We start from the raw sequence: 55,207 nt of genomic DNA, 5'->3' as shown, positions 1-55,207 counted from the left end.
CGACGCTCGATGCGTTCCGCAAGCTGATCGAGGATGCACGGCCACGGCTCGAGGCGAGGCTGGTGCCGGCCAAGCCGCCCGCAATGGTGCCTCCCGCCTCCGCGCCGCTACCGGCGCAGGCGGTTCAACCGCTGCCGCAGCCAAATCCGGGAACGCCGAAACGATGATCCGCAAGAAATCGACCCGCGCGGCCGAGATCGCATTTGCCGACGAAGTGATGGCGTCCGACGAGTTCGCGGCTCTCCCCGAGCGCGTGCGATCGACGGTGCGGAACCATCGCCAGGGGATGCGGGGCGAGCGCGAGACCGCCTATATGCTCGATCACCAATTCGGGCCTGACAACGACCGCAACCTGCTTATCCACGATCTGCGCCTGCCGGACGGGCAGGGCGGGTTCGCGCAGTTCGATCATATCCTGCTGTCGCGGGCGTCGCGCACCGCCTCGATCTTCGAATCCAAGAACTACTCTGGCCGGATCTCGAAGAACGAGCATGGCGAATGGATGGTCTGGTATCGCTCGCAACGTCAGCCGCAGAACATCCCCAATCCGGTCGAACAGGCCAAACGACAACGCAAGGTGCTGCAGGCGTGGCTGAAGCGAAAAGGGCATGACAGGGCGTTCGCGGAGGTCGGCGTATTCGTGTCCGTTCCGCCCACCGCGATGATCGACCGTTCCAAAATCGGCAGCGACGAGCCGATCTACAAATGCGACAACCTTTACAAAGCCTGGGTGCCGTTCGGCGGGTCATCGCCCCTGGGACGAATGTTTTCGACCGGCGTCACCGCCGCGCAGATGGTCGAGATCGCCGACCAGCTCATCGCCGACCATGTCCAGGAGGGCGATATCTATACCCGCCTCGGCATCGTTCCTGACAGCACGGACGCCGCCGATACGTCTCATACCGGCGACCCGTCTGGGCCGATCAACATGCCCATCGTCCAGGCCGCGTCTGTGCCGGAATTGCCGCCGTACGTCGAGGCAGAGCCTGTCACTGTTCATCCGGCGCAAAGTCCCTCCACATCGGTAGCGGTTGAATGCACCGTTTTGGAGGTATCGCCCCCTGCCAAGGCGGTTCCCGTCAAGGCGGGCGCACCTATCGAGGTATGCGCCGGGATCGTCGAGCGGACACTGCCAGATGGCCGCATCGCATTCAGGGCCGCGCGCGACGATGAGATCGGCAGGGAGGTTCTTTCCGCGTTGTGCAAGGGCAAGGCGATCTGGAACCCGAGATTCTCCAACTGGATCTGCGTGCCCGACGTCGCCGACGTGATCCGGGCTGCACTTCCCGATGCGATCAGGGTCGGCCACGTCGCATGAATATGATCAGCCTGCCCCGGCCCGAATGCCCGTATTGCCATGAGGCGATGCGCCGCTGGCCGCTGGGGCAGCACATGCTGGTCTGCGACACCTGCCGCCGTCCGATCGTGCGCTACCTCGCTGCGCCCTCGCGTCGGATCTTTCGGCTGCGCCCGCTCTACAGCGTCATCAACGCCATCGCGCTGTTCATTCTGGTCGCGACCTTTCTCGCCATCGTGATCGCCCGCGCCGACATCCGGCATATCATGCTGGCCGTCGCGATCCCCATCGCGATGTTCGGCGCGAGCGATATCGGCGATGGCTGGCTGTCCTGGCGTACCTCGCTCGATCGAGGGTGGAACCACCTTCGCAAGGGTCGCAAGGCGCGGCTGATCGGGCTGGCACGCGCAGCGTTCGGCATCGCCGGCTGTGCTGTCGCCATCTTCGGGCTACTTGCCTACGGCGACATGACCACTCCACGAAAACCGCTTGCCCATCAGGCTGGTCGGCCATGATTCCCTTCTGCCTGATCCTGGGCGACAGCACCGCGGTCGGCACGGCGCAGGCATTGGCAGCACAGGGCATACGCTGCGAGGTTCATGCGCGCGTGGGTGCCGGTTCGGCCGAGATCGAGCGGCGGGTGAGGGGCGCTTCGGCCGCCACCGTCGCCCTCATCGCACTCGGGTCGAACGATGCCGCCAGTCCGGCGCTCCCAACCAACCTTCTTGCGCTCAGGCGGCGAACCACCGCCGTCAAGGTGGCCTGGCTTGCCCCCTACGACCTGCGCGCGTCATCCATTGTCACGTCGATCGCGGCACGTTTCGGCGACACCGTCATCCCGCTGCGGGCGCAACCGAGCCGGGATGGCATCCATCCGGTCAGCTATCGCCCCGTCGCCAAGTCGCTGCGGTGGGGGGCGGTCGCCCCCTTCAGAGCCGGCGTAGCGCCGGCGCCGATCGCGCGCGCGACCGTGCTGGTGATGAGCAGCCCACTCGGGTCGTGATCGCCATCTTCATGCCGCGAGCATCGGTCGCCGGAACCGAACGGCTCGACTCAATCCCGCTGGAACAAATCCGGCCCATATGACAGGCTGAACGTCATGGACCATCGCATCACCCACACCTGCGGCCATGAGCAAACCCATTTCATTGCCGGGTTCGCGTCGCAGCAGGAGCGCAAGGCCACCTGGCTGCGCACGACGGTCTGCGGCGCGTGCTACCGCAAGCAGCGCCAGGAAGAGAACGAGCGCGACGCCGCGGCCTCGCAACAAGCCGTTGCCCATCTGTCGCTGGCGCCGCTCAACGGCTCGGAACGACAGGTCAGCTGGGCAACGACCATTCGCGCGAAACGGATCGCCTTGCTGCGCAAGGATCAACCTCTCGATAGCGTCGAAACCGGCGCGGCGCTGCTCGGCATCGCGGACGCCAAATGGTGGATCGACAACCGCGACGCGACCGACGCGCAGTTGCTCGCCTCGGCAGGGGTGGCTCAGGCTCCCGGCTGAACCGGCGTCGTCACCGCATTCTTCAGCGGCGCGGGCTTCTTGCCGTCAGGCAGCGTCCTGCGGAGGTGCTCGTGGACGATCGCAGCCGAGAAGGGCTTCGGGATGAACGTCGCCTTCTCGGGCATGTCACCCGGATTGGGACGGATATTTGTAGGGGCTTGCAATCGTAGCGGTGTCTGCTCGCCAACAGCGCTATTTCCTGCTCACGCTATCTGCCACTGGCGCGTGGCACCGTGCTCGAATTAGCTGCCAATGTGCTCGCCATCATCCGGCGCTGCTCGCAAACGAGGCGTCGCACTCACGTTATCTGCCAACAGCTTCGACCGCCAAGGGGAGGTCGATCAGACGGCCATAGGTTGTCCCGTTTCTCCATCTGCACCGGGCAGTTTCGGGAAAAGCCAATCGGGAACACATTTCGGGAAAATGGCGCCCTCGTTGCCATCGAGCGCGCCTTCCCGCCGTCAGCCGTCCCACGCGACCTTCCCAATCGGGAAAGCGGAGTGCCGCGTCACCAGTATTTCGAAATCGCCCGAAACTGCTCGACCGCAACCTTCGTCCCTTCACCTTCCTCGGCATGAACGAGGCAGTGGTCAATATGGTCGTTGATGAGCGCGCGCTTGGCGCTGGCAATCGCGCTTTCGACGGCCTGGAGCTGCTGGGCGATGTCGACGCATGGCCGCTCTTCCTCGATCATCCCGACGATGCTGCGCAGATGACCCGCTGCGCGGTTCAGGCGCTTGATGATCGCCGGGTGGCTGGAGTGCGCGTTATGAGACATGCCCTCAATGTAGGATGCCGGCACCGATGTTGTCGAGTATCCCCCCAGGGGGATAGACGGCATCCCCCTAGGGGGATATGAGGCGTCCATGCTCAGCGTCCTGGCAAACCGGACTTACCGTCATCTGTTTCTCGCCCAGATCATCGCATTGATCGGGACGGGACTTGCGACCGTTGCGCTGGGACTGCTGGCTTATGACATCGCTGGTGGCAGCGCCGGGGCCGTGCTGGGCACGGCGCTCGCGATCAAGATGGTCGCCTATATCGGCGTCGCCCCGATCGCCGGAGCGTTCGCCAACCGCGTACCCCGGCGGGCGTTGCTTGTCAGCATGGATGCGATCCGCGCGGCCGTGGCGATCTGCCTGCCGTTCGTGAACCAGGTCTGGCAGGTCTATGTCCTGATCTTCGTCCTGCAATCGGCGTCGGCCGCGTTCACGCCGACGTTTCAGGCGACCATCGCGGACGTTTTGCCGGATGAGCGTGACTATACCCGCGCCCTGTCGCTGTCGCGTCTCGCCTATGACATGGAGAGCCTGACCAGCCCCATCCTTGCGGCCGGCCTGCTGACGGTGATGAGCTATCACTGGTTGTTCTCGGGCACGGCGATCGGCTTCATCGCTTCGGCGCTGCTCGTCGTCTCGACGGTCCTGCCCCGGCCCGCACCAGTCGAGGATCAGGGCGGCATTTACGACAAAACGACGCGGGGAACGCGCATCTACCTCAGGACGCCGCGCCTGCGCGGACTGCTGGCCCTGACGCTCAGCGCCGCTGCCGCGAGCGCGATGGTCATCGTCAACACCGTCGTCATCGTGAAGGGCCTGGGCCTGAGCCAGCGCGATGTCGCACTGACGCTCGCCGCCTTCGGAGGCGGCTCGATCACCGCGGCGCTGACCCTGCCGCGGGTATTGGACAGGATCGCCGATCGCACGGTGATGATCGTCGCCGCTGCCGTGCTGACGATCACGCTCGCGGCGCTCGCCGCGATCAGCGCGACGATGACGCCGGGCGCTGCCTATTGGCACGTCCTGCTGGCGGGCTGGCTGGTCATGGGCGTCGCCTACTCCGCAAGCCTCACGCCGTCCGGACGACTTCTTCGCCGATCGGCCAATGCCGAGGACCGGCCCGCCCTGTTCGCGGCGCAGTTCGCACTCAGCCATGTGTGCTGGCTGATCTGCTATCCGCTCGTCGGACAGTTGGGCGCTCGCGTCAGCATGAGCGCGGCCTTCGTCGGCATGGCGGCGCTGTCCGCGATCGGCGTCGTCGCGGCGCTTCGCCTATGGCCGGCGCATGATCCGGACGTCATTCCGCATGACCATGCCGATCTACCCGCCGACGATCCCCACCACGCAGAGCACGCCAAGGGCGATCATGCTTTCGTGATCGATCGCCGTCATCCGAAGTGGCCGAACCGGTGATGCGCTTGTCCGTTACAGGCGGTCAGCGTAGTTTCGGCAGAATGCCTATGCGTCATCCTCGATCCGCGCTGCTGGGCGCCGTGCTGGCGCTCGTCGCCATGCTCGGCCTGATCGGCCTGTCGGGGTGGCACAATGCGATCGTCCATGACGACGATGCGATCCATGCGTCAGTGATCGAGCATAGCCACGATACGCCCGAGAAATCCGATCCCGATGCACCGATCCATGTGTTGGCGCACGCGACAGGGCATTGGGTAGCGTTTGACGGGGCGCTCCCGTCCGAGCGGATGATCCTCGTTGCCGACCGGCAATGGATGATCGGCACCGCTCGTCTGCCCGGAGGGATCGACCCCGCAGAGTTTCTTCGACCTCCACGAGCCTGAGCCGGCACCGGCGCCAACCGCGCCACCAAGCTCACCTTTGCAGGAAGAAGATCATGAACGGCCCCAGTCGCCGGCAGCGCAGGCTTGCGCTGGCCGGTATGCTCGTAATGCTGTGCCCCATCGGCACGGCCGGTGCGCAGACGGCACCACCCTTCGCCCAGCTCCTGCGTCAGGCGCAGACGGCTCCGCGCGTGACCGCCCTCGATGCGGACGTGGCCCGCGCGCAAGGCCTTGCCGAACAGGCGCGCGCGCGGCCCAATCCCTTCATCAACGTCTACGCCGAGAACTTCGCCGGCGACTTGCAGAACAACGCGCGCAATCAGCAGCAGACCACCTTCCAGATCGATCAGCCGATTGAGCTGGGGGGCAAGCGTTCCGCCCGGATCGCGGCCGGGGAGGCGGGCATCGCCGCGGCGCAAGCACGGAACCGCGATGGCCGTCTGCTCTTCGCCACTGAACTGGCGCGCGCCTATGCGAGTGCCGAGGTAGCGGAACGCCGGATCGCGCTCGCCGAGGACGAGGTGGAGGAGGCGACCGCCGACCTGAAGGTCGCTCGCGCCCTTGTCGGTGCCGGCAAGGAAGCACGGTTGCGCCAGCTTCAGGCGGAAACCGAACTCGCGACCCTCGAAGCCGATCTTGAAGTCGCGCGTGCCCAGAAGACAGCGGCGCTCGCGCGGCTTTCAGGCTTGGCAGGTTCCCCGACGACGTTCACCGGGGTTGGGGAATCCCTGCTCGATCGGATGAACGCGCGACCGTCGAGCGGACCGGTCGATCCGATGCAGGCAACGACGGTCAAGGTCGCGGAAGCGGAACGGGAGGCAGCTGCAAGAGCCGTTACGGTACAGCAACGGCTTGCTGTTCCCAACATCACGGCGCAGCTTGGCGTTCGCCAGCTTCGCGTCGCCAGCGGCCCCGCCGTCGTCGCCGGGGTATCGGTGCCGCTGCCGTTCTTCGATCGCAACCGGGGCAATATCGATGCAGCCCGTGCCGATCTTCAGGGAGCCGAAGCCCGCGCCGCAGCGGCGCGGCTCGAAGCGGAGACCGGCGCGCGGGCCGCTTTCGTCCTCGTGCAGGCCGCCGATACGCGCGCGGTAGCCGCACAGCGAACGATGCGGACCGCCGAGGAGGCGTATCGCCTTGCACGTATCGCCTATGAGGCGGGCAAGGCACCGCTGATCGAACTGCTTGCCGCCCGTCACAATCTCGGCGCCGCCCGAGGCGTCATCCTCGACGCCGACATCGCGCGTCTCGACGCCCGCGCCAACCTTGCCCGCCTGTCGGGCCTCAGCATCACCGGAGAAGCGGTCCAATGACCGGAAAACATCGTCTCTATGCCGGGGCCGCCATCGGGCTGGTCGCGGCTGCCGCGCTCGGTTTCGGCGTCGCACGCCTCACCCAGGCACCTGTTCCGACACCGGCCCCGACAGAAGCCGCCACACCGGCAGCGTCGAACGACAGGCTGGTCATCACGCCGCAAGCTATTGCGACGTCGCAGATCACCGTCGCCCCTGCCGCTTCAGGCGAGCTGGATGCTGCTGTCATCGCCTCCGCGACGGTTGAGGCCACACCGGACGCGGAAGCGTTGCTGACGGCCCGCGCACCGGGGACGATCACGCGCATCTTCTCGCGGATCGGCGATCCTGTCCGGGCAGGCCAGACACTCGCCCTGGTCGAAAGCCGGGACGCCTCGCAGATCGCGGCCGACCGTTCATCGGCATCGGCGCGCGTGACGCTCGCCCAGCGCCAGCTCGCGCGCGAACGGACCTTGCTCGCACAGGGCGTCAGTCCCCGTGCCGACTACGAGGCCGCACAGGCCAACCTCGCGGTGGCTCAGGCCGACGCGCGCCGTGCCAGCGCCGCGGCAGGCGCCGCGCGTGTTACCGGCGACGGACGCTCCGTGGCGATCATCAGCCCGATCGCCGGCCGTGTGACTGCTGCTGCTGCCAATCTCGGCCAGTATGTCGCGGCGGAAACCGAGCTGTTCCGGGTCGCCGATCCGCGTCGATTCCAGATCACCGCCAACGTGCCCCCGGCCGATGCCATGCGGGTCCGCACCGGCGATCGGGTCGAGCTGAGCACCAGTGATGGCCGCACCATTGAAGGCCGGGTCCGTGCCGCAACAGGCGTCGTTGATCCGCAGTCGCGCACCGCGACGATCGTGGTGACGCCGACCGCCGGCACCAGCACGCTCGCACCCGGACAGCTCGTCCAGGCGCGCATCCTGGCCAGCGGCGGTGCGACCAAGGGCGGCGTCATGGTCCCACAGGATGCCGTGCAGACGCTGGGCGATAGGACGGTGGTGTTTGTCCGGACGCCGCAGGGGTTCAAGGCGCAGCCTATCCGCATTGCCAACCGCTCTGGCGGCATGGTCGCCGTTGCCGAAGGTATTAGCGCGGGCACGCAGATCGCCACGACCAACGCCTTCCTCATCAAGGCCGAACTCGAAAAGAACGTGGGAGGCGAGGAATGATCGAGCGCATCCTTTCGACATCGGTTCGCCTCCGATGGCTGGTCGCGTTCCTGACCCTCGTCGTCGTCGCGTTCGGGGCATGGCAGATCACCAAGCTGCCGATCGACGCGGTGCCAGACGTCACCAACCGTCAGGTGCAGATCAGCACCTTCGTCCCCTCGCTCGGCCCGGTCGATGTCGAAAAGCAGGTGACGTTCCCCGTCGAGACGGCATTGGCGGGCATCCCCGGGCTGGAGATGACGCGCTCCTTCTCGCGCAACGGCTTCAGCCAGGTGACGGCGGTCTTCACCGACGCGACCAGCATCTACTTCGCGAGGGCGCAGGTCACGGAACGGCTCGCCCAGGCGAAGGACAGCCTGCCGGCAGGCGTGCAACCCAACCTCGCGCCGCTCAGCACCGGCCTCGGCGAGATCTTCTTCTACTCGATCGCCTTCCGTCACCCGGACGGCAAGGGCGTGAAGACGGTCGATGGTCAGCCGGGCTGGCAGTCGGACGGCAGCTATCTGACGCCGGAGGGCGAGCGGCTGACCACCGAACTCGCCAAGGCTGCCTATCTGCGCACGGTGCAGGACTGGATCATCCGGCCGCAGATGCGCAACGTGAAGGGCGTTGCCGGGGTCGATTCCAATGGCGGTTATGTCAAACAGTATCTGATCGAACCCAACCTCAATGCGCTCGCCTCCTACGGCATCTCGATCACCGAGCTGGCCGATGCGATGGAGCGGGCGAACGTCTCGGCAGGCTCGAACTATGTGCGCCGCGCCGGCGAGAGCTTTCTGGTTCGCGCCGATGCCCGCCTGAAGTCGATCGAGGACATCCAGGAGGCGGTCGTCGCCACCCGCAACGGCGTGCCCGTGCGGGTCAAGGACGTCGGGCAAGTGATGATCGGTGGTGCGGTCCGCACCGGGTCGGGCAGCCGCATGGGATCGGAGGCGGTCATCTCGACCGTGCTGATGCTGGTAGGCGAGAACAGCCGCATCGTCGCGACCGCGGTCGGAGAGAAGCTGGAACAGGTCAACCGGACGCTGCCGCCCGATGTATTCGCCGAACCCGTCTATAACCGCTCGAAGCTGGTCAACGCGACGATCGCGACGGTCGAGAAAAACCTGATCGAGGGCGCGTTGCTCGTCATCGTCGTCCTGTTCCTGTTGCTCGGCAACGTCCGCGCCGCGCTCATCACCGCCGCGGTCATTCCGATCACGATGCTGATGACGGCATCGGGCATGAATGCGCTGGGCGTATCCGGCAATCTGATGAGCCTGGGCGCGCTCGACTTCGGCCTGATCGTCGACGGGGCGGTCATCATCGTCGAGAATGCGCTGCGCCACCTCGCCGAGCGCCAGCACGCCGAGAACCGCCTGCTGACGCTGGACGAGCGCCTTGAGACGACCGCCGCATCGGCGAAGGAGATGATCCGGCCGACCGTCTTCGGCCAGCTTATCATCTTCCTCGTCTTCGTCCCGCTGCTCACGTTCCAGGGCGTCGAGGGAAAGACGTTCTCGCCGATGGCGACGACGCTGATGATCGCGCTGGCCTGCGCCTTCGTCCTGTCGCTGACCTTCGTGCCGGCGATGATCGTGATCCTTATCAAGGGCCGGGTCAGCGAAACGGAGGTGAAGCCGATCCGCTGGTTCAAGGAGCGGTATGCGCCGCTGCTGGGCAAGGCGATCGCCCGACCGTTGCCCTTCATCACGGCCGGTGCCGGCGTGTTCGTCGCGGCGGTGTTCTGCTTCGGCTTCCTCGGCGAGGAGTTCATGCCGCAGCTCGACGAGAAGGACATCACCGTCACCAACTTCCGCGTGCCCTCGGCCTCGATCGACCAGTCGACGCAGATGCAGATGCGGATCGAGGATGCGTTGAAGACGCTGCCGGAGGTGGCGCTGGTCTTCTCCAAGAACGGCAACGCCGACCTCGGCACCGATCCCATGCCGCCCAACTCGTCGGACACCTATGTCATTCCCAAGCCGGAAAGCGAATGGCCGGCGGAGGTAAAGACCAAGGAGGATATCATCGCCCGCATCGAGGAGCGGATGAAGGGGGTCATCGGCAACCGGACCGAAATCCAGCAGCCGATCCAGATGCGCTTCAACGAGCTGATCGCCGGCGTCCGCGCCGACGTGGCGATCAAGCTCTATGGCGACGACCTCGATGCAATGACCGCACAGGCCCAGAAGATCGCCAATGCGGTGCGCACCATCCCGGGCGCGGGCGACGTCAGCGTCGAGCAGACGGACGGCGCCCCCACCTTCGACGTGCAGATCGACCGCCAGGCTGCCGGACGGCTTGGCCTCTCGGTCGAGGAGGTGGCGAACACCGTCTCGGCCGCGCTGGGCGGCCGGGAAGCCGGGCTGTTATTCGAGGGCGATCGGCGCTTCTCGGTGGTGGTGCGCCTGCCCGACGCGCAGCGTGACGACATCGATACGCTGGGCGCGATCCCGGTCATGCTGCCGACGCCCGAGGGACAGACCGCGCGCTCGATCCCGCTGCGCGAGGTGGCGCGGTTCAATTATACGCAAGGGTTGAATCAGATCAGCCGCGAGAACGGCAAGCGCATGATGACCGTTCAGGTCAATGTGCGTGGACGCGACCTTGGCGGCTTCGTCAAGGAAGCCGAAGCCCGCATTGATGCGATGCCGCTTCCTGCCGGCATGTATACCGGTTGGGGCGGCACCTTCGAGAGTCTGCAATCGGCGCGGCTTCGCCTGATGCTGGTGGTGCCGATCTGCTTCTTGGCGATCTATGCGCTGCTCTACATGGCGCTTGGCGGCTTCATCCCCGCGCTGATCGTCTTCTCCGCGGTGCCGATGGCGCTCGCGGGCGGCGTCTTCGCCCTGCTGCTGCGCGGCATTCCCTTCTCGATCACTGCCGCAGTCGGGTTCATCGCGTTGTCGGGCGTCGCGGTCCTCAACGGCCTCGTCATGATGGGCGCGATCCGCAAGCACCGCGAGGAAGGCGAGGACGATGATCGGGCTATCGCCGATGGTGCGATGGAGCGGGTTCGTCCGGTTCTGATGACGGCGCTGGTTGCGTCGCTCGGCTTCGTACCGATGGCGCTCGCCACCGGCACGGGTGCGGAGGTGCAGCGCCCGCTCGCCACGGTCGTCATCGGCGGCCTCATCACGTCGACCGCGCTGACGCTGCTGGTGCTGCCGGCGATCACCGCATGGGCGTCGCGTTTTCAGCGACGCCGCAAGGTGGCCGAACCAGTCCTTGCCTAGATCGGTGCCGCCAGTCGCTCGAACCGGCGACTGGCAGCATCCCAGCTCAGCACCTTCATGTACGTATCAACGTAATCGCCGGCCTTCGCGCCATAGTCGATCGCATAGGCGTGTTCGTACATGTCGAGCGCCAGAAGCGGCGTTCCCCCTGCCAGCGTCATCGTATGATCGGCAGCCCATTGGTTCGTCAGACGCCCGTCCCGTTCGCTCCAGGTGAGCAATACCCATCCCGACCCGGCAGCCAGCGCCTTGCCCATGCCGGTAAACTCGGCCGCCCAGCGCGCATGGCTGCCGAAGTCGCGTTCGATCGCCTGCGAAAGCCGTGCGCCCGGCCGCGAAGCACCGCCCAAGCCCGCGAAATAGATTTCGTGCAGGATCATCGAGTTCCAGGCGATCAGCTCCTCACGCTTCAGCCCGTTGAGCGTGAAGCCCGGTGCCGTCATCGGGTCGAGCCTGGCAAACTCGGCCTTGATCGCTCCGAGGCGCTTGACCGCACCAATATAGTTGTTGTCGTGGTGGCTGGTCAGCAGCTTGGCGGACAGCCCGGGAAGCGTTGCTGCATCGAACGGTAGCGGCCGGGGCGTGAAGGCTGGCGCCGGGTTGGCAGGAGCTTGTGCGGCCACAGGCCCGCCCAACGAGGCGGCACCCGCTGCGATCCCCAGACCCAGCGCCGCACGACGATCGATCGCATCCATCGACTTCTCTCCGCTATTCATCGGATTACCCCAAGCCCATAAAGCGCCAGCCCCACAGCCGACGTCGCCAGCAGGGTCGTGATGACCCCCGCCCGCGTCATGAAGATCGCGTAGGCTGCGCCCAGCGAGAGGACGAAGGCGGCCGGATCGATGCTGGTCAGCACCGGCGCATCGAAGCGGAACGGCCCTGCTGCCACCATCGTCGTTTCGCGAAACAGCGTATGCAGCGCGAACCACACCGCGAGGTTGAGTACGACGCCCACGACCGCCGCGGTGATCGCCGACAGCGCGCCCGCGACGGCAGCGTTACCGCGCAGTCGCTCGATGAAGGGCGCACCGAGGAAGATCCACAGGAAACACGGCACGAACGTTAGGGTCAGGACCCATTGATATGAGCGTCGCGATCTGATTCAGGCTCCGCGAGGAGACCGGGATGAGCGACCTGTTTTGGCTAACGGATGAGCAGATGGAGCGGCTGCGGCCGTTCTTTCCGAAGAGCCACGGCAAGCCTCGAGTGGATGACCGGCGGGTGCTGAGCGGCATCGTGTTCGTCAACCGCAACGGGCTGCGCTGGCGCGATGCTCCTGGCGCGTACGGCCCGCACAAGACGCTGTACAACCGCTGGAAGCGCTGGGGTGAGGCAGGCGTGTTCACGCGCATCATGGAAGGTCTGGCTGCGGTGGGCGCCGAACCCAAAACGGTGATGATCGACGCGACCTACCTGAAGGCGCACCGCACGGCATCGAGCCTGCGGGTAAAACGTATGGCTCGCCCCGTCGGCAAGCGGTTTGTGTCTGATGTTCTGAGCAGTCTGCGAAAACGTATCCGGCCTTCCAACACGAGGTTGTTGGCCAAGATGGAGATCCGCGCGTCCTGGTCCTCATAAAGGGGCCGGCATCGAGTGCCATTTTTAGCCATAGGGTTCCGGGACACCGGTCGACTGTCAGGCCATCTTTCACTCACCTCCCGCAGACATCATTTAGCTGGCGCAAGGCGCGCCGGCCGAGCTTGTTCAGGCTGCTTGTGCAACCGGATCGTAGGTGCGCTCGTGTCGCAGCAGCGCCCACACGATACGCGCCATCTTGGCGGCCAATGCCACCACGACGGTGTTGTGATGAGAACGTGAGAGGAGACCGCGCAGCCAGGCGCCAAGTCGCGTATCGCTCTTGCTCATGACCGGCAGGGACGCACGCGCACCTTGGATCAGGTTCTTGCGCAGGTAACGGCTCCCACGTTTGGTGATACCGAGCAACCGCGGCTTGCCTCCGGTCGTTGCCTGCCGCGGCACCAAGCCCAGCCATGCGGCAAGGTCGCGCCCGCGCCCGAAGGTCCGGGCATCCCCGATCGCTGCCACCAGCGCAGTGGCATTAAGCGCACCGATGCCGGGAATGGTCAGCAATCGCCGTGTCCGTTCATCCGCCCGAGCCGCATCGGTGAACTCGGCATCGAGATCTGCGATCCGTTCGTCGAGCGCGCTCCAGCGCAGGCGCATGTCGCTCACCAGCCGGTGAATGCGGGAGCCGAGTACCGGTTCGTCACCATCCAGCATCTCACCCAGCCGAAGGGCAAGCTTTGCACGCCCCTGTGGGACGATGTAACCGCGTTCGAGGAGGAGGCTCCTGATCTGGTTCATCAGGGAGGTGCGGTCTCCGACAAGCTGGTCACGGATACGATGGAGCGTCTGCATGTCGAGTTGCTCCTCGGTCTTTAGCTCGACAAACCGCATAGTCGGCCGTGTCGCCGCCTCGGCGATCGCCTCGGCATCACGATCATCGTTTTTCTGCGCCTTGACGTAAGGGCGGACGTATTCCGGCGACATCAATCGTACCGCATGGCCTTGTCGCGCCAAGGCACGTCCCATGTGATGCGCACCGCAGCAGGCCTCCATCGCCACAACGCAGGCCGGCAAGGTCGCCGCGTAGGTGATGACTGTCTCGCGCCGCATTCGTCGGCGGACGACAACCTTGCCAATTGCGTCCAGCCCAACCACGCTGCAGCTGTTCTTGCCAAGATCGATCCCGAGCACAGAAATGTCCATGACCTTCGCTCCTTCCGCAAACGACCCGCTGTCGTGAAGCAACAACGGTTCAGATAAGGGGCGAGCCATCCATAAAGGGGGATCTCGGCCGCCTGATCGGACGCACGAAAGGCGGCATGAACACCAAGCTCCATGCCGTCGCCGACGCGAACGGTCGCCCCTTGAGCTTCTTCATGACCGCCGGTCAGGTCAGCGACTACACCGGTGCGGCCGCGCTGCTGGACGACCTGCCAAAAGCGCAGTGGCTGCTCGGCGACCGCGGCTACGACGCCGACTGGTTCAGGGACGCTCTTCAGGCCAAGGGCATCCAGCCTTGCATCCCAGGCCGCAGGTCGCGCAACGAGCCCGTCCGGTACGATAAGCGCCGCTATCGGCGCCGCAGCCGCATCGAGATCATGTTCGGCCGCCTCAAAGACTGGCGCCGCGTCGCCACCCGCTACGATCGCTGCCCTACGGCCTTCTTCTCCGCCATCGCCCTCGCTGCCACCGTCATCTTCTGGCTGTGATCAACGAGTCCTGACCCTACCCAGGTCGCGAGCAGCCCGCCGAGCGTCCCAGCCAACAGCGGGGACAGCCCGGTGGACCCGCGATAGGCGCCGAGGAAGCCGACGAATTGCAGGACCATGATGAGCGGCCCAGGCGTCGTCTCCGCAATGCCAAGACCGTCCAGCATCTCCTTCGGCCCCAGCCAGCCATAATTCTCGACCGCCTGCTGCGCGACATAGGCGAGGACGGCATAGGCCCCGCCGAACGTCACCATCGCCATCGTCGAGAAGAAGGTCGCGATGCGGCTGAACACGTCATCGGGACCGAGCGCGATCAACAGCGCCGCGACCGGCACGAGCCAGAGAGCCAGCCAGACCAGCGCTGTGCGGACCGTCTCAGCCCATGTCGGCCGGGCATGGGCGGGCAGCTCTTCGCCGAGTAGTGTATCCGCGTCGGCTACGATCGTGCCCTTGGACGCGCCGTGCCCTCCGCCCCTGAAGGCCGTGCTGCCTTGCCGGGTCGACCACCATCCGATGAGGCCGGCACCCAGCACGATCAGCGGAAACGGCGCGCCGGCGAAGAAGATCAGGACGAACGCCAGCGCGGCAAGCGCCCTTGCCGGCGTCGACTTGAGCGCCCGTCCGCCGATCCGCACGACCGCCTGAAGCACGACGGCCAATACCGCGCACTTGAGGCCGAAGAACAGCGCCGAGACGATACCGACGCGACCGTAGAGGACATAGACCCAGCTCAGCGCCATGATCGCGACCGCGCCGGGAATAACGAACAGCACGCCGGCGACGATGCCGCCCTTCGTCCGGTGCATCAGCCAGCCGATGTATGTGGCGAGCTGTTGCGCCTCTGGCCCTGGCAGCAACATGCAATAGTTGAGGGCGTGCAGGAACCGCTGCTCCCCGATCCAGCGTTTTTCGTCGACGAGGATGCGGTGCATTACCGCGATCTGTCCGGCAGGACCGCCGAACGAGAGCATCGCGATGCGCAGCCAGACCCAGAAGGCCTGGCCGAGCGTGACCGGTTCCGGGCGCGTCGGCGTCGCGACGTCGGCTGTCACCGCGGTCATGACGACACCTTCCCGCGCGCCGGCTGATGCGAGGACCAGTTGTGCTTCTCGCCCTGCGCGTCACGGCACCAGCGATAGAGCGCATCGTATACCGCCATGCCGGCTTCGAGCTGGGCGTGATCGTCACTGTGGATACGCGACAGGCCAAGCGAGATGGCGAGCAGTCCAGCAGCCTCGGGCACAAGGTCGAGCCGATCGGTATCGGCGCCCCGCACGATCGTCGCGAGGCGGACCAGCGGTTCGTGCGCGTCGAGGCCGAAGGCCTCGACCATGATGTCGAAGGTGCAACGCTCGCCGCGATGGCTCCAGAATACGCCTTCGTCCGCGACGTCGAACGGCTCGGCCTGTTGTTGCTTGGCGACGGTCAGCACGTCACCGGGCGCGACGAACAAGAAGCGGGCCTGCGGATCGACGAACCGTCGGATCAGCCAGGGACAGGCGATGCGATCGACCTTGGGCCGCGCTCGTGTGACCCACCATGTTTGGCCATCGTCATGTCGTGGCGGCAGATGGACCAGGGAAACGGTAGGCAACCCGCTTGCCGCCCATGCGGCGAACCCGCCGTCCAAGACTTCGGCCGCTACACCCTCGCTGCGAAGAATGGCGGCCGCTGCAACTGCCAGACCACTACCATCGGTGTCGATGAGGACCGCTGATGACCCGGAGGCATATCCCCATTGGGTCGGATCAAGGAGAACTGGAAACAGTGATCCCGGAATGGCTTCTGTCGGTCCGTCGCGCAGATCGATGATACGCGGCGCGCGGGGCGATGCGACAAGGCGGGCAAGTTTGTCCGGTGTTATAGCGTTTGGAGCAGGCATGACGCGTCCCTTGCGTGTTCGTGCTGGACGCGATTCTCTGGCTGACGCCTCGTGGGGACATCGCCATCCCCATACGCTTAATCAGCCATGCTCACCGTGCGATGTCAATCACCGTCGCCACTGTCCCAATTCTCGTAGCCGACGAGTTTCGAGAAGCGATTTCGATTCCCGCAATTCGATCCCAATCGAGAAATGGGATCAGTTAGGAGGTACGCTGGCGGCCTCTCCGCTTAGTTGTTCAGGCTGGGCTGCGGCCACGTCCATCAACAAGGTGCTGCCGGCGTTCGAAACACACGACAATGCCAGCAAGCAGCAGGACGCAGACCAAGGCAGTCGCAAACGTGTTGAGGCCAAAACCGCCCTTGGCGGCTTCCTTCGTGAGCAAATTCCCGAAGTCGGCGCCGAACGGCCTGGTGAAGACGAATGCCGCCCAGAATATAAATGCCGCGTTGATCCGGGCAACATAGTGCAAAAGCAAAACCGCGCCGATCACAGCCATGCAGACCAGCGATCCCGTGGTATATGTGAGGCCGAAAACATAGACGAGTCCATCGCCGAACGCCGTGCCGAGGCTGTTCGAGAACAGAACGGCGCCCCAGAAAAACAACTCGCTCTCACGGTCGACCACCGCGCTCACGTCACAGGTGCCCCGCCTGAGATACCAAATACCGAGGGTCAGCAACATGCCGCCGAAAAGGATGGCCGACGTCACGTTATAGCCAAGGTTGAGGGTGTGGGTCGACAGGTCGGCTATTTCGGTTCCCGCCGTGGTCGTACCGACGATCGTCGCCCAGAACAGAAAAGGACGATAGCGATCGGCACGAACCTGCGCGACGAGGAACGCCGCTAGCAGGCCCAGCGTGATGGCAAGCCCGGCGACGTAGCCCAGGTTCAGCGTCTGGGCGATGGCGTCACCCGCAACCTCACCCAATGTCGTGGCGACGACCTTGGCCAGCCAAAAGCCGAGGGTGATTTCGGCGACTTTACGGGCGGGATGCTCTCTCGTCACGTCGACTCTCTCCATACGCGCACCCCCGGGGCCGACGATCATCAGGTCGAAGCATCAAATTCAAATCGAAACTCGTGAATGACCAGCTACATTGGGACTTTGTATAGTCGGCTCCAGCAGCGCCCATGCTTTCGTGACTAAGCCGTCACGATGCGCCAGACCTTCCTTCTGATCCCGATCCTGCTTGCCGGTTGCGACGAGAAGGCTGCCAAGCCGCCCGCACCGCCTGCCCATGCCGAGACGATCGCGCATGAGAGCGAGCTGTTGAAGCTGACCCTGACCCCGCAGGCGCAGCAGCGGTTGGGCATCGCGCTTGCGCGGGTGGATGGCGGATCGGCCACGGCGACGCGCGAAGTGGCAGGCGAGATTGTCGTGCCGCCGATCAGCGCCAACGGCGTGCCGGTCAATTCGACAACCAACCTCCAGCAGATCGGCAGCCAGCAGGCCGCGGCAGATGCCGAACTGGCGCGTGCCACGGCGCAGGCGCGGCTTGCGCGGATCGCTCTCGATCGCGCCGCGAGCCTGGTGCGTGAGGAAGCGGGCAGCGTGCGTGCGCGTGACGAGGCCGCGGCGGCTCTGACCGCGGCGCAGGCCGCATTGGACGCGGCGCGGCAGCAGCGCCGGCTGCTCGGGCCGGCGGTCGCCTCGCTTGGCGCGCAACCCGTGCTGTGGGTGCGCGCATCGGTGTTCGGCAGCGACATGGGCGAGGTGCGACGCGAAGCCTCCGCTACGGTCCGCCCTCTTGGCGATGGCGGTGCGCCCCGCTCGGCGCGCCCGGTGCAGGCACCGCCTTCGGCCAACACCGTCGCCGGCACCGTCGACCTCTATTACGCGGTCGACAATCGCGACCGGGCTTTCCAGGTCGGCCAGCGCGTGTCGGTCGACCTGCCGCTCGCCGGGCAGACCGAGGGCCTGTCGGTGCCGTCTGCCGCAATCCTGCGCGACATTCATGGCGGCGAGTGGGTCTATCAGAAGACCGCGCCCGACACCTTCGTCCGGCAGCGTGTCGAGGTGGTATCGGAGAGCGGCGGACGGGCGCTGTTGGCGCGCGGACTGTCCGCCGGCGCGCAGGTCGTGACCGATGGTACGGCGGAGTTGTTCGGCACCGAGTTCGGGGCGGCGCACTGATGCTCGGCCGGCTCGTCCATTTCGCGCTGGCGCAGCGCGTCCTCGTTCTCGCGCTCGCCGCGCTGCTGGTGGTGCTCGGGGTCCGTGCCGGGCGCGACGTGCCGCTCGACGTGTTCCCCGAGTTCGCACCGCCGATGGTGGAAATCCAGACCGAGGCACCGGGCCTGTCGACCGAGGAGGTCGAGAGCCTGGTGACGGTGCCGATCGAGACCGCGGTCAACGGTGTCCCCGGCCTGATGACGCTTCGCTCCAAATCGGTGCTGGGCCTGTCGTCGGTGCAGATCCTGTTCGAGCGCGGCTCCGACGTGATCCGCGCGCGCCAGATGGTCGGCGAGCGCATCGCCCAGGTGCAGCCACGCCTGCCGCTTGCGGCACGACAGCCCGTCCTCATGCCGCCACTGTCCTCGACCAGTCGCGCGATGAAGGTCGGACTGTCGTCGACGAAACTCGATCAGATGCAATTGTCCGAGCTGGTCCGCTGGACGATCCGGCCACGGCTGATGGCGGTCCCCGGCGTCGCCAACGTCGCGGTCTGGGGGCAGCGCGACCGGCAATTGCAGGTGCTGGTCGATCCCGATCGTCTGCGTGCGTCCGGCGTGACGCTGGCGGAGGTCCGCGCCGCGGCCGGCGACGCGGTTTTGGTCGGGGGCGGCGGCTTCGTCGACACACCCAACCAGCGGCTCGCGGTCCAGCAGACCGGCACCGTCCAGACCGCCGCCGACCTCGCCCGGGCGATCGTCAAGCAGGCGGGCGAGGCACCGGTTCGGATCGGCGACGTCGCGCGCGTGGTCGACGGCTTCAATGCACCGATCGGCAACGCCATCATCGACGACGGTCCCGGCATCATGCTGATCGTCGAGAAACAGCCGACCGCCAACACGCTGGAGCTGACCCGCGCGGTCGAGGCCGCGTTCGCCGAGCTGAAGCCGGGCTTGAAGGACGTGAAGGTCGACACGACCATCTTCCGGCCCGCGACCTTCATCGAACGCTCGATTGACAACCTGACACGCGCGCTGATGATCGGCTGCGCACTGGTCGCGGCGGTGCTGTTCCTGTTCACCCGCGACTGGCGGCAGGCGACGATCAGCCTCGTCGCGATCCCGCTGTCGCTGCTCGGCGCCGGGCTGATGCTGCTGTGGTCGGGCGCGACGATCAACGTGATGATCATCGCCGGCCTCGTCATCGCGCTGGGCGAGGTGGTCGACGACGCGATCATCGACGTGGAGAATATCGCGCGCCGCCTGCGGCTGAACCGCGAGTCCGCCGATCCGAAGCCGGCCTTCGCGGTGGTGCTGGCCGCGTCGCTGGAAGTGCGCTCGGCGGTGGTGTTCGCCTCGCTGATCGTGATGCTTGTGTTCGTGCCGATCTTCTTCCTCGGCGGGGTGGCCGGCACCTTCTTCCAGCCGCTCGCCATCGCCTATGTGCTGGCGATCGGCATGTCGCTGCTGGTCGCGCTGACCGTCACGCCGGCGATGTGCCTGCTGCTCCTGCCGAACGCGCCGCTGACCGAGGAGCGCGACACCCGCATCGTCGCCGGGCTGAAGCGTCGCTATGTCGGCTTCCTGCCGCGCGTCGTCGGGCGGCCGGTGCTGGCGGTAGGGATCGTCGCGGGCGGGCTGATGCTGGCGGGTGTCGGCTATGCGACCTTCAAGGATCAGTTCCTTCCCGACTTCCGCGAAACCGACTTCCTGATGCACTTCGTTGAGAAGCCGGGCACGTCGATCGAGGCGATGGACCGGATCACGATCCGCGCGTCGAAGGAACTGCGCAGCATCCCCGGTGTTCGTAACTTCGGCGCGCATATCGGTCGCGCCGAGCAGGCCGACGAGGTGGTCGGTCCCAACTTCACCGAATTGTGGATCAGCCTCGACGAGGATGCCGATTACGATGTGTCGGTGAAGCGGATCAAGGAGGTGGTCGAGGGCTATCCCGGCCTCTACCGCGACGTGCTGACCTACCTGCGCGAGCGGATCAAGGAGGTGCTGACGGGTGCCGGCGCGACGATCGTCGTGCGCATCTATGGCCCCGACCAGGCCGAACTTCGCGCCGCGGGAGTGCGTGTCCGCGACGCGATCGGCGGTATCCAGGGCGTGTCCGACCTGAAGCTGGAGAGCCAGGTGCTGGTCCCGCAAATCCGCATCCGCCCGCGGCCTGCCGAACTGGCGCGGCTCGGCCTGACTGCCGGTGAGGTTCGCCGGCAGGCGCAGGTGCTGGTCGCGCAGGCCAAGGTCGGCGAAATCTACCGCGACCAGCGCGCGTTCGACGTGGCGGTGTGGGGCGAGCCCAAGGTGCGGAACAGCGTCCATGCGCTCCGCGACCTGATGATCCAGGCACCCGTCACCGGCGCGCCGGTGCGGCTCGGTGATATCGCCGATATCGAGATCGCGCCCGCGCCCAATGAGGTGAAGCGCGAGAACGGCCAGCGCCGCCTCGACGTGACGATGAACGTCGCTGGCGCGGACCTCGGCACCGTGGCGCAGGCGGTTGACGCCGCGGTTGCGAAGGTGCCGTTCGCGACCGGCTATCACCCGCAGGTGCTGGGCGAATATGCCGCGCTGAAGGAATCGCGCGGCCGGCTCTGGAGCATCGGCGCGCTATGCCTTGTCGGCATCCTGCTGCTGGTCTGGATGGAGTTCCGCTCGCGCCGCATCACCGCGCTGGTCGCCGTCAGCCTGCCCTTCGCGCTGGTCGGGGGCGTGGTCGCGGTCGCGCTGACCGGCGGGGTGCTATCGCTGGGGTCGCTGGTCGGGTTCGTCACCGTCATCGGCATCGCCGCGCGCAACGGCATCATGCTGCTATCGCACTATCAGCATCTCGAACGCCACGAGGGGATGACCTTCGGCCGCGAACTGGTGCTGCGCGGCGCGGAAGAGCGTCTGGTGCCGATCCTCATGACCGCCGCCTGCGCCGGCCTCGCGCTGGTGCCGCTGATCGTCGCGGGCAACGCGCCGGGGCACGAGATCGAGCATCCGATGGCGATCGTGATCCTGGGCGGCCTCATCTCCTCGACCGCGCTCAACCTGCTGCTGCTGCCCGCGCTCTATGCCCGCTACGGCGAGGAGCGCGCCGTGCCGCCTGCCGCCGCACCCAAGGAGGTGCTGGCATGATCCGTCGCCTGGCCCCCGCCGTCGCCCTGCTCGCCTCCGCCTGCATGGGTGTGCCGACACCCCCGCCGACGATCGCGCCGCCCAGCGCGACCGGCGACTTCACCCGGCTTCCCGTGGCATCGATCGCGCCGGTGCCCGACGACTGGTGGCGGCTCTACGACGATCCTGTTCTAGACGGACTGGTCCGATCGGCACTGGCAGCCAACGCCGACCTGCGCGTTGCCTATGCCAATCTTGACGGCGCACGCGCCGCATTACGGCAGGCTCGGGCGGCGCGGCTGCCGCAGACGACGATCGAGAGTGCGCTCGGCGTCGACAATCCCGCCGGACAGCCGAGCGCGTCGGGCAACGTGCCGACGACGGATTACGATATCGCCGCGACCGCGAGCTGGGATCTCGACGTGTTCGGCCGACTGCGCTCGGCCGCGACCGCGGCGGGCGCTGATGCCGAGGCGCAAGCGGCCGTCGTCGACGGACTGCGCGTCGCGGTCGTCGCCGATACCGTGCTGGCCTATGTCGATCTGTGCGGATCGACCCGCGCCCTCGCGACCGCGCGGGAGGTCGCCGCGGCGCAGGATCGATCGGTCGGGCTGGTGCGCGAGCAGTTGCGCGCCGGCGAGGTGTCGCCGCTGGAGGTGTCGCAGGTCGCGACGATCGCTGCCGCCACCCGCGCCGCCATCGCCCCGTTCGAGGCCCAGCGTGCCAATGCGCTGTACCGGCTCGCGACGCTGCAAGGCCGCCCACCCGCCGAGGCCCGCGCCTACCGCTTCGCCTGCACCGCCGCGCCCCGCCTGCGCGGGGCGGCACCGGTCGGTGACGGAACCGCGCTGCTGCTGCGCCGTCCCGACGTCCGCGAGGCGGAGCGCCGCCTTGCCGCCGCTGCCGCGCGGATCGGCGTGGCGCGTGCGGACCTTTACCCTCGCGTCAATCTGGGTGGCGCGGTGGGGCTGCTGTCCGGCGGGATCAGCGCGGCGGTGACGCCGCTCGTCAGCTGGGCCTTCCCCAACCAGGCACCGGCGCGCGCAAGGCTGGAACAGGCCCGCGCGACCGAGCGCGCGGCATTGGCCGGGTGGGACGTGGCGGTGCTGCGCGCGCTGCGCGAGGTCGAGACGGCGCTGGCGAACTACGACGCTGAGACGCGCCGAAACCGCGATCTGGCGACCGCCGCGCGCGAGGCGCAGGCCTATGCGCGCCGCGCGGGTGCCCGTGTCCGCCTCGGCGACGCGCCTGGCCTGCTCCAGGTCGATGCGCAGCGCGCGACCGCATCGGCGACGCTGCAACAGGTCCAGTCCGATCTGGCGGTGTCGCAGAACGAGGTCGCGCTGTTCCGCGCGCTGGGTGGCGGTTGGCGAACCAACGCCGCTACGCGATAGTCGGGCGATGCGGATATTGATCGTCGAGGATGATGCCGACACCCGCGCCTTCGTGGCGCAGGGGCTTGGCCAGGCCGGGCACCAGGTCGCGGTGAGCGAGGACGGCCGCGACGGGCTGTTCCAGGCGACCGGCGGCGGGTTCGATGCGATCGTGGTCGACCGTATGCTGCCCGGCCTCGACGGGCTGGCGCTGGTGAAGGCGATGCGCGCGGCCGGCGATGCGACCCCGGTCCTGATGCTGACCGCGGTCGGCGGGATCGCCGATCGCGTCGAGGGGCTGGAGGGCGGTGCCGACGACTATCTGGTCAAGCCCTTCGCCTTCTCCGAGCTGGCCGCCCGCCTTAATGCGCTGGCGCGCCGGCCAGCACCACGCGGCGATGACACCCATCTGCTCCGGGTCGGCGATATCGTCCTCGACCTGCATCGCCGCACCGTCGAGCGCGACGGCCGTCGCGTCACCCTGCAACCGCGCGAGTTCGCGCTGCTCGCCGAGCTGATGCGCAACCCGCGCCGGGTGATGACCCGCACCATGCTGCTGGAGCGGGTATGGGATTTCGATTTCGATCCGAAGACCAACATTGTCGAGACGCATCTGAGCCGCCTGCGCTCCAAGCTCAACGCCGGTTTCGACGCCGATGCGATCGAGACGGTGCGCGGTGCCGGCTACATGATCCGGGGCGAATAGATGCTCGCACGGCTGTGGCGCTCGACCTTCGGCATCGTCGTGCTGGTCGCGCTGGCGTTCAGCGCCGCGACGCTGGCGATCGGCGCCGTCGCCTATGAGGTGACGCACGAGGCGCTGGAGGAGCAGCTGGACCACCGTGTCGCGGTCGAGACTCGCGCGCTGATAGCCGAGGTGCGCGAAGGCGGCCTGGCGGGTGTGGCGGATGCAATCCGCTTGCGCGAGGACGCCCGCAACGAAGCGAGCCTCGACTATCTGCTCGTCGACCGCGCCGGGCGGCCGATCGCCGCGACGATCAGTCCGCTGACGCCGGTCGAGCCAGGCTATCAGGAGCATTTCGGCTTCCGACGCGGCAACAATACCGGCGTCGGTCAGGCGCTCGCGACGCCGCTGTCCGGCGGGATGTTGGTCGTCATCGCCGACAGGCGCGACCTCGCAGCGATCGACCGGACGCTGGCGTCGCTGTTCGCGATCGCGCTGGCGGCGATGCTGGCGCTGGGGATCGGCGCGGCGGTGTTGGTCGGATGGCTGACCCGGCGTCGCCTGTCGCGCATCGATGCCACCGCGCAGGCGATCATCGCCGGCGACCTGACGCAGCGGGTGCCGCGCGACGGATCGGACAGCGAGTTCGATCGCCTTGCCTCCACGCTTAACCGGATGCTCGACCGCATCGCCGCGCTGATGGATAATCTTCGGCAGGTGTCGACCGACGTGGCGCACGACCTACGCACCCCCCTTACCCGCCTGTGCAACCAGCTTGATCGCGCGGCGGCCGGGGACACAGACGCGATCGAGGCGGCACGGCGGCAAGCCGACGATCTGCTGGAGATATTCGCCGCGCTGCTGCGCATCGCCGAGGTCGAAGGGTTGGCTGAACGTCGAGCGTTGGGAGCGGTCGATCTGTCGGCGCTGCTGGAGGACATGGCCGAAACTTATCGTCCCGACTTCGAGGCCGCCGGCCATACGCTGACGATCGACGTCATGCCCGGACTGCATATCGAGGGCGACCGACGCCTGCTCGCGCAGGCATTGTCGAACCTGTTGGAGAACGTGTTGCGCCACACGCCGCCCGGCACCAAAGCGACGCTGGCCGCGACGGCGACGCAGGATGCGATTGAAGTGACGCTGGAGGATGACGGCCCGGGCGTTGCCCCCGCTGATGCAAAACGCCTGTTTCAGCGTTTCGCGCGCGCCGAGGCGTCACGCACCACTGACGGACATGGGCTGGGCCTTGCCCTAGTTCGCGCCGTTGCCATTGGTCATGGCGGCGATGCCCTTCTGTCCCGATCCGAGCGGGCCTTCGGTGTCACCATACGGCTTCCGAGATAGATCGAGAGGCGCTGGCGATCTGCTTCGGGATTCTTGAAACCTGAGTGAACGACGGTTTCTGAGAAGCCGCAGGCTTTCCCATTTCACCATCGTTTGAGGGAAAGGGGGTGACCGCCGAGGAGTGGTGATTATGAGCAGCCCCCACCGGGTGGTCCGGGTTGATAGTTAGTGCATTGTCGTCTCCGCCGCCATTGCCGGTCGGAGGTGGAGCGAAGCGGAACCGGAGGCCGGCAATGGCGGTGTCGCCGCTTCCGGGGCGGGTGGTCGATAGCCGAGGCTGCTGTGCGGTCGGACAGTGTTGTAGTGACGCCGCCACGCCTCGATCAGCACCCTGGCTTCAGCGAGGGTGTAGAAGATCTCGCCGTTCAGCAGCTCATCCCGCAGCGAGCCGTTGAAGCTCTCGTTGTAGCCGTTCTCCCATGGCGAGCCCGGGGCGATGTAGAGCGTCTTCACGCCGATCTGCCTGAGCCAGGTCTGGACGGCGGCGGCGATGAACTCGCTGCCATAGCACATTGGGAAGCGCTGGTTTGGGAGCCGCTATGGCCCTGATGAAGACAAGGCCGCGTAGCGGCCGCAGGCTTCATCAGGGCAAGCCATGACCGGTCAGCAGGTATCTAAAGTGAGGTTGTCGAGACAACACTTTGGAGGCTGACCGACCATGACCAAGCTCACCTCTACGCCTGCCGGCGCCGTGCTGGTAGCTATCGATATGTCCAAGAGCCGGCAGGAGGTTCTCATCGAGCGACCGGAAGGCGGCCGGCGCCGGCGGATGACCGTCATGGCAACCAGGCAGGACTATGACGGCTTTGCCGAAAAACTCGCTGCCATCGGGCGCCCTATCATTGTCGGGTTCGAGGCGACGGGTAATTACCATCGCACGCTGGCACATCGGCTGCTGACGGCAGGGTTCGAGCTGCGCCTCATCTCGTCGGTCGCGCTCGCCAGAACGCGCGAGGCGCTGCACAATGGCTGGGACAAGAACGACCCCAAGGACGCGCAGGTCATCCTGCACATGCTGCGGATCGGTGCGACGCAGCGCTACGTCGATCCTCTCGCCGCGGGCATCAATGACCTGCAGGAACTCTCGAAGACCCACGAAACGATCTCTAGGATGAAGACGCAGACCTGGCACCGCATCCTGACCCACTACCTGCCGCTGTACTTCCCCGAGATCGCCCGCTTCGCAGGCAACAGCCGGTCCGACTGGTTTCTCGCGCTCATCGAGCGGTTCCCCACTCCTGCCAGCATCACCGCGCTCGACGCTGGGGCATTCTCGGCAGCTGCCTGGCCTCTCATCGGCCGCAAGGTTTCCAAGGCCCGTCTTGTCAATGACATATACGAAACGGCCTGCGCTTCGGTGGCTCTGCCGGTCCCGGAGGATTCGGCAGCAATTACCATGTTCCGCATGGTCATCGCGCAGGGACGCAGCCTCATCCACCAGCGTGACGAGATAGAGCGGCTTGCCCATGACAGGCTGGCCGAGCATGTTGATTATAAGCTGCTGCGCAACATTCCGGGCATTGGTCCGATTAACGCGCTGACCATTCTGGCCGAGGCCGGTGATTTGCGTCGCTTCAACCATCATCGACAGTTCCTGAAGTTCTGCGGCCTCGATCTCGCAACGTGCCAGTCAGGCACGTTTCGTGGCCGCACCAAGCTGTCCAAGTACGGCAACGCGCGTCTGCGCCGCACCTTCTGGATGGCTGCCCAGGTCGCCGCGCGTCAGCGCGACAACAGTTTCCGTGACAAGCTCGGACGGTACACCGCCGGGCACGCGGACGATGCCGACCGTCGCCGCAAGGCGATGACGGCGCTCACCGCCAAGATGGCGCGCGTGGCTCACGCCGTCGTCAAGACGGGGACAGAGTACCGGCCGTTCCTCGAACGGTCGGATGCCAGGTGGAAGGACCCCTCTCTGCAAGTGCCGTGAGGGCGCTCGTCGAGCGACCCTGTAGATAATGTTCGGGCCTTCCACCTGGGTGCGTATCTCGTTTTAAGGATGGTGAGGACCACGGCCGCCCCGGCGCCGCTGGATCCTGTGTTTGCTATGGCAGGGAGCGATCCCGTTGACGGTGGAAGCCATCTGGCTCAGATTGCATGCCGCGCCGATGGTTGTCGGCGCATGGATATCTGCTGGCCAAAACCCGCCGCTGCTTCCAGACATAGGACGTTGTCCGACCTGATATGCGCGGGCGGACCACGCTCGATGAACAACTCGGCCAGCGCTGCCAGTACGTCTTCGTGTTTGAGCTGGCGCGCGACGACGAGTGCCAGGCACTCCCTGCTCGCCTCGTCGATAATGGTAAGGATGCGGAACTTGCGTCCGTCATGGGTGCGTTCCTCGACGAAGTCGTAAGCCCAGACATGCCCCGGATACTCCGGCCGCAACCGGATGCACGAGCCATCGTTCAGCCATAACCGGCCGCGTTTCGGCTGGCGCTGCGGCACCTTCAGCCCCTCGCGTCGCCAGATCCGTTCCACCCGTTTATCGTCTAATCGGTCAAGCCGTTTGCCAAGGTGCTCGTAGTCGATCTTCTTTTGCGCATCGTTGTCGTCTTCGAGGTCAGGACGGGTCCAGCCTCAGCATGGCGCCAGATCGCCGGCCTCTCGATGTGGTTCCCGTGTTCCAGATGGTCACGAAGCGGGTCACGAGATGGCCGTGGCCGCACCCTGGCGGGGCGGCAGCTCGGAAAGCAGATATCAGGCCATGGCAGTCACCTTTGGGTCAAAGCCTCGCCCGTCGATCCACATCCGGTGCAGGATCACCGCCAGCTTGCGGGCCAGCGCAACGCGCGCCTTCCAGAAGCCCGATCTCCGGCCGATGGCGGCAGCCCAGTCCTTCAGCGCCGACGCCTGCGAGGTCCGCGACAGCATGACATTGGCCGCTTCGAACAGCAGCTTGCGGGTGAGACGATCTCCGCACTTGGAGATGCGGCCGTTGATGTCGACCTCGCCCGACTGGTAGCGACGCGGAGTGAGACCGAGATAGGCGCCGACATCCTGCGAGCGTCGGAACCGGTGAGGATCCTCGATGGTGGTCATGAAGCTGACGGCCGTCAGCGGTCCGACGCCGGGCATCGTCATCATCAAGCGGCAGGCGCCGCTTTGCCGGGCAACCCGGCCGAGCTGCTTGGCAATGGCAAGCTGTTGCTCCCGCAATGTGCTCAGCATCGCCAGTAGGCTCTCGAACAGTGCGGCGACCACCGGATCGTCCGGCAGCGTTGCCCGGACCTGACGTTCGAAGGTGCCACCCTTTCCGGGTCCGACCAGAATGCCGAAAGTCTTCGCCAGGCCGCGTATCTTGTTGATGAGCGCGGTGCTCATGCCGACCAGCTGGTCTCGCGTGATCAGGAGCGCACGCAACCGGTGCGTATCCATCGAGCGAACAGCGACCGGCCGGTACCAGCCCGAGCGGACCAGCCGTGCCAACCCAAACGCGTCGTTGCGGTCCGTCTTGTTCATCTGCAGCTTCAGCGCTGCCGCAGCATGCCTGGCATGAAGACACACCACCGGCAGCTCTCGCTCGGTCAATGCGTGCCACAACCACACGGTCATCGGGCCCGTCTCGATACCGATCCTCACGGCTCCTGCGGCCCTCCGCGCCAGCACGGCCGCAATAGCGTCCGGGTCCGTTCGCGACTTACCGTCCCATATGCGATCGCCCGTTTCGTCCACGACGCAGATCGCGGTCTCCTTCATCGACACATCTAGGCCAACATAGCAGGTCATCTTCCGTCCTCCTCTTCAGGGGACGACAGGCTATCCCAACGAGCACCGCTCCTGATTACGCCATGTGGTTCACCGACCAGCCGGCCGCATGCAGCAGTGCCGTCACCCGGCGATAGCCGTAACGGCCGTACTGCCTGGCCAAAGCGATGATGTCCTCGGTCAGCGCCTCTTCGTCATCTGCCCCGCACGGCACCTTGCGCTGCGTCGACCGGTGCTGGCCGAGCACGCGGCACACCCGCCGCTCGGATACATCCAGCACGTCCCGGACATGATCGATGCAGCGCCGGCGCCGTGCGGGGCTCAGAAGTTTCCCTTTGCCGCCTCCTGCAAGATCAGCTTGTCGAGCGTCAGATCCGAAATCGCACGCCGAAGCCGGGCGTTCTCCTTCTCCAGATCCTTCATCCGCCGAGCCTGATCCGTCTTCAGGCCACCATATTCCTTGCGCCAGCGGTAATAGGTCTGCTCGCTGACCGCGATCCGCCGGCACGCCTCAGCCGTCGTCCCGCCCTGGCCCAGCATGATCTCAACCTCACGCAGCTTCCCGATAATCTCCTCGGGCTTGTGCTTCTTCGAAGGCATTCGTCGTCCCTTCCTTGGTCCAGACTGTAATAGTCGATGGACCACTCAGAAGGGGGCAGCTCAGACGGCCATGATCGGCGCGCGGCGCGCCAGCAATGACGGCTAGTAAGATGATGGCGAGTAGAACGAGATGATGAGGCCCGATGATAGCAGGCGCTCCCACGAGGCGATCCGCGCCGCTGCCTACGCACTTCGTGACTGCGTCAGGGCTGGACCTCCGCTTACCGACCTCGGCCGGCTACGAATGAACCTGGCCAATGCGGTACGGGAGCATCTGCCTACACAGCAGGGCTGGAACAAGGAGGCTCGAGGCTATTTCGCCGACCAGATGCCGACTTACGAGCGGATCATGGAAGAGGATCGCGAGCTTCGGCTACGCTACTCCGACCACATACGGCGTTGGAGCAGCAACGCGATAGCTTCGAACGTCCCAGCCTATGCTGCGGACGTCGCAACACTGGTAGAGCGCCTCGACCGCTACCTGCGGTCGCTTGAGCACGAGCTCTATAAGCCGATGCACCAGGCAGGGATCGAGGCGTGATCGGTGATCAATTGCCCCTGTAGGTGGAGTAGCCGAAGGGGCTGACCACGACCGGCACATGGTAGTGCGCGGCAGGGTCGGTGACGCGGAACACGGGATCGATCTCGGGGAAGAATGGCACCGCCTTCGCATCCGGGTAGCCTGCCATGTCGAACAGCAGCTTGTAGGTGCGCGGCGCGAACTTCGACGGCTACCTACCCGACGCCGATATCTCGGTTGAAACCGGGCAAACCTATAGTCCTGCATGACGATCTGGCATCTTGCATCACCGCGAGCAGCTATCGAAACCGGCGTTTATCACCTACAGTCCTGCAAGGCAGGGTCGCCGGTCCTGCGAAACCGATGGTGGGGGTGCCGTTGCGACCTGTGTCAGCTGCGATCTGTGTTCCGGTCCGCAACGAGGAGACTGCGTTACCGAAGTTGCTGGAGGCGATCGAGCGACTGGACCTGGGCGACGTCGAGGCTGCCGTGTTCTTCCTCCTTGATAATTGCTCGGATGCGAGCGAGCAGGTAATACTCGAGCATGCTGGTCGCATGGCCCTTCCGTTCACGGTGGCTCAGGGAGACCCGTCCCCTGATGCCAATGCCGGTCGTGCACGCCGGGCCGCCATCGCCCTCGGCCTGCATCATGCGGCGAGCACGCCCCACGGTATTCTCCTGACGACCGACGCCGACAGCCAGCCCCGTGCCGATTGGGTCAGGGCGGCACTGCAGGGCCTGGCCTCGGCCGACCTTGTCGCCGGGCGAATCGTCCGGATCGCAGCGGAGCGGGATCCGGTGCAGGGGAGGGTCGAGCGCTACCTCGATCGGCTTCACGCCTACCGACGATCGGTCGACCCCGTTCCGTGGGACAGTCCGACCGGCTCCCACTGCTCGGGAGGCGCCAACATGGCCTTCCGACCCGGAGCCTATCAGGCGCTGGGTGGCTTCCAGCCGGTGCCATGCGGCGAGGACGCCGCCCTGCTCGACGATGCCGGGCGCGCCGGGTTTCGCGTGCGCCGCGATCCCGGCATGGTGGTTGCGACCTCCTCACGGCGGCTCGGCCGGGCGCCGGGCGGCATGGCGGCTGCGCTCAGTGCCATCGACCATCACGGGGCACCCTCAATGCCGCATCCCCGAGGGGCGGCATGGCAATACCGACAGCAGGCGGAGGCGCGCCGCATTTGGGCCGGGCTCCCCGATTCCTTTGTCGCAGCTCGCTTCGGCGACCGTATCGGATTGACCGGTGACCATGTGATCGGCGTCGCGCGCGACTGCCCCAACGCAGAGGCGTTCGCCATGCGTGTCGTGCCGGCGCTGCCCGATATACCCGACGTCACCCTCGCCGAGGCCGAGCATGCCCTGGCAACGCTCGAGCACCAGCTTTGCGAGCAGGCGGTATGACGACGACCAAAGCTCTGCGCCATGCGATCGTCGCGGCAGGGTGGGTGACCGACCCCGCCGGCGATCCGACGACGCCCGAGGCATATCTGGACCTGCTCCGCCCTCTTTACGCTGCGGGACGCCGGGATCTCCCCATCGGGCGCCTGCTGGAGGGGCATGTCGATGCGGTGCAAATCGTGTTTCGATACGGCACGTCGTCCCAGGTCGCTGCGTTGCGGGCGCGGATCGCTGCGGGAGCGATGCTGGGTGTGTGGAATGCGGGCCTGCCGGGTGAGTCGCTGGTGCTTACCGGCGGACGGCTGACCGGCGGCAAGGGCTATGCATCGGGGGCGGGGATACTGACTCACGCGCTGGTAACTGCGGATAGCGAACGCGGGCCGCAGCTGCTCCTGCTCGACCTGGATGCCGATCCGCCTGCCATCGATCGGGAGTGGTGGCAGACGATCGGCATGCAGCGCTCGGAGACACATCTGGTGCGCTGGTCCGGCTCTGTGATCCGTGAAGACGGCCGTATCGGCGAGCCCGGCAGCTATGCGCGGGAGCCGTTCTTCAGCGGAGGCGCGCTGCGCTTCGCCGCGGTTCATGCCGGGGGCATCGCCGGCCTGCTCGATGCAGTGCGTGACCACCTGACCACCCACGAGCGCGCTTCCGATCCGTTCCAGGCATCGCGCCTCGCCGACCTGTTCCTGCTTGCCCAGGGTGCAGCGGCGAGCATCCGCGACACGGCGGGCGCCTGGTTCAGCGGGACGGATGCGGAACGCCTCGCCCGGGTGTCCGCTGCGCGGCTATCGATCGCCGGCTCTGCCGAGCGCGCCCTGACGATCGCGCAGGAGGCGGTGGGGCTGCAGGGATTGTTCCTATCGCATCCGCTGGCGGCAAAGATCGCCGATCTCATGGTGTACCTGCGCCAGCCTGCGCCCGACGCGCATCGCTTTCGCGTCGGCCAGGCTGTCGCCGAGCACATCCTCGACCCCATTCTGTGAGGATCCCGCTGCGAAACGTACGTGTCGCGCTGGTGATCGCCCCGCACCCGGATGACGAGGTCATCGGCGCGGCAGGCCTCATTGCGCGGCTTCGCCGCCATGGAGCTCGGGTCCGGGTTGCGGTCGTGACCGATGGTGCCGCGTCTCACCGGGGCAGCCGACAATGGCCGAGAGCGCGACTGGTCGCGGCGCGCCAGCGTGAGAGCCTTCATGCGCTACGTCGTCTCGGCATCGTTGCTGGCGACGTCTCGTTCCTCAATTTGCCCGATGGCCAGTTGCCCTCGATCCCGGGACGCTGTTATCGCGCGCTGCGCCGCCAGGTCGCACGATGCCGGGATCTCGATCTCATCGTCGGACCGGCCTGCGATGACGACCATCCCGATCACCGCGCCGTAGCAGCGGCCGTCGCCCGATGCCCGGGTGGCGCCGGTCGGCTGACCTACCGCGTGTGGCCGCCTCGCCCGGACAGGTCCGGACCGGCATGGCGCATCGCTGTGCCCGGAGGAGTTCCGGTTAAGCGGTCGCTGATCCGCGTCTACCGGACGCAGCTCGGCGCCGTTTCCGATGATCCAGCAGGCTTCACGATCGCGAGACACGAGCTTGCGGCCTTTGCTCGTCCGGTCGAGCGCTACCGGCCGGGTTCGAAGTGACGAGCCCGATCGATCTTGCCGGGTTCGCCGCCAAGTTCGCCGGCGACGACGATCCCTGGCGCACCTTCACCGCCCGTGACGAGGCGGTGAAGCGTGCCGCGATCCTGCACGCGATAGGTCACCGACCGGTCGGACGGGTGCTGGAGCTGGCCAGCGGCAACGGATCCAACAGTGCCGCGATCGCGAGGATGGCGTTGCGCCTCGATGCGACCGAGGGCACGAGGGAGGGGGTCGACCTGACGGCACGCGCCGTTGCCGCCTGGCCTCGTGCGTGCGCATCGCTGCTCGTGCTCCCCGGTCGACCGCCACGTCTCGTCTATGACGTGATCGTGATCGCCGAGATCCTGTATTACCTCTCAGCGCGAGAGATGGCCCGGGTTGCGCGTGAGATGGCCGCTCGCCTGCGCCCAGGCGGCATCATCGTGCTCGCGCACCACAGGATTGATTTCTACGATTTCGTCCAGCATGCGGCAGGGATCCACGCCCGGTTCCTCGCAGAGACCGGGCGTTGTTGGACGGTTCGCACCGCGGGCCGCACCGGCCGCTGGGTCGTTACCGCGGCCCGCGATGGTATGACCCGATCCCGTTGAACGCGAGCGAGGCAGCACGTCCCACGTCCGTGCGATATGAGGCTTGCCGTTAAGTGGAGCGGCAGGACGTCCACCTGCCGCTCCCGCCAGGGTCGTCAGGCCGCCGCGTCGAGATCGACCTTCATCTCCCGAGCCCAGAACCTGAGGTCACGACAGGTCGTGACGAACGCCTTGACGTCCTTGCTCTTGCTTAGGGCTACGAAGCCATCGTCAAGCTCCGGCACCCGAGAAGCGTCGAACAACGTGGCGGCTGCATCGGTGTAGCCGATGAACTTGCAGTGGCCGAACGCGTCCGCCACGAAGTCCTTGGAGGCCGCATCCTTGGCGAGCATCGCAACCCCCTCCTCGGACGGGAGCACCGCGACGGCATCGAACAGGACCGAAGGTCCGCCGTCGATCTTCTGCTTGGCCGCGACCTTGGTGCCGTCGTCGAGCGTGACCCCGCCGATCTTCGGCGCGACCACCTCCCAGACCGCGCCTTCGGCTTCCAGCGCCTTCGTCAGCGCATTGAACAGCTCGGCGCTCGACCCATCGGTCAGCAGCAGGCCCATCTTTCGCCCGGCGAAATTCGCCGGGCCGTTGGCGACGATCGAGAGCGCCGACGATGTCGGCAGGTCTAGCGTCGGCTTGGCCGCCTTGGCGGCGTCCGGCAGGTCAAGGCCGAGCCCGTCCGCAACGGTAGCGGCGAGATCCTCGTCGATGTTGCGCAGGTGGCTGACCGCCCGGGCCCGGATGTCGACACGATCTACCTTCGACAGCTCGAACACCAGCGCGTCGCCGATGTGCTTCTGCTCGATCGGCTGCTGGCTGAGATAGAACTGCCGCGCCTGGCTGTAATGATCGGCAAAGGTTTCGGACCGAACCCGCTGCTTAGTCCCCTGAACCTCGGCGGGGAAGCTGGTGAAGCCGATCTCCGCGTTCTCGCGCGGACCGCCTTCCGCGCCCCAGCTGTTCGGCTCATAGTTCACGCGCCCCTTCGGATTGCGCATCGCCATGTGGCCGTCCTGCTGGAAGTTCATCACCGGACAGCGCGGGGCATTGATCGGCAGGTGGGTGAAGTTCGGGCTGCCGAGCCGCTTCAGCTGGGTATCGAGATAGGAGAAGTTGCGGCCGTGCAGCAGCGGGTCGTCACTGAAGTCGATGCCCGGCACGATGTTCTGCGTGCAGTAGGCGACCTGCTCGGTTTCGGCGAAGAAGTTGTCGACGTTGCGATTAAGCGTGAGCGTACCGACGATGCGGACCGGCACGTCCTCCTCGGGGATGAGCTTGGTCGAGTCGAGATGGTCGAAGGGAAGCTTGTCGGCGGTTTCCTGATCGAACAGCTGGACGCCGAGATCCCATTGCGGGAAGTCACCGCTCTCGATCGCCTCCCAGAGATCGCGGCGATGATAGTCGGGATCGGCGCCGCTGATCTTGACCGCTTCGTTCCACAGCACCGACTGGAGCCCCTGGCGCGGCTTCCAGTGGAACTTGACGAAGGTCGACCTGCCTTCCGCGTTCACCAGGCGGAAGCTGTGGACGCCGAAGCCCTCCATCGTGCGGAAGGAGCGGGGGATCGTGCGATCGGACATGATCCACATGATCATGTGCCAGGCTTCCGGGGTGAGGCTGGCGAAATCCCAGAAATTGTCGTGTGCGGTTTGCGCCTGGGGGAACGCCCGGTCGGGCTCCTGCTTAGCCGCATGGACCAGATCGGGGAACTTGATGGCATCCTGGATGAAGAACACCGGGATGTTGTTGCCGACGATGTCCCAGTTGCCCTGCTTCGTGTACATCTTGACGGCGAAGCCGCGCACGTCGCGCGCCAGATCGCGCGAGCCCTTGTTGCCCGCTACCGTTGAGAAGCGGACGAACACCTCCGTCTGCTGCCCGACCGTGCTCAGCACGTCGGCGCGGGTGTAGTCGGCCAGACTGTCGGTCAGCTCGAACACGCCGTGCGCGCCATAGCCGCGTGCGTGGACGACGCGCTCCGGGATGCGCTCGTGATCGAAATGGAAGATCTTTTCGCGGAGGATGAAGTCCTCGAGCAGCGTGGGGCCCCGCAGACCCGCCTTGAGACTGTTCTGGGCGTCCGCGATCGGGATGCCCTGCTGCGTGGTCATGGTAAGTGCCGCGTCCGAGGTCGTCTGGCGGGTTTCGCCGCCATGGCCCTGCTGCTCGGCATAGTTCGTCGGCTGGTCGGCACCCGCCGGCAGCGGCGGTGCCTTCTTGGCCGTCTCGCCCTTGAGTTTCACCGCGTCGCTTTTGATGCTCTTGCGTGCCATGGACGTAATCCTCCGATCATGCCCTTAATGCCACCAGCGCCACGGCGATGCGAGGCATAAATCTTTGTAGCGACTGGGAACCGACCCGGAGGACCGAAATCAAGTTATGTCAGTCGAGCATGGTCGCCGGTTCGGACGACAGGCGCGGGCTCGGCAACGTAAGTGTTCATGGCTGCGCAGAACCCGACTGCGGCTTCCTTGGTCCTGGATCACAGCCAGGGAAAGCCGATATGAGCCGGTTGGAGATGTCTTAACGCCTTGCCGTTAGCCGAGCATGATGTACTCCCAGGTCGTACAGGTTTTCGACTGCGTCCGGCACGACCACGATCTGTGGTTGGTGCTGCTCGCCGGCCTGGTTTGCCTCTGCGGAATCTATGCGTCCTTTGCCCTGGCCGACCATGCCATACGCTCAGGGCGGAAGACGCGCAGCCTGTGAGAACCTATCACCATCGTGTCGGCCGGCTGCACGGCCTGGGCGACCCACTTCATTATCTTGCTGGCTTTCAAGCCGGGCATGCCGTCTGCGTTCAACCCGCTGGCCGTACGGCCGTTTTACGGCCGCTCGTTGATGTAAACGAATCAAATGGACAGGGACCCATGCCGCGGCTCAAGGCGTTGAGCGTCATAGACATGGCCCTGACGACAGGGACATGCACTCAGATGAGGAAACGACATGCGCGCACTATGCTGGCACGGTAAAGGCGATGTCCGCGTCGACACCGTTGCGGATCCCGAGATCAAGCACCCGCGCGATGCGATCATCAAAGTAACCGCCTGCGCGATCTGCGGGTCGGACCTTCACCTGCTGGATGGCTACCAGCCCACCATGGAGGCCGGCGACATCCTCGGCCACGAGAACATGGGCGAGGTCGTGGCGCTCGGGTCCGAGGTCACCAACCTCAAGATCGGGGACCGGGTGGTGGTGCCGTTCACGATCAGCTGCGGCGATTGCTGGTTCTGCAAGAAGGGTCTGTTTGCGGCCTGCGATCGGACCAATCCGAACGCCGAGATGGCCGCCAAGGCGATGGGCCATTCGCCCGCCGGGCTGTTCGGCTTCAGCCACATGCTGGGCGGCTACTGCGGCGGTCAGGCGGAGTATCTCCGCGTGCCGATGGCGGATGTCGGTCCGATCAAGATTCCCGACAACGTTACCGACGAGCAGGCCCTCTTCCTATCGGATATCTTCCCGACCGGCTACATGGCCGCCGAGAATGCGCAGATCGAGCATGGCGACACCGTCGCGATCTGGGGCTGCGGTCCGGTCGGCCAGTTCGCCATCCGCTCCGCGCTGATGATGGGCGCCGGCCGCGTGATCGCGATCGACGAGGTGCCCGAGCGACTCGCCATGGCGGAGGCCGGTGGCGCTGAGACGATTAACTTCGCCGAAACCGATGTCTACGACGAGCTGCAGGCGCGAACCAAGGGCCGGGGCCCCGACAGCTGCATCGATGCTGTCGGCTGCGAGGCGGCCGCGCACGGGGCGGCGGACGCGGTCATGGACAAGGTGAAGGCAAGCATGATGCTCGCCACTGATCGCGTCCACGTCCTGCGGCAGGCGATCATGAGCTGCCGCAAGGGCGGCACGGTCTCCGTGCCCGGCGTCTACGTCGGGATGGGTGACAAGCTTCCGATCGGTGCAGCGATGAACAAAGGACTAACGATCAAGCTCGGCCAAACCCACGTGCAGCGCTATACTAGACCGTTGCTGGAAAAAATCGTCGCGGGCGCGATCGACCCCAGCTTCGTGATCACCCACCCGGCCAGTCTTGAAGACGCGCCAGAAATGTACGCTAAATTCCGCGACAAGGAAGAAGGTGTGATCAAGGTTGTTATGCGCCCGCACGGTTGATTGGCGGAATAACCGGGAACAGGACGCTTATCGATGCCGATCGACACCGCCGCTTTGGAGCACGTGTAGCGGCGGTGTCGATCAGCTTGCGACCAAGTATGTCGGCAGACCTAGGGTCAGGACTCGTTGACCATAGCGAACAGCGATGGCCGACGCACCAGGAAGCGAAGCGCCACTTGGCGTGCGGTCGCGCCGTGGCTGGCCGCGATCTCCTCCAGCACGCGCCCGCCAGGGGTGCGCGGGCCGGGGAAGTCGCCCTGGCCGAACGGGCTGTCGGCGCCCGGCCGCGCGAACTTCCCATGATTTAGGCCCAGGACGCCTTCCGTGGAGCTCGAGGCGCTACCATCGGAACAAGGAGAGAAAAGATGCACAAGGCACTGTTCGTAGGCATTGAAGCCGGGCCGACCCACCAGGAAGATGCCGCTGAATTCCTCCGGGGTGCGCTGGAGCCGGTCGAGCATGAGCAGGACACGCGGCACTGGTACGCGCTGCGCTTTGGCCCCGCCGACTTCGCCATCTTCGATACCTTCCCCGGCAATGCCGGCCGGCTGAAGCATCTGTTCGGCACGGTCGGCCGGGCGCTGGTCGTGAAGACCTTCACCATCCTCAACGGATTGCCGGAGATCGAGCCGGCCGACATCCTCGCCCTCAAGGTGCCGGCGGCGGACGCCCTGCCGCGCTTGGCCCTGCATGTTCCGCTTGAAGCACGGGACGGTGCGGAGGAAGAGGTTGCCCGCTTCCTCCAAGGAGCCCGATCGGCCGTGGAGCGGGAGCCTGGCACCCTGTCGTGGTACGCTCTGCGTCTCGGAAAGACTCGGTTCGCCATCCTCGATACCTTCGCCGACGAGGCAGGGCGCGAGACGCATCTGTCGGGCGAAATCGGCACGGCGCTATCCGGAAGCGCTGCTTCGCTGTTCGCCGAGCCTCCCCAGATCCACCGCGCACAAATCTTGGCGTTCAAGATTGCATCCGCTGGTGATGAGGAGAGGACGAGCAGGAACACGTCGGTCGCGCGGCCCCTTGAGAGAGGGACAGTCTGATGGACACGAAGCAGAAGGTGCTCGTTGGAGCGGCCGTCGCCAGCACCGCGGCAGCCGGGGCCGCGTTCGCGTTCAAGTCCGCGGGCACGGATTCGAAGCTCACCAAGGTCGCGTGTCCGCCGTCAGCACCAATGGCACAGATTTGAGGTTGTGATTTAAGGAGGATCTGGGCTTCGTCGTAGTGACGAAGGAACGAAGATGAAGCCCAGATCCTCCAATGTAAAATCGCCCGCCAAGGCCTCAGCAGAGCGGGTAGTGAACCGTGGATTTGAGGGATGCACAGCTCCCTGGGGTCGATTGTCGTTAGCGGCAAACCATTGAACATCGGGTATGGTCAGTTCCGTCCGCTCACGGACGTGCTGATCGGAAAAGCGCTCTCTACCGCCACAAGCGGTGTAGAGGGCGACTAGGTGCTTGGTCGCAAGATCCTTCTCCAAGCTGCGGGCACCCGCAATTTGGGCGAAGCTCGATCGCCCCAATAGGGAGCCGTAGCGCTCAGGGCTGACGCGCTCTCCGTCCAGCTCCCTATCCTCAATGAGACGATCTAGTGCGAGAAACAGGGCATCCACCCACCACCGCTCTACCCGCTTGCCGGCAAAGTCGGATAGGTGGCCAATCCTCTCGTGCGCAATCGCCTCGGTGAGCATAGGGGCCTCGCCCTAGCCCGGCAATCTATGGCACCTGGGCGCATCAGAAGCGACTCTTGGACGAGCATGTTTGAAGATCTGGCCGCTCGCGGCTTCCAAATTGAGTTTCACAGCCATGCCACGGCCATCCTGAGCGTCGATTTTCCCGACGCGATCGGGGAGTTGGAAGCGGCGCTCGGCGCGCTATCCATCCCAATTGAGGAGATCATCGGCTCGGGTGGAGGCGAGACAAAGGGCACTCAGCGTCTCCGGCGCGCCTTGGCCGAGCTGGGCTGGCACAAGGTCAATTTCACGATCGAAAAGCGCATCAACGGCGTCCAAAGGGAGTCGATCTCCCATGAGGTCGATCATGTCCGTACCTTCGCCGATGGCCGCGTCATCGCGCTCGAAATCGAGTGGAACAACAAGGATCCATTCTTCGACCGCGACCTGGAGAACTTTAAGCGGCTGCACGCGGAGGGGGCGATCAGCGTTGGCGTGATTGTCACGCGGGGATCGAGCCTACAGGACGACATGGTGCAGCTCGTCCGCCGGTTTGCAACCGAGCGGGGTCTGGAGTCGAGTGATGACCTTGGATCTTTGGGACTGACGCCCACCCCCCGGCAGAAGGCCGATGTTGCTCGGCGTATGCGAGCAGGCGGCGCGACCTTTGCAGACGCTTGGTCGCTTAGTTTCGTGAAGGATAAATATGGGGCCGCCACGACCCATTGGCGAAAGCTAGAAGATCGCGTGCACCGCGGCGTCGGCAATCCATGCCCGCTCCTCCTCATTGGACTACCCAGCTCAATCGTCACTTTCGATGAGCATCTCGACGTGGGCGCCATCGCCGAGGGCGAGGAGGAGCAGGAGATCCTTGCTGAGCCTATTCAGCCGCTTCCGCCACCAGCCCAGCCCTAGAGTGATGGGCATACGTCGGCCAGGAAGGGGTATATTCCTCGTCCGCCTGGTTGCCCCATACGGTCCAATCCGGCCGCGTTCCACGCGAGAACATCTCCAAGAACGGGCCGGGGCTGCATTCCTCAATCAGCGGATATTGCTCGTCAGGCTTACGGCTGTGCTCCCGCTTGCGGCTCTCAAGATAGTTCACCTGTGTCCGACCCGGATCAAGCGTGCGGGCGTTCTTGCCCCGGACGCCAAATAGGATCAGTTCTGTAACGTTGCGGAAATAGAATCCCACGCCCCGACCATCAGATCCGCCATCCTTGCGGATCTTCCGCCATACGATGTTGGATTTATACTCAAAGCCCCATTCCCGCATTACACGCAAGCCGTCCGGCAAGAGCGCATTAGGCACCCACAGGTAGAGGTGGGCGGTTGGCGCAACGCACTCCTGCACCGGTAGCTCGCAAATCTCGTCCAGCGTCATTGTCCCGTAGCGGTTTAGGCGGCGGTGCTCGGGTGCCACCTTCCCGGTACGGTTTTGAAACTGCCACGGCGGATCCGCCAGTACTGTTCTGAAATTGCCGCCCCCTGCGACGTTCAACAGATCCATAGCTGCCGGACTATAATCCGGTGACTTCTTGGACGCCTTGCGCTTGGATTCTGACATTAGGCTGCGTCCTCATTCTTAATCGATTTTGGCGCGCGACCCACATAGCCACGCAAGCCTCGCCGGATGACCTGACTCACTGTTTCGTCACGACTATCAGCAACTTGCCGTGCCTTTTGCGCGAGCTTCTTCGGCACCCGCACTGTTACAACGATATCGTCTGCCATATGCCTCTCCGGCGTACCATGTATGTTCTGGTATTGCCTTGTAATACGGATTGCAAGACGATTACCCTCACTTACGAGCCTCTTTGCCTACTGGCTCGACCGTGCCGGTGCACTGCACCGATTTTCCTGTCTTGTTGGCGCGCTTCTGACACGCCTCCAGCACCTCACGATTGGCGGTCACAATTCGATCACCCGCGGCGATGTTGGCGAAAGCGTCGGGCGCGCTTGCCCGCATGAGGCGCTGGCCGCCTTCCCACATCGGCAGGTCGAGCGAGCGTGCCGCCATCTTCTCCGGCCATTGCCAGCTCGCGGGCACGGCGCGCGCGACAATGCCGGCGAACACCGCCCACAGGATCATGCCGACCACAATCCCGCCGATCGCGCTCCACATCAGCCAGCGGTTCTGCTCATCGCCACGCCGCGCCGACACGACATAGCTGTGAAGCTGGCGCGTCACGTCCTCCAGGCCGGTGCGCGCCGTAGCGATCGTCTGCCGGTCTTCCTGGCGCGCCGTGCTTGCCGCCGCGGTGATCCGTCCCGCCAATAGCTCGGGCGTCATCGCCAGCATCGGGCTTTTGACCAGCATATCGACGCGCTGCGCGGTGGCGGTGATGTTGTTGGCGATCACGCCTAACGTCTCGGAATAGTCGGGCGGTTCCGGCACCTCCATGCGCTCGGCCGTCAGCCGCTCGACGGCACGGCGCATCAGCGTCACCTCGGCGCGCAGCTCTTCGAACGCCTGTGCGGCTTCATTCGGCCCTTCTTCATCCGTCACACGTCATCCCCTTATAGGCTCATGCCCCTGTCGCGCTCGCGGCCGATCCCGATCGACTGCTCCAGCGATTTCTCGATGCTCCGGCCGCGCTCCAGTTTCAGCTCCAGCTCGGGCGCGCGGCGCTCCAGCGCCTTCGCCAGCTCAGGGTCCCGGCGCAGGCCCTCGGCCATCGCGCCCATGCGCGTGGTAGCCTTCTCGGCCCGGACCTGGTCGCCGCCTGCCCGCTCGCGCGCCAGTCCCCGCCAACTCTCCACAAACCGGTCGGCGCGCGCGTCGGAGTCGAGCCGCACCCGGCGCTCCTCGGCCATCGCGCGCACCGCGCCGCCGGTCTTGCCCTCCGCCGCCTGCCCGATCAGCCCAGGATCGCGACGGAACGCGGAAGCGAGGTCGCGCGCAGCATCGGGCCGCACCTGGTCCAGCGCCTCGCCGGCGCGGCGCAACGCGCTCTCCTGATGCGGCAGCACCGGCAGCTCCTGCGCGCGCATCCGGCCTATGTCGGCCGACGCCCGCGCATAGCGTTCGATCGCCCTGGCCTGATCCGGCTTGCCGCCGCTCGCCGCGCCAGCACGATCCGGGGTAGGTGCCTTCTCCGGCGTGGCGGCAGGCTTGGGCCGGAAGCCCGCGAACATGTCCCTACCAAGTCGGTGTACCTGCACATCGCCATGCCGGCGGGCTGCGACCCTGCCCTCGGGCGAGCGGTCAGCAACTGGAACGCTCAAGGGTCGCGCTTCTACTATCAGTGGGACGCGGCGAATAACCTGACCACCACGCGAGGGACCGAGACCACGGCTCAGATCGTGACCGTGGAGGACGGCTATCCCACCAACTCGACCGCCCTCGCGTCGACCAACCTGTGGACCAGCGGATCGACCATCACCCAGGCAGACGTGATCGTGAAGGCCGATTACCTCTGGTATTATGGCGATGAGTCGGGTGGGCGGTTCCATTGCCCGTCTACTCGGTCGAGCCCTCCTTCCGGCTCGTTTGATTATGAGTCGACCATGACGCATGAGCTCGGCCATGCTTTGGGCTTCGGTGAAGCCAACAACACGGCGTGCGTCATGCACTATAGTCAGCCGGCGGGCGTGGTGCGTCGCACCCCGTGCTCGACGGAGACGACAGCGCTTCGCAACGCCTACGGAGTGCGGTGATATGAGGGTCGCGGTGTGGTCGGTAGCGGGATTGCTGCTAGTGTCCTGCTCGCCGAACGCACCGCAACCCGAGGTCCCGGCCGGCTGGAAGTCGGTCGGGATCCCTTCGTGCTGCACGGTCGCCATTCCATCAGATGCGACTCTGAAGGCGGGAAAGGACCCGGTAGACGATCCGGTGTTCCTGCTGCGCGGGCCGGGCTACGAAGGCATGTTCACAGTGACAGGCCGAGGATCGGCGCTGCCGATCGCGAGCTCCGGGACCAACTACAAAGCGGATCAGCTCACGCTCGACGGCCGCCCCGCAGGCGTAGCTTCCTACCGTGTCGCCGACCCGAACTATCCCGAGCGCCGCAGCCTTCTGTGGACGTTTGCTGGGCGGAACGACGGATCGGGGAAGAACCTGGTGCTTGATCTTTCCTGCAAGGAAACGGGTTGTGCCGTATTCCTGCCTATGATCGGCTCCCTCGACGCAAAACCATGAATACTCGCTGCCTTATGGGTCAATGCCGACCGGGAAGCCGATCCGGCTTGTCGGCCGGCTGGAGCGTTCGTTATGGGGCGACGACGACTTTGGCCGGTTCCAGCTAGACGACGCCGCGGTCATCGCAGTCGACGGGCCACGTTGAGGCGGGCCCGGCTGGGCCGAAGGTCGAGCCCACGGGTTGGGTAGGCGGGATAACGACGCAGCCGCTACGATCGGGGCGGTTCCTTTATACCGGCTGGGGCATGAAGAGAATCCTATCCCGACCATTGATCCCATTCGGGACGGTCGCGGCCAGCGCGCTTCGACTGGTTCAGTCGTAAACGTATATCTGTGCCCGCTCTATGCGCCACCCGCTGTTCGCAAAAGCCTTCCTTTCTGACGACCTTGCCGGCGGGCCATGACCGCACCGCATTTCTGCTGCCCGCCGCTTGTCAGAACTGTTCTGAAAACGTGCTTCGCAAAAGCGTCTGCCGGCGACGGGTTTGGAGAACCCACTGGTAGAAAGCGTGAGCATGACGCCTCGTTTGCAAGCAGCGCCGGATAATGGCGAGCACACTGGCAGATAATTTGAGCAGGTTGCCACGCGCCAGTGGCAGATAGCGTGAGCAGAAAATCTGGCTGTTTGCGAGCAGGCGCCGTTATGATTGCAAGCGCCTACAGATATTGCCGCTGGCGATCACGATCTCGATCCAGGGCCAGTGCTGTGCGACATGACGCGCCAGCGCAAAGCCGTTGATCGATCCCGGCATCTCGACATCGGAGAACAGCAGGATGGTGTTGTCGGCCTGCTCCTCCAGCAGCACGATCGCGGTATCGCCGTCCATCGCCTCATGACAGCGAAAGCCGGCGTCCTCCAGGATCAGCGTCATGTCCATCAGGATGATCGGGACGTCATCGACCGCGAGCGCGAAAGGTACGGTCGACGTGTTCATCACCTCTACAACCGCCTGTATCCATAATCGCTCCCGCGACCGGCACGATGCTGCCGCCAAATCGTTGATGGCCTGACGGAAATTCGAGGGAGAACATCGAATGCGTAGCCTGGTTGCTGTGTTCACGGTCGGGATATTCGCGATCGCGACCCCTGCCGGCGCGCAGGACATGCCCGGCGCAGTCGATCTGGGCGCGCAAGCGCGCACCCAGGTTCAGTCAGCGACTGCTCGTGGCTATGCCGAACGGGGCGGGGCGGCGACCGCGCGAGGTCCGAACGGGGTGCCACTGTCCGCTCGCGCGAAAAGCTATTGCGACAGCTATTCCGCACGGTTGCGCCAGTACGGCGCGAAGGATGGGCGAGTGATGAAGCTGGCAGCGGCCTGCCGGCAGGCAGGCTATCGCTATTGATCTCACCGCGCGATCGGCACCTGATCGATCCGCGTGGTCCAGGACGGGCTCTTGAAAGCACGCTTGGTGTCGTAGCTCTTCTGGCCAAAGCCCTCGGAGGCAAGCCGCATCGTGTTGCGGCCGAACCGCCCGTTGAGCCCGTCGATCGCGGCGAGCAGGGCAGGGGATCGCGGATCGGGCACCGCGAACAGGTCGGCCTGGTGCGCGGTCATCGGCTCCAGCCCCTCGAGCATGACGCCGCACTTGGTGTAGACGCCGCCAGTTTCGTACATGACATCCGCCATGCGGCCCGCCATACCGCCGATCACGCGCGGATCATTGGTCGCCGGCGACAGCCGCGCTATGCGCGAGGCGGACGGCGCGTTGGGCTTGAACCGGCTTCCGTGGGCAAAGGCGATCAGGCGGGTGGCAGCGAGATCCTGCGCGCGGATCTTCTCGGCCGCGCGGACCGCGCGGCGCACCATCGCCTCGCGCAGCGCCGCGACCTCGCGCACCGGCTCACCGAAGCAGCGGGTCACCGCGGTCGCCTTGGACGGGGGCGGCTCCGGCTCGAAATCGGTGCATTCGACGCCGTTCAGCTCGCGCACGAGCCGCTCCAGCACCACCGTCCCCACGTCGCGCGCGACCTCCGGGGGGAGGGCGGCAAGATCGGCCGTCGTCCTGACGCCGAGCGGTCGCAGCCGCTCGGTCATCGCTCGCGCGATGCCCCAGACCTCCTCGACCGGCCATTGCGCGAACAGGCGCCGCCGCAGCTCGATGTCGTGCAGGTCGACCACGCCCTTCCAGACCTTCTCCGACGCCTTGGCGAGGGCGTTGGCAACCTTGCTCAGCGTCCGGGTCGGGCCAAGCCCGATGCGGATCGGCAGGCCCGTCGCACGCTTGACGGCCGCGATCACGCGGTGCGCGGCCGCCACGTCGCCCAGGCCGTTCGGGAGCACCGGCAGGCGAAAGAACGATTCGTCGATCGAGTACACCTCGACCGTGCAACTGTGCTCGGCGAGGACCTGATTGAAGCGACGATTCATGTCGGCATACAATTCGTAGGAACTGCTGCGGTATTGGATGCCATGCTCGCGGACGATATCACGAATCTTGAACATCGGCGCACCCATCTTGATGTGCAGCGCCTTGGCCTCCTCGGAGCGCGCGATGGCGCAGCCGTCCCCGTTACTCAGCACGATGAGCGGTTTATCGCGCAGCGACGGGTCGAATACCCTCTCCGACGAGCAATAGAAGTTGGAGACGTCAGCGATCGCCCACATGGCGGTCAGCCCTGCAGGTTGCGCACGGAGGCGCGGACGACGCCCCACACTTCGACACTCTCATCCGCGATCACCGCGTCGTAGCGCATCCGCGCGTTGCGGGCCTCGAGGACCGGCTTGCCGTCGCGCCAGACCAACTGGCGGATCACGAAGCCCCCGTCGACCACGGCGATGACGATGCGGCCGCTAACCGGCGTGGCGTCGCGATCGACCACCACCACGTCGTCATCATAGATTCCAGCGTCGATCATGGACTGTCCGCTGACCCGGAACACGAAGCTGGCGGCGCGGTCGAGGCGCAGCAGCGCCACGAGATCGATCGCGGTTTCCTCCCAGTCCTGGGCAGGCGAGGGGAAGCCAGCGCCGGCCGCGCTCACCACCCTCAGGCGAAACGCTGGCGGCAGATCGGCGATCGGCATCGGTTGGGACAGGGGAATCACACACGCGGACATGCGCGCATGATATGCTGGATAAGAACATGAAGGGAACGAGATTTTCCTTTTGTTCTCATTTCGCATGACTCATAGAGTCATGGATGCCGATCCGCCCCGAAAACCGCTGGCTGTACCCGATCGACTGGCCGCTGCTGTCGGACCAGATCCGGTTCGTGCGGGCAGGAGGGCGCTGCGAACGCTGCCGGCGACCGCATCTTCGGCACGTCGCGCATCTGGGCGATGGGCGCTGGTGGGATAGCGAAGCGCGATGCTGGCGATCGGGAGAGGGGCGACGGGTGAAGGTCGGCGACCTCTTCGCGCTCGACGTCGTGCGGATCACCTATGTCGTGCTGGCCTGCGCGCATCTGGATCATGATCCTGGCAATAGCGCGCCGCGCAATCTCGCCGCGCTATGCCAGCGATGTCACATGCTCCACGATGCCGAGGAGCATCGCTGGCAACGCTGGTGGAATGCGTTTCGGCTGCGCGCGCTGCAGGATCTTTACGAAGATCCGCGACACGCTCGCGCGCGAGAACGACGGCGCGGCTAACTCGCGACTGACTGGCAAGCCTTAGCTGCGAAAAAGCCACGTCAGTCTCTGCAAGAACGATGCCGGAAATCTGCTAAGCCATTGATTTAACATAAGAACTATTATCGAACAAAACAGGTGTAGGTGCTAAGTAGAAATGACACTCCTCCGCTAGATAGAAAAGGCACAACGAGTGCCAGCGGGTCGCCGGTGTCATGGCCATCCTCGGCAGCGAGGATGTGCAAGCGATGACGGTGCTGACAATGAGTGCTGCCGAGGTGAGCCGGTTCGACACGCTGATGCGGCTGGACCGTGGCGAAATCCGGATCCCGGACGCGATGGAGCTGCTGGGCCTCCAGCGGCGGCAAATCTACCGGCTGCTCGATCGCCTTCGACAGGAAGGCGCTGCGGGCCTCGTGTCGCGCAAGCGCGGGCGGCCAAGCAATCGGCGCTACAGCGATGCCTTTCGCGCCGAGGTGGTCGCGCTGGTGCGAGAAAACTATGCCGACTTCGGGCCGACGCTCGCGCGCGAATATCTCGCCGAACGCCACGGCCTCGGCCTGTCGTGCGAGACGCTGCGGCAGATCATGATGGAAGCCGGCCTTTGGAAAGACCGCGCCGCCAGGCGCCCTCGCCCGTACCAACCCCGCTATCGGCGCGAGTGTCGCGGCGAGCTGGTCCAGGTCGACGGCTCGAAGCATTGGTGGTTCGAGGACCGCGGCCCGCAATGCACGCTCCTGGTATTCATCGACGACGCCACGAGCGAACTGATGCACCTCGAGATGGTCGAGAGCGAAAGCACCTTCTCCTACATGCGCGCGACGCGGACGTACCTCGAACGGCACGGTAAGCCGGTCGCCTTCTATACGGACAAGCACAGCGCGTTCCGCAACAACACGGCCTCGGCGAACGGCGACGGCATGACCCATCTTGGACGCGCGCTGGAACGGCTGAATATCGACCTGATCTGCGCGAACTCGCCGCAGGCGAAGGGCCGCGTGGAGCGCGCCAATGCCACGTTGCAGGATCGACTCGTCAAGGCGATGCGGCTTCACCGCATCGACACCATCGACCAAGCCAACGCCTTCCTCCCCTCCTACATGGCGCAGCACAACCAACGGTTCGCCAAGGCGCCCTTCGACCCGCGCGATCTACACCGACCGCTGGCCATCCACGAGAACCTCGAAGCCGAGATGGTCTGGCGCGAGCAGCGCACCGTCACCGGTGCCCTCACCCTCCACTACAATAAGGCGATGTTCATCCTGGAGCCGACCCCGGTCACACAGGGTCTCGCCCGCAAGAAGGTGGATGTGTGCGAGTATCCTGATGGCCGGCTCGAGATCCAGCATGAGCGCGAGGTGCTCCCCTATCGGGTCTTCGACAAGATGCGCCGGGTGAACCAGGCGCCGGTGGTCGACAACAAGCATCTCGACGCTGCCTTGGCGCTCGCCCACGCCATCCAGCAGGTGCAGCCGCACCACGCGAAGCGCAACAACAACGAGCCCGCCCGTACCGCTCAGCCCGGCGGGATGTTCAAGGCCCCCTCGCCCGTCCCCCCTGGGCCAAAGTTGGATCGCCGCAAACTGGGCAATCAGCGCCTGAAGCGAGGCCCTCGCCTTTCCGATGATGAGCTCGTTGCCCGCGGCTTGGGCGAATATGTCCGCCGGCAGACGGGATGACCGGATGGCGTGCCCGCCAGCGTCTCGAAAACGATCGTTGATCGGGAAAAGCAGCCCCACACCCTACCGGCTTGCGGGACCTCTCGCCCTCAGCTCGCACCATGCTATCAGCGTGTGGGGGCGGGCGGGGGCGCTCATGTCCCTATTTGAGCTTTGGACATGCCGAACACCAAGACCTTGCCCTTTGTCGATCGCCTGCTGTCGTGGTCGTTCCGCCATCCGATCTCCACCCCAGCCCGCTACGCCGCCGCGACGGTCCTGATCGTCGTCGTCGGACTATTCCGTGCGCTTGTCATCAGCTCGATCGTCCCCTGGCTGCTGTTCATCCCGGTCGTGCTGGCGATCGGCCTCGTGCTGGGTAGGGGATCGGGGGTCTATGCCGGCGTCCTTGCCGGGGTCGTCGCCGGCCTATCGATCGGGAACGCGCGCGAGCCCCTGTGGCTGACGGACGCCCAATGGATCGGCAGCATCCTGTTCGTGCTGGTAGCGGCCGGGATCGCCGTCTTCGCAGCCGAACTGCGCGCCGCGTTCGCGCGCGCGCGCCGGCTCACCGTGGAGAAGGATGATGCGTTGGCTCGGTTCGCCGAACGCGAAGCCTTCCTCTCGGGCGTGCTTTCCAGCTCCACCGACTGCATCAAGATTCTCGATCTCGATGCCCGTCTCACCTTCATGTCGGAAGGCGGGCAGAAGGTGATGGAGGTGAGCGACTTCAACGCCATCGCCGGGTGCCCCTGGCCCGACTTCTGGCGGGACAAGGGCAATGACGAAGCGCGAGCGGCCATTGCCGCCGCCAAGGCCGGGCAAAGCCGCAGCTTCATCGGTCAAGCCGCGACCATGCGGGGCACGGTCAAATGGTGGCATGTCGCGGTCAGCCCGATCCCCGGCGCGGACGGTCGGCCCGCACGCATCCTGTCCGTCTCGCGCGATATCAGCGACCTTCGCGCCAGCGAGGAGGAGCGCGACCGTTTCGTGCGCTTGGTGGAGAACAGCAACGACTTCGTGGGGATGGTGCGGACGGACGGGACCGTCTTCTACATCAACGACGCCGCCCGGCGGATGGTGGGCCTGGAGGGGGGGGCGGATGCCGGCTCGCTGTCCATCGCGGACTTCCTGATGCCGGAGGAGGCTGCGAAGGTCGCGAACGAGGTGCTGCCGGCCGTCGCGCGCGATGGTCATTGGGCGGGCGAGATCGACTTCCGCCATTTCGGCACGGGCGAGCCGATCCCCGCGCTCTACTCGGTGTTCCCCATCACCGACGCGGACGGCGCGCTGATTGGCTACGGCACGGTGACGCGAGACTTCCGGGAGCGGAAGCGCGTCGAGAACGACATGCAGCTCATGAACGGCGAGCTGGCACATCGCCTCAAGAACGTCCTGGCCGTCATCCAGTCCGTCGCCCAGCAGACGCTCCGCAACGCGCCGGATACCGAGACGGCCAGCCATGACCTGTCCGCCCGCCTCGCGGCGCTCGGCGCGGCAACGGACGTGCTGACGGGCAAGTCATGGCGGTCAGCCGATCTTTGCGAACTGACGAAGCGCGCGCTCGCGCCCCATGGCCTGATCGGCCGGCGCATCCTGATCAACGGACCCTCGGTGACGCTCAAACCGGAGGTGACGATGGCCTTCGCGCTCGCGCTTCACGAACTGGCGACGAACGCGAGCAAATATGGCGCGCTGTCCAACGACAACGGGACGGTCGCGTTGACCTGGACCGTCGAAGGCGATGATGCCGACGCCCGCTTCGCGTTGCGCTGGGAGGAGCGGGGAGGGCCAGAAGTATCGTTACCGAAACGGAAGGGTTTCGGGTCCACCCTCATCGAGCGGTCGCTTCGATCATATTTCCGGGGGCAGGCCGCAACCGACTACCGGCCGGAAGGTTTGGTTTTTCAGTTGGAAGCGCGGCTCGGAGACGCCGCAATCGTGACCGGGAAGTAAGCGTGGGCCAGAGTACGCCGATCGGCACCAAGACGATCCTGATCGTGGAGGACGAAGCCCTGATCCGCTTCGATCTGGTGGACTTCTTCGAGGCCGCCGGGTGGCGGGTGTTCGAGGCCGAGAACGCCGACGACGCGATCCGCATCCTCGACCACCACAAGGAGGTCCGCGCCGTCCTGACCGACGTGCAGATGCCGGGCTCGATGGATGGCGTGAAGCTCGCCCACTACGTCCGCGAGCGGTTTCCGCCGACGGTGTTGTTCGTGGTGTCGGGCAATCTCCATATCCCGGACAGCGAGCTACCGCCTCAGACCACCTTCCTCCCCAAGCCGTTCGATGCTCACCGGCTGCTGCGCCAGTTGGAAGCCGCTCAACCAAGATAGGCCGGTCCCGCGCCTGCTTTGGCGGAGGCTCAGCGGTTCCCACGCATAGAGTGCGAAGCGCGTCGCGCTTCGGTGCTGGCATAGCTGAGGGCTACCACGCCCCCGCTTGGTGGTCATCTCCTTTCCCTCAAACGAACGGCGATCGAGATCCTGGGTCGCAAACCGGCTACGCCTTGCGGGTCCGGGGCTGATTTTCCCGAAATATGTTCCCGATTGCCTTTTCCCGAAATGCGGCGTCGGAGACGGAGTTTCGGGAAAGCTCGAGCGCTCGAAAACTGGCGTGACCGAGCCCGCTGCTGGCGCAGCGGGTCCGGGGGCAGGAGCCGCAAGTTCATCGCATCAGCGGGGGCAGCGCTGCGCTGTTTGGATGGCTCCACGCTGCCCCCGCTGCTACCAGACGGTGTCATGTCTACTTGGCGAAGAACGTGTCTTCTCTAACTGACAGGAACAACAGGAACGTGGCTTGTGCCGGCTTGGCAACAGCGGCTTAACCAGCGGCCGAACTCTTAACTTGGCTCAATAGTCGAGGTTGCGTTTTTCCATCTGTGCGGCCGCGAGGTCCGCGACCGGACCAGCGCCTTCGGCCAGCTCGTAGATCGCTATCACAGCCCTGTCGTCGAGACGCTCGACCATTGCCTGGACCGCTGACCAGTTAGCCACGTCGAGCGCGACCGTCGTGCTTTCGTTACCGGACACGGCGATCGGCCGCATCAGCCATCTTCGACCAGCGATCGGCCGAATGCAGCATACGGTCCCTAGCATGGGGCAGAACGAGCTGCTGGGCCTCGGCAAGGTCGGCCGCTGCCCTCGCGCGGTAGTCGGCTGCGGTATCGGCCATGAAGTCCCCTCAGTTTAGGCCAGCGTTCTAAAACCCTGGCCCGTTTATCACTTGCCGTTCATCCGATCGCGGACCGCCTTCGCCGGCGCGAACGTCAGCTTGCGTGACGCCGCGATCGTGATCGCCTCGCCCGTCGACGGGTTGCGCCCCTGGCGCTCTGGGGTGTCCTTCAGCTTGAACTTGCCGAACCCGTTGAGGCTGACTTCCTCGCCGGTCGCGACAGCCGCGGTGATGTTCGCAAGGATCGCATCGATGACCTTCCTGGCGTCCGCCTTTGCGAGGCCATGGGTATTGGAGAGCTGTTCGGCCAGATCGGATGTCGTCGTCATGAACACGTCCCGGTGGTGAATGATTGGACCGGCCTTAGCCCGGTTCACGTCGCGCCGCCATCGGGAGTTGCCTCCTGCGCGCTCATCTCGCCCTCATAGGGGCGGACGAGCTTCAGGGCGTCTTCATAGCTGCCGTCGAGCCATGCCGTGAAATCGCGAGGGTGAAGGATCGCCGGCATTGCCTTGGGATGCCAGGGATCGACGGTGGCGTTGGGAGAGGTGGTGCAGAAGGCATAGGCATCGCCGCGCTCGGTCGGCCGCCACAGACCGGCGAAGAAGGCGATGGGCTGGTCGGGCAGCGAAAACCACATCTGGCGGGGTTTGCCATCGTCGCCCGTCCCGCCGTCGGGATGCGGCTCGGCGAAGTGCGTGAACGGGACCAGGCAGCGCCGATCGGGATTCGCGATCGACGGCTTCCACATCGACGATGCGAGATTCCGCGCATTGGTGACGAACTTGTCCAGCTTGACCGCCGGGTCGCGCTTGCTCGCTACCTTGGTCGGGAAGCCCCATTCCATCGCGACCGGTTCGAGCGGACGGTTACCCTCCCCTGCCCGCCTGACGACCAGTCCGTAGCGCGCTGTCTTCTTGCCCGTCGGGAAGATCTCGCGCGGCACCGGGTAGGTCTCGTCCTCGGGATAAGGCGGCTCGAATCCGACCGCCCGCATCACCGCGGCCTGTTTGGCGCTCAGGCGATATCGGTTGCAGATCGATCGGCTCCTTCATCGTGCCCAGGTTAGAAGAACTCCCGGCCACCACGATACTCGCGCCAGGCATTATCCCATTTCGTGCCGACGTCGCCACTCACCGGCCGCGCGCCGACGTCGAATCCGGCCATCACGTCGTCGATATGCGGTGCCGGCGCCGGCGTGTTGAACGGCGCGATCCCGCGCGCCTTCAGGTGCCAGACATAGGCGCACTCGTGATCGGTGACCGGCGCGGCCTTCCCCCACGCCACGTCCTGGAACTGGCGCTGCGCCGCGCTCCTCGGCCGGCGCTCGCGCAGACGCAGCGCATCGTAGAACAGCAGATGCTCGCGCAGCAGCGCCTCGTAGCGTTCGATCGTGCGCGGGTTTTCGCCGTCCTGCTCCACCGTGCCCACTCCGTCAGTACGGGTGAAAATCCTCGCCAAACTCAATCCGATATGCTAGGCTTTGCAAGCCTAATTCTGACCAGCACGGTCAGCCACGGATTGAGGAAGGAGCGGCCATGTTGAACCACGAACCTGGCCAGATGGACTGGGATCGGTTCCCAATCGGTGGCTCGTCTTCAAACGGATATATCAATCCTAGCAACATGTACGATCAAATGACGCATGTAGGCCGGGAGGCATTGGCTGAAGCCACTAGACACGATGAATTTGAGCCACCCGAAGTGAGCGACAACTCACATGCAAAGCTTTTCTTTGTGTTTATTGCAATAGTAATGGCTTTCGCCTTCATCTTCACTCCCGGCCATTCCTAAGCTGGAACCGCCTCGGATCGACCGGAGCGCCATCCTTCCATAATTCATAATGAAGGTGCGAACCGGTCGATTTCCCGGTGCTGCCAACACGCCCGATCACCGCCCCAGCTTCGACCGTGCTGCCGACCTGGAAGCCAGACCGATCCTGCATGTGGAAGTATTTGCTCTGCGACCCGTCGCCGTGCTGCAGGACCACATAATTGCCGGCCCCGTTGGCCTGGAAGTCGTTTCGGATGACCTGGCCCGATGCAGGTGCGCGGATCTCCGTCCCTGCTGGCGCGGCAATATCCACCCCTCGGTGATGCCGTCCGGGCTCGCCAGTGACCGGGTCGATCCGACCACCCATTCCCGAACTCAGCCGCCCCGAAATCGGCAGCATCGCACGTTCACCGCGCGGGACTTCGTAAACATGGCTGGTGCCAGCTCCGATCCCGAGATTGTCACGGACCCAGTTGCGCGCGCCCTCAACACCGGGAAGTGTCGTCGTGATCCACGCATCATTGCGCTCTTGGACATGGTCACCTAGCTGACCCGCCGTCCCTCTCGCCTCGTCGACACCGTTGCCGACCTCGAATGCACCACGGGTGATGCGCGCTGACGCATTCGGGATCGCGTCTGCGACATTGCCGGCCAAGTCGAGATCGCGCGAACTTTCGCGGATCGACACGTCCGGTCCTTGTGCCCTGACACCGGCTGCGCGCTGGTTGCCCCATTGGTTTACCGCACCCGGGGTCGCCGATGCGGGGCCATGCAACTGCCCCGACAGACGCTCAGGCACGCTTACACCCAGTTCGTCGCGGACCGATGCGACGCGGCGCTCCATGAATTCGCCAAGCAGGATATCGCGCACCTGTTCCTGTTGCGGCGTGCGCGGCATGACCATGCCTGGCGTCCACCCGAACTGCGACAGCGTGTCGTCGCCGAGAAGCCGCTCCTGGGCATACACGACAAACTCCTGGCTCTCGTTCCGATTGAGCGACCAGCCCCGCGCCGAGGCCTCCCTGACATCGTTGCTGACCCGCTGGAACGTCTCTTCGGCTCGAGTTGCTTCCAACGACGCCGACCGCGATTCCCCGACGCTGACGCCCAGCTTCTGCGACAGCGACCGAACCTCGCTATCTCCGCTCGTGCTAGATTCACGCATGAATTCGTCGCGTGCTGCCCGGGCCTGCGTCGAGTTAGTTTCCTTTGTAATGTAGTCTTGTAATTCCCCGTAGGCGTTATCGGCCGACAGCGTCCTGTTCGTATTTTCGGTCGCGATCGATGCGATTTTACCGCTGAGGCCAGCCCTTCCGGTGACGCCCCACAACTTCTTAAGAACTTCTATGCCGGCGTTCGCGTCGCCTGTGGTCTGCGAAGCACGGGCGACTTGCTGTGCATCGGACTCACTAAGACCAAAGCGATTGCTCAGTCCGGTGGAAAGGCTCCGAGATGCCTCCGTCATTCTGGTGATGCTGTTATTGAACCCCGACCCCGTCTCGGTCGAACTACCACGCCGATGCTCAGCGGCCGTCAACAGATCCGTCGCCGTCGTCGCCGTAGCGTTCCAGGATTGCGATGCCGCGCTGCGGAGCGACTGGGTGTGCGTCTGCCCGTCCGAGAGCGCCCGGCTCATGCTGCTGTCGAACCCGGCGGTCCGCGTCGGCGTGAATGCGAGGTTCGAGATGCCCTGGCGGGTATCGAACGCGTTGGTCCCGTCCGCGAAGCCGTACGTCACGCCACCGTCGGCGTTGGTGAACGTGCCGACCGAATAGCCCGAATTGAACTTGGGCTGATCGTCGAACTTGTTCGCCTGGGTCATGCCCGACGTGAGGTTCT

At 65.4% G+C, this 55,207-nt stretch carries 53 protein-coding genes and 9 pseudogenes (1 of these 62 cut by a window edge); 35 read left to right on the top strand and 27 right to left on the bottom strand.

Going from position 1 to position 55,207, the window contains the following annotated elements; translation table 11 throughout:
• The 5 genes from EDF69_RS16485 to EDF69_RS16465 form a co-directional block, all read left to right on the top strand.
• A protein-coding gene (locus tag EDF69_RS16485; protein ID WP_010409149.1) for a CsgG/HfaB family protein crosses the window boundary here: on the top strand, positions 1-167 show its 3' end. The gene continues 691 nt to the left of window position 1, outside the view; the window shows 167 of its 858 coding nt (coding positions 692-858); its start codon lies beyond the left edge, outside the window; it ends in the stop codon at positions 165-167.
• Entirely contained in the window at positions 164-1,318 is a 1,155-nt protein-coding gene (locus tag EDF69_RS16480; RefSeq protein WP_010409151.1) for a nuclease-related domain-containing protein, read from the top strand. Before EDF69_RS16485 ends, EDF69_RS16480 begins: the two co-directional genes overlap by 4 nt.
• On the top strand, positions 1,315-1,812 hold the full coding sequence (locus EDF69_RS16475) for a hypothetical protein (RefSeq protein ID WP_010409153.1): 498 nt from the start codon (positions 1,315-1,317) through the stop codon (positions 1,810-1,812). The genes EDF69_RS16480 and EDF69_RS16475 overlap by 4 nt, the downstream gene beginning before the upstream one ends.
• On the top strand, positions 1,809-2,300 hold the full coding sequence (locus EDF69_RS16470) for a hypothetical protein (protein WP_010409155.1): 492 nt from the start codon (positions 1,809-1,811) through the stop codon (positions 2,298-2,300). The genes EDF69_RS16475 and EDF69_RS16470 overlap by 4 nt, the downstream gene beginning before the upstream one ends.
• A gap of 96 nt (positions 2,301-2,396) precedes the next feature.
• Positions 2,397-2,801, top strand: coding sequence for a hypothetical protein (locus EDF69_RS16465; protein WP_010409157.1), 405 nt, complete (start codon positions 2,397-2,399; stop codon positions 2,799-2,801).
• Here EDF69_RS16465 and EDF69_RS16460 read toward each other — a convergent pair.
• A complete protein-coding gene (locus EDF69_RS16460; RefSeq protein WP_231372554.1) occupies positions 2,786-2,926 on the bottom strand; it encodes a hypothetical protein in 141 nt (46 codons plus the stop codon). The two genes, EDF69_RS16465 and EDF69_RS16460, sit on opposite strands and share 16 nt — an antisense overlap.
• 383 nt (positions 2,927-3,309) lie before the next feature.
• Positions 3,310-3,669, bottom strand: a complete 360-nt coding sequence (locus EDF69_RS16455) for a metal-sensing transcriptional repressor (RefSeq protein ID WP_425336680.1) — start codon at positions 3,667-3,669, stop codon at positions 3,310-3,312.
• On the opposite strand from EDF69_RS16455, the gene EDF69_RS16450 reads away from it, so the two are divergent.
• From EDF69_RS16450 to EDF69_RS16430, 5 genes are read left to right on the top strand one after another with little or no spacing between them, the layout of a single operon-like run.
• Positions 3,668-4,993, top strand: a complete 1,326-nt coding sequence (locus EDF69_RS16450) for an MFS transporter (RefSeq protein ID WP_116463006.1) — start codon at positions 3,668-3,670, stop codon at positions 4,991-4,993. The genes EDF69_RS16455 and EDF69_RS16450 overlap by 2 nt on opposite strands.
• A gap of 47 nt (positions 4,994-5,040) precedes the next feature.
• Positions 5,041-5,376: a hypothetical protein gene (locus tag EDF69_RS16445; protein ID WP_126013726.1), complete on the top strand. Its 336-nt coding sequence runs from the start codon at positions 5,041-5,043 to the stop codon at positions 5,374-5,376.
• 53 nt (positions 5,377-5,429) lie between these two features.
• Positions 5,430-6,689: a TolC family protein gene (locus EDF69_RS16440; protein ID WP_116463008.1), complete on the top strand. Its 1,260-nt coding sequence runs from the start codon at positions 5,430-5,432 to the stop codon at positions 6,687-6,689.
• Complete coding sequence (locus EDF69_RS16435) at positions 6,686-7,846, top strand: efflux RND transporter periplasmic adaptor subunit (RefSeq protein ID WP_116463009.1); 1,161 nt, start codon at positions 6,686-6,688, stop codon at positions 7,844-7,846. Before EDF69_RS16440 ends, EDF69_RS16435 begins: the two co-directional genes overlap by 4 nt.
• Positions 7,843-11,064: an efflux RND transporter permease subunit gene (locus tag EDF69_RS16430; RefSeq protein ID WP_116463010.1), complete on the top strand. Its 3,222-nt coding sequence runs from the start codon at positions 7,843-7,845 to the stop codon at positions 11,062-11,064. The genes EDF69_RS16435 and EDF69_RS16430 overlap by 4 nt, the downstream gene beginning before the upstream one ends.
• On the opposite strand, the gene EDF69_RS16425 is transcribed toward EDF69_RS16430, so the two are convergent.
• Positions 11,061-11,780 (bottom strand): superoxide dismutase, encoded by a 720-nt coding sequence (locus EDF69_RS16425; RefSeq protein ID WP_239556174.1) that lies wholly within the window; start codon positions 11,778-11,780, stop codon positions 11,061-11,063. The two genes, EDF69_RS16430 and EDF69_RS16425, sit on opposite strands and share 4 nt — an antisense overlap.
• Positions 11,777-12,133: pseudogene (locus EDF69_RS16420) on the bottom strand (chromate transporter); the annotation flags it as partial. The gene EDF69_RS16425 and the pseudogene EDF69_RS16420, both read right to left, overlap by 4 nt.
• A 59-nt stretch (positions 12,134-12,192) precedes the next feature.
• Here EDF69_RS16420 and EDF69_RS16415 point away from each other — a divergent pair.
• Positions 12,193-12,531: pseudogene (locus tag EDF69_RS16415) on the top strand (transposase); the annotation flags it as partial.
• 240 nt (positions 12,532-12,771) lie between these two features.
• Here the strand turns inward: EDF69_RS16415 and EDF69_RS16410 are convergent.
• Entirely contained in the window at positions 12,772-13,797 is a 1,026-nt protein-coding gene (locus EDF69_RS16410) for an IS110 family transposase (RefSeq protein WP_132884636.1), read from the bottom strand.
• Between the two features lie 74 nt (positions 13,798-13,871).
• On the opposite strand from EDF69_RS16410, the pseudogene EDF69_RS16405 reads away from it, so the two are divergent.
• Positions 13,872-14,303: pseudogene (locus EDF69_RS16405) on the top strand (IS5 family transposase); the annotation flags it as partial.
• 17 nt (positions 14,304-14,320) lie between these two features.
• Here EDF69_RS16405 and EDF69_RS16400 read toward each other — a convergent pair.
• The 3 genes and pseudogenes from EDF69_RS16400 to EDF69_RS16390 form a co-directional block, all read right to left on the bottom strand.
• Positions 14,321-15,364: pseudogene (locus EDF69_RS16400) on the bottom strand (chromate transporter); the annotation flags it as partial.
• On the bottom strand, positions 15,361-16,185 hold the full coding sequence (locus tag EDF69_RS16395) for a chromate resistance protein ChrB domain-containing protein (protein ID WP_132884564.1): 825 nt from the start codon (positions 16,183-16,185) through the stop codon (positions 15,361-15,363). The gene EDF69_RS16395 and the pseudogene EDF69_RS16400, both read right to left, overlap by 4 nt.
• A 238-nt stretch (positions 16,186-16,423) precedes the next feature.
• A complete protein-coding gene (locus EDF69_RS16390) occupies positions 16,424-17,209 on the bottom strand; it encodes a COG4705 family protein (RefSeq protein ID WP_093068227.1) in 786 nt (261 codons plus the stop codon).
• Between the two features lie 135 nt (positions 17,210-17,344).
• Here EDF69_RS16390 and EDF69_RS16385 point away from each other — a divergent pair, with 135 nt between their 5' ends.
• Genes EDF69_RS16385 through EDF69_RS16365 form a run of 5 tightly spaced genes read left to right on the top strand, consistent with a single transcriptional unit; the run spans position 17,345 to position 24,813 of the window.
• A complete protein-coding gene (locus tag EDF69_RS16385) occupies positions 17,345-18,322 on the top strand; it encodes an efflux RND transporter periplasmic adaptor subunit (RefSeq protein ID WP_093068224.1) in 978 nt (325 codons plus the stop codon).
• Positions 18,322-21,429, top strand: a complete 3,108-nt coding sequence (locus EDF69_RS16380; protein WP_125989930.1) for an efflux RND transporter permease subunit — start codon at positions 18,322-18,324, stop codon at positions 21,427-21,429. Before EDF69_RS16385 ends, EDF69_RS16380 begins: the two co-directional genes overlap by 1 nt.
• Positions 21,426-22,802 (top strand): efflux transporter outer membrane subunit, encoded by a 1,377-nt coding sequence (locus EDF69_RS16375; RefSeq protein ID WP_132884563.1) that lies wholly within the window; start codon positions 21,426-21,428, stop codon positions 22,800-22,802. The genes EDF69_RS16380 and EDF69_RS16375 overlap by 4 nt, the downstream gene beginning before the upstream one ends.
• A gap of 7 nt (positions 22,803-22,809) precedes the next feature.
• Positions 22,810-23,487, top strand: coding sequence for a response regulator transcription factor (locus tag EDF69_RS16370; RefSeq protein WP_125989934.1), 678 nt, complete (start codon positions 22,810-22,812; stop codon positions 23,485-23,487).
• A complete protein-coding gene (locus EDF69_RS16365) occupies positions 23,488-24,813 on the top strand; it encodes a sensor histidine kinase (RefSeq protein ID WP_132884562.1) in 1,326 nt (441 codons plus the stop codon). It abuts the gene before it with no gap.
• A 165-nt stretch (positions 24,814-24,978) separates the two neighbouring features.
• On the opposite strand, the pseudogene EDF69_RS16360 reads toward EDF69_RS16365, so the two are convergent.
• A pseudogene (locus EDF69_RS16360) lies at positions 24,979-25,317 on the bottom strand (integrase core domain-containing protein); the annotation flags it as partial.
• A 154-nt stretch (positions 25,318-25,471) separates the two neighbouring features.
• Here EDF69_RS16360 and EDF69_RS16355 point away from each other — a divergent pair.
• Positions 25,472-26,768, top strand: a pseudogene (locus tag EDF69_RS16355) (IS110 family transposase).
• A 214-nt stretch (positions 26,769-26,982) separates the two neighbouring features.
• Here the strand turns inward: EDF69_RS16355 and EDF69_RS16350 are convergent.
• The 3 genes and pseudogenes from EDF69_RS16350 to EDF69_RS16340 form a co-directional block, all read right to left on the bottom strand.
• Positions 26,983-27,309: pseudogene (locus EDF69_RS16350) on the bottom strand (DDE-type integrase/transposase/recombinase); the annotation flags it as partial.
• A 204-nt stretch (positions 27,310-27,513) separates the two neighbouring features.
• On the bottom strand, positions 27,514-28,542 hold the full coding sequence (locus EDF69_RS16345) for an IS110 family transposase (protein WP_204991311.1): 1,029 nt from the start codon (positions 28,540-28,542) through the stop codon (positions 27,514-27,516).
• A 67-nt stretch (positions 28,543-28,609) separates the two neighbouring features.
• Positions 28,610-29,121: pseudogene (locus EDF69_RS16340) on the bottom strand (transposase); the annotation flags it as partial.
• Between the two features lie 244 nt (positions 29,122-29,365).
• On the opposite strand from EDF69_RS16340, the gene EDF69_RS16335 reads away from it, so the two are divergent.
• The gene (locus EDF69_RS16335) at positions 29,366-29,662 is read left to right on the top strand and encodes a hypothetical protein (RefSeq protein ID WP_082442131.1); all 297 of its coding nucleotides are present in this window, start codon (positions 29,366-29,368) and stop codon (positions 29,660-29,662) included.
• A 7-nt stretch (positions 29,663-29,669) separates the two neighbouring features.
• Here the strand turns inward: EDF69_RS16335 and EDF69_RS16330 are convergent.
• Positions 29,670-29,834: pseudogene (locus EDF69_RS16330) on the bottom strand (hydroxyisourate hydrolase); the annotation flags it as partial.
• A gap of 248 nt (positions 29,835-30,082) precedes the next feature.
• Here EDF69_RS16330 and EDF69_RS16325 point away from each other — a divergent pair.
• The 4 genes from EDF69_RS16325 to EDF69_RS16310 are packed head-to-tail and all read left to right on the top strand — an operon-like array spanning position 30,083 to position 33,268.
• Positions 30,083-31,045, top strand: coding sequence for a glycosyltransferase (locus EDF69_RS16325; protein ID WP_206378455.1), 963 nt, complete (start codon positions 30,083-30,085; stop codon positions 31,043-31,045).
• Positions 31,042-32,028: an acyl-CoA dehydrogenase gene (locus tag EDF69_RS16320; RefSeq protein WP_010408761.1), complete on the top strand. Its 987-nt coding sequence runs from the start codon at positions 31,042-31,044 to the stop codon at positions 32,026-32,028. Before EDF69_RS16325 ends, EDF69_RS16320 begins: the two co-directional genes overlap by 4 nt.
• Positions 32,025-32,678 carry a PIG-L deacetylase family protein gene (locus EDF69_RS16315; protein ID WP_010408764.1) on the top strand — a complete coding sequence of 218 codons (654 nt, stop codon included), beginning with the start codon at positions 32,025-32,027 and terminating at the stop codon, positions 32,676-32,678. Before EDF69_RS16320 ends, EDF69_RS16315 begins: the two co-directional genes overlap by 4 nt.
• Positions 32,675-33,268, top strand: a complete 594-nt coding sequence (locus EDF69_RS16310) for a class I SAM-dependent methyltransferase (RefSeq protein WP_132884333.1) — start codon at positions 32,675-32,677, stop codon at positions 33,266-33,268. Before EDF69_RS16315 ends, EDF69_RS16310 begins: the two co-directional genes overlap by 4 nt.
• 95 nt (positions 33,269-33,363) lie before the next feature.
• Here the strand turns inward: EDF69_RS16310 and EDF69_RS16305 are convergent, their stop codons facing one another.
• On the bottom strand, positions 33,364-35,532 hold the full coding sequence (locus tag EDF69_RS16305; RefSeq protein ID WP_018250473.1) for a catalase: 2,169 nt from the start codon (positions 35,530-35,532) through the stop codon (positions 33,364-33,366).
• Positions 35,533-36,205: 673 nt separating this feature from the next.
• Between EDF69_RS16305 and EDF69_RS16300 the strand changes: the two genes are divergently transcribed.
• From EDF69_RS16300 to EDF69_RS16285, 4 genes are all read left to right on the top strand, one after another.
• Positions 36,206-37,381: a zinc-dependent alcohol dehydrogenase gene (locus EDF69_RS16300; RefSeq protein WP_035366856.1), complete on the top strand. Its 1,176-nt coding sequence runs from the start codon at positions 36,206-36,208 to the stop codon at positions 37,379-37,381.
• Between the two features lie 365 nt (positions 37,382-37,746).
• Positions 37,747-38,421: a putative quinol monooxygenase gene (locus tag EDF69_RS16295; protein WP_010408781.1), complete on the top strand. Its 675-nt coding sequence runs from the start codon at positions 37,747-37,749 to the stop codon at positions 38,419-38,421.
• Entirely contained in the window at positions 38,421-38,567 is a 147-nt protein-coding gene (locus EDF69_RS16290; protein WP_018250478.1) for a hypothetical protein, read from the top strand. Before EDF69_RS16295 ends, EDF69_RS16290 begins: the two co-directional genes overlap by 1 nt.
• 567 nt (positions 38,568-39,134) lie before the next feature.
• Positions 39,135-39,965, top strand: coding sequence for a BglII/BstYI family type II restriction endonuclease (locus EDF69_RS16285; RefSeq protein ID WP_010408784.1), 831 nt, complete (start codon positions 39,135-39,137; stop codon positions 39,963-39,965).
• Here EDF69_RS16285 and EDF69_RS16280 read toward each other — a convergent pair.
• The 4 genes from EDF69_RS16280 to EDF69_RS16265 form a co-directional block, all read right to left on the bottom strand.
• On the bottom strand, positions 39,931-40,617 hold the full coding sequence (locus EDF69_RS16280; protein ID WP_029623207.1) for an MT-A70 family methyltransferase: 687 nt from the start codon (positions 40,615-40,617) through the stop codon (positions 39,931-39,933). The genes EDF69_RS16285 and EDF69_RS16280 overlap by 35 nt on opposite strands.
• On the bottom strand, positions 40,617-40,784 hold the full coding sequence (locus tag EDF69_RS16275; protein WP_154651464.1) for a hypothetical protein: 168 nt from the start codon (positions 40,782-40,784) through the stop codon (positions 40,617-40,619). The genes EDF69_RS16280 and EDF69_RS16275 overlap by 1 nt, the downstream gene beginning before the upstream one ends.
• Before the next feature lie 67 nt (positions 40,785-40,851).
• A complete protein-coding gene (locus EDF69_RS16270) occupies positions 40,852-41,559 on the bottom strand; it encodes a DUF6118 family protein (RefSeq protein WP_183937292.1) in 708 nt (235 codons plus the stop codon).
• An 11-nt stretch (positions 41,560-41,570) separates the two neighbouring features.
• On the bottom strand, positions 41,571-42,188 hold the full coding sequence (locus tag EDF69_RS16265) for a hypothetical protein (protein ID WP_066282979.1): 618 nt from the start codon (positions 42,186-42,188) through the stop codon (positions 41,571-41,573).
• A 15-nt stretch (positions 42,189-42,203) separates the two neighbouring features.
• Between EDF69_RS16265 and EDF69_RS16260 the strand changes: the two genes are divergently transcribed.
• Entirely contained in the window at positions 42,204-42,710 is a 507-nt protein-coding gene (locus EDF69_RS16260; RefSeq protein WP_066282988.1) for a hypothetical protein, read from the top strand.
• Position 42,711: 1 nt separating this feature from the next.
• Complete coding sequence (locus tag EDF69_RS19710; RefSeq protein WP_231376736.1) at positions 42,712-43,191, top strand: hypothetical protein; 480 nt, start codon at positions 42,712-42,714, stop codon at positions 43,189-43,191.
• 641 nt (positions 43,192-43,832) lie between these two features.
• Here EDF69_RS19710 and EDF69_RS16250 read toward each other — a convergent pair.
• The gene (locus EDF69_RS16250) at positions 43,833-44,126 is read right to left on the bottom strand and encodes a response regulator (protein WP_231738481.1); all 294 of its coding nucleotides are present in this window, start codon (positions 44,124-44,126) and stop codon (positions 43,833-43,835) included.
• 100 nt (positions 44,127-44,226) lie between these two features.
• On the opposite strand from EDF69_RS16250, the gene EDF69_RS16245 reads away from it, so the two are divergent.
• The gene (locus tag EDF69_RS16245) at positions 44,227-44,535 is read left to right on the top strand and encodes a hypothetical protein (RefSeq protein WP_010409222.1); all 309 of its coding nucleotides are present in this window, start codon (positions 44,227-44,229) and stop codon (positions 44,533-44,535) included.
• 2 nt (positions 44,536-44,537) lie between these two features.
• On the opposite strand, the gene EDF69_RS16240 is transcribed toward EDF69_RS16245, so the two are convergent.
• Both EDF69_RS16240 and EDF69_RS16235 read right to left on the bottom strand, forming a co-directional pair.
• On the bottom strand, positions 44,538-45,797 hold the full coding sequence (locus EDF69_RS16240) for a Y-family DNA polymerase (RefSeq protein WP_007406368.1): 1,260 nt from the start codon (positions 45,795-45,797) through the stop codon (positions 44,538-44,540).
• A 5-nt stretch (positions 45,798-45,802) separates the two neighbouring features.
• Complete coding sequence (locus EDF69_RS16235; protein ID WP_007406310.1) at positions 45,803-46,216, bottom strand: LexA family protein; 414 nt, start codon at positions 46,214-46,216, stop codon at positions 45,803-45,805.
• Between the two features lie 116 nt (positions 46,217-46,332).
• On the opposite strand from EDF69_RS16235, the gene EDF69_RS16230 reads away from it, so the two are divergent.
• The 4 genes from EDF69_RS16230 to EDF69_RS16215 all read left to right on the top strand — a co-directional run bounded on the left by EDF69_RS16230 (position 46,333) and on the right by EDF69_RS16215 (position 50,758).
• Positions 46,333-46,782 (top strand): hypothetical protein, encoded by a 450-nt coding sequence (locus EDF69_RS16230; RefSeq protein ID WP_007406364.1) that lies wholly within the window; start codon positions 46,333-46,335, stop codon positions 46,780-46,782.
• 227 nt (positions 46,783-47,009) lie between these two features.
• Positions 47,010-48,440, top strand: a complete 1,431-nt coding sequence (locus EDF69_RS16225; protein WP_132884332.1) for an ISNCY family transposase — start codon at positions 47,010-47,012, stop codon at positions 48,438-48,440.
• Between the two features lie 159 nt (positions 48,441-48,599).
• Entirely contained in the window at positions 48,600-50,375 is a 1,776-nt protein-coding gene (locus EDF69_RS16220; protein WP_010409230.1) for a sensor histidine kinase, read from the top strand.
• A 2-nt stretch (positions 50,376-50,377) separates the two neighbouring features.
• Positions 50,378-50,758 carry a response regulator gene (locus tag EDF69_RS16215; RefSeq protein ID WP_010409231.1) on the top strand — a complete coding sequence of 127 codons (381 nt, stop codon included), beginning with the start codon at positions 50,378-50,380 and terminating at the stop codon, positions 50,756-50,758.
• Between the two features lie 516 nt (positions 50,759-51,274).
• Here the strand turns inward: EDF69_RS16215 and EDF69_RS16210 are convergent.
• From EDF69_RS16210 to EDF69_RS16190, 5 genes are read right to left on the bottom strand one after another with little or no spacing between them, the layout of a single operon-like run.
• Positions 51,275-51,469 carry a hypothetical protein gene (locus tag EDF69_RS16210; RefSeq protein WP_010409232.1) on the bottom strand — a complete coding sequence of 65 codons (195 nt, stop codon included), beginning with the start codon at positions 51,467-51,469 and terminating at the stop codon, positions 51,275-51,277.
• Entirely contained in the window at positions 51,444-51,596 is a 153-nt protein-coding gene (locus EDF69_RS16205) for a hypothetical protein (RefSeq protein ID WP_007406311.1), read from the bottom strand. Before EDF69_RS16205 ends, EDF69_RS16210 begins: the two co-directional genes overlap by 26 nt.
• A 47-nt stretch (positions 51,597-51,643) precedes the next feature.
• Positions 51,644-51,925, bottom strand: a complete 282-nt coding sequence (locus tag EDF69_RS16200; protein WP_010409234.1) for an HU family DNA-binding protein — start codon at positions 51,923-51,925, stop codon at positions 51,644-51,646.
• 44 nt (positions 51,926-51,969) lie between these two features.
• Entirely contained in the window at positions 51,970-52,635 is a 666-nt protein-coding gene (locus EDF69_RS16195) for an SOS response-associated peptidase (RefSeq protein ID WP_269747821.1), read from the bottom strand.
• Between the two features lie 26 nt (positions 52,636-52,661).
• Complete coding sequence (locus EDF69_RS16190) at positions 52,662-53,027, bottom strand: hypothetical protein (protein WP_241231411.1); 366 nt, start codon at positions 53,025-53,027, stop codon at positions 52,662-52,664.
• A gap of 107 nt (positions 53,028-53,134) precedes the next feature.
• Between EDF69_RS16190 and EDF69_RS16185 the strand changes: the two genes are divergently transcribed.
• The gene (locus EDF69_RS16185) at positions 53,135-53,389 is read left to right on the top strand and encodes a hypothetical protein (RefSeq protein WP_029623254.1); all 255 of its coding nucleotides are present in this window, start codon (positions 53,135-53,137) and stop codon (positions 53,387-53,389) included.
• Here EDF69_RS16185 and EDF69_RS16180 read toward each other — a convergent pair.
• The coding region (locus EDF69_RS16180) for a peptidoglycan DD-metalloendopeptidase family protein (RefSeq protein ID WP_204991456.1) at positions 53,370-55,207 on the bottom strand (1,838 nt) is incomplete at its 5' end. The two genes, EDF69_RS16185 and EDF69_RS16180, sit on opposite strands and share 20 nt — an antisense overlap.

This window comes from Sphingomonas sp. JUb134, from assembly GCF_004341505.2.
Classification (GTDB): Bacteria; Pseudomonadota; Alphaproteobacteria; order Sphingomonadales; family Sphingomonadaceae; genus Sphingomonas.
The sequence above is the reverse complement of the archived record's forward strand: the minus strand, read 5'-3'. Positions and strand labels throughout refer to the sequence as shown.

Excerpts from the sequence above, each read along its gene's own strand:
- EDF69_RS16480 (WP_010409151.1), top strand. The coding sequence starts at position 164 with ATGATCCGCAAGAAATCGACCCGCGCGGCCGAGATCGCATTTGCCGAC.
- EDF69_RS16475 (WP_010409153.1), top strand. The coding sequence starts at position 1,315 with ATGAATATGATCAGCCTGCCCCGGCCCGAATGCCCGTATTGCCATGAG.
- EDF69_RS16470 (WP_010409155.1), top strand. The coding sequence starts at position 1,809 with ATGATTCCCTTCTGCCTGATCCTGGGCGACAGCACCGCGGTCGGCACG.
- EDF69_RS16465 (WP_010409157.1), top strand. The coding sequence starts at position 2,397 with ATGGACCATCGCATCACCCACACCTGCGGCCATGAGCAAACCCATTTC.
- EDF69_RS16460 (WP_231372554.1), bottom strand. The coding sequence starts at position 2,926 with ATGCCCGAGAAGGCGACGTTCATCCCGAAGCCCTTCTCGGCTGCGATC.
- EDF69_RS16450 (WP_116463006.1), top strand. The coding sequence starts at position 3,668 with ATGCTCAGCGTCCTGGCAAACCGGACTTACCGTCATCTGTTTCTCGCC.
- EDF69_RS16455 (WP_425336680.1), bottom strand. The coding sequence starts at position 3,669 with ATGGACGCCTCATATCCCCCTAGGGGGATGCCGTCTATCCCCCTGGGG.
- EDF69_RS16445 (WP_126013726.1), top strand. The coding sequence starts at position 5,041 with ATGCGTCATCCTCGATCCGCGCTGCTGGGCGCCGTGCTGGCGCTCGTC.
- EDF69_RS16440 (WP_116463008.1), top strand. The coding sequence starts at position 5,430 with ATGAACGGCCCCAGTCGCCGGCAGCGCAGGCTTGCGCTGGCCGGTATG.
- EDF69_RS16435 (WP_116463009.1), top strand. The coding sequence starts at position 6,686 with ATGACCGGAAAACATCGTCTCTATGCCGGGGCCGCCATCGGGCTGGTC.
- EDF69_RS16430 (WP_116463010.1), top strand. The coding sequence starts at position 7,843 with ATGATCGAGCGCATCCTTTCGACATCGGTTCGCCTCCGATGGCTGGTC.
- EDF69_RS16425 (WP_239556174.1), bottom strand. The coding sequence starts at position 11,780 with ATGAATAGCGGAGAGAAGTCGATGGATGCGATCGATCGTCGTGCGGCG.
- EDF69_RS16410 (WP_132884636.1), bottom strand. The coding sequence starts at position 13,797 with ATGGACATTTCTGTGCTCGGGATCGATCTTGGCAAGAACAGCTGCAGC.
- EDF69_RS16395 (WP_132884564.1), bottom strand. The coding sequence starts at position 16,185 with ATGCCTGCTCCAAACGCTATAACACCGGACAAACTTGCCCGCCTTGTC.
- EDF69_RS16390 (WP_093068227.1), bottom strand. The coding sequence starts at position 17,209 with ATGGAGAGAGTCGACGTGACGAGAGAGCATCCCGCCCGTAAAGTCGCC.
- EDF69_RS16385 (WP_093068224.1), top strand. The coding sequence starts at position 17,345 with ATGCGCCAGACCTTCCTTCTGATCCCGATCCTGCTTGCCGGTTGCGAC.
- EDF69_RS16380 (WP_125989930.1), top strand. The coding sequence starts at position 18,322 with ATGCTCGGCCGGCTCGTCCATTTCGCGCTGGCGCAGCGCGTCCTCGTT.
- EDF69_RS16375 (WP_132884563.1), top strand. The coding sequence starts at position 21,426 with ATGATCCGTCGCCTGGCCCCCGCCGTCGCCCTGCTCGCCTCCGCCTGC.
- EDF69_RS16370 (WP_125989934.1), top strand. The coding sequence starts at position 22,810 with ATGCGGATATTGATCGTCGAGGATGATGCCGACACCCGCGCCTTCGTG.
- EDF69_RS16365 (WP_132884562.1), top strand. The coding sequence starts at position 23,488 with ATGCTCGCACGGCTGTGGCGCTCGACCTTCGGCATCGTCGTGCTGGTC.
- EDF69_RS16345 (WP_204991311.1), bottom strand. The coding sequence starts at position 28,542 with ATGACCTGCTATGTTGGCCTAGATGTGTCGATGAAGGAGACCGCGATC.
- EDF69_RS16335 (WP_082442131.1), top strand. The coding sequence starts at position 29,366 with ATGAACCTGGCCAATGCGGTACGGGAGCATCTGCCTACACAGCAGGGC.
- EDF69_RS16320 (WP_010408761.1), top strand. The coding sequence starts at position 31,042 with ATGACGACGACCAAAGCTCTGCGCCATGCGATCGTCGCGGCAGGGTGG.
- EDF69_RS16305 (WP_018250473.1), bottom strand. The coding sequence starts at position 35,532 with ATGGCACGCAAGAGCATCAAAAGCGACGCGGTGAAACTCAAGGGCGAG.
- EDF69_RS16300 (WP_035366856.1), top strand. The coding sequence starts at position 36,206 with ATGCGCGCACTATGCTGGCACGGTAAAGGCGATGTCCGCGTCGACACC.
- EDF69_RS16295 (WP_010408781.1), top strand. The coding sequence starts at position 37,747 with ATGCACAAGGCACTGTTCGTAGGCATTGAAGCCGGGCCGACCCACCAG.
- EDF69_RS16290 (WP_018250478.1), top strand. The coding sequence starts at position 38,421 with ATGGACACGAAGCAGAAGGTGCTCGTTGGAGCGGCCGTCGCCAGCACC.
- EDF69_RS16285 (WP_010408784.1), top strand. The coding sequence starts at position 39,135 with ATGTTTGAAGATCTGGCCGCTCGCGGCTTCCAAATTGAGTTTCACAGC.
- EDF69_RS16280 (WP_029623207.1), bottom strand. The coding sequence starts at position 40,617 with ATGTCAGAATCCAAGCGCAAGGCGTCCAAGAAGTCACCGGATTATAGT.
- EDF69_RS16275 (WP_154651464.1), bottom strand. The coding sequence starts at position 40,784 with ATGGCAGACGATATCGTTGTAACAGTGCGGGTGCCGAAGAAGCTCGCG.
- EDF69_RS16265 (WP_066282979.1), bottom strand. The coding sequence starts at position 42,188 with ATGTTCGCGGGCTTCCGGCCCAAGCCTGCCGCCACGCCGGAGAAGGCA.
- EDF69_RS19710 (WP_231376736.1), top strand. The coding sequence starts at position 42,712 with ATGAGGGTCGCGGTGTGGTCGGTAGCGGGATTGCTGCTAGTGTCCTGC.
- EDF69_RS16250 (WP_231738481.1), bottom strand. The coding sequence starts at position 44,126 with ATGAACACGTCGACCGTACCTTTCGCGCTCGCGGTCGATGACGTCCCG.
- EDF69_RS16245 (WP_010409222.1), top strand. The coding sequence starts at position 44,227 with ATGCGTAGCCTGGTTGCTGTGTTCACGGTCGGGATATTCGCGATCGCG.
- EDF69_RS16240 (WP_007406368.1), bottom strand. The coding sequence starts at position 45,797 with ATGTGGGCGATCGCTGACGTCTCCAACTTCTATTGCTCGTCGGAGAGG.
- EDF69_RS16235 (WP_007406310.1), bottom strand. The coding sequence starts at position 46,216 with ATGCCGATCGCCGATCTGCCGCCAGCGTTTCGCCTGAGGGTGGTGAGC.
- EDF69_RS16230 (WP_007406364.1), top strand. The coding sequence starts at position 46,333 with ATGCCGATCCGCCCCGAAAACCGCTGGCTGTACCCGATCGACTGGCCG.
- EDF69_RS16225 (WP_132884332.1), top strand. The coding sequence starts at position 47,010 with ATGACGGTGCTGACAATGAGTGCTGCCGAGGTGAGCCGGTTCGACACG.
- EDF69_RS16220 (WP_010409230.1), top strand. The coding sequence starts at position 48,600 with ATGCCGAACACCAAGACCTTGCCCTTTGTCGATCGCCTGCTGTCGTGG.
- EDF69_RS16210 (WP_010409232.1), bottom strand. The coding sequence starts at position 51,469 with ATGCGGCCGATCGCCGTGTCCGGTAACGAAAGCACGACGGTCGCGCTC.
- EDF69_RS16205 (WP_007406311.1), bottom strand. The coding sequence starts at position 51,596 with ATGGCCGATACCGCAGCCGACTACCGCGCGAGGGCAGCGGCCGACCTT.
- EDF69_RS16200 (WP_010409234.1), bottom strand. The coding sequence starts at position 51,925 with ATGACGACGACATCCGATCTGGCCGAACAGCTCTCCAATACCCATGGC.
- EDF69_RS16185 (WP_029623254.1), top strand. The coding sequence starts at position 53,135 with ATGTTGAACCACGAACCTGGCCAGATGGACTGGGATCGGTTCCCAATC.